The 57,091-nt window shown below is 67.0% G+C and carries 53 protein-coding genes and 1 tRNA gene (2 of these 54 only partly in view); 40 read left to right on the top strand and 14 right to left on the bottom strand.

Annotated features, from left to right (window positions below; translation table 11 throughout):
• The 11 genes from tsf to rpmE form a co-directional block, all read left to right on the top strand.
• Positions 1-227, top strand: the 3' end of a protein-coding gene (gene tsf / locus QOL68_RS15665; RefSeq protein WP_282949915.1) for a translation elongation factor Ts. Its footprint begins 700 nt before the window's first position; 227 of the gene's 927 nt are visible here — the last part of the coding sequence; the start codon falls outside the window, past its left edge; it ends in the stop codon at positions 225-227.
• A gap of 115 nt (positions 228-342) precedes the next feature.
• Positions 343-1,065 (top strand): UMP kinase, encoded by a 723-nt coding sequence (gene pyrH, locus QOL68_RS15660; protein ID WP_058457262.1) that lies wholly within the window; start codon positions 343-345, stop codon positions 1,063-1,065.
• Between the two features lie 23 nt (positions 1,066-1,088).
• Positions 1,089-1,643 carry a ribosome recycling factor gene (frr, locus tag QOL68_RS15655; RefSeq protein ID WP_058457263.1) on the top strand — a complete coding sequence of 185 codons (555 nt, stop codon included), beginning with the start codon at positions 1,089-1,091 and terminating at the stop codon, positions 1,641-1,643.
• A gap of 147 nt (positions 1,644-1,790) precedes the next feature.
• Positions 1,791-2,477: a polyprenyl diphosphate synthase gene (gene uppS / locus QOL68_RS15650; protein ID WP_282949916.1), complete on the top strand. Its 687-nt coding sequence runs from the start codon at positions 1,791-1,793 to the stop codon at positions 2,475-2,477.
• Positions 2,478-2,480: 3 nt separating this feature from the next.
• Positions 2,481-3,155, top strand: coding sequence for a phosphatidate cytidylyltransferase (locus tag QOL68_RS15645; protein WP_058457264.1), 675 nt, complete (start codon positions 2,481-2,483; stop codon positions 3,153-3,155).
• 1 nt (position 3,156) lies between these two features.
• Positions 3,157-4,320 (top strand): 1-deoxy-D-xylulose-5-phosphate reductoisomerase, encoded by a 1,164-nt coding sequence (locus QOL68_RS15640; RefSeq protein WP_282949917.1) that lies wholly within the window; start codon positions 3,157-3,159, stop codon positions 4,318-4,320.
• A complete protein-coding gene (rseP, locus tag QOL68_RS15635; RefSeq protein ID WP_282949918.1) occupies positions 4,313-5,443 on the top strand; it encodes an RIP metalloprotease RseP in 1,131 nt (376 codons plus the stop codon). Before QOL68_RS15640 ends, rseP begins: the two co-directional genes overlap by 8 nt.
• A 72-nt stretch (positions 5,444-5,515) precedes the next feature.
• Positions 5,516-8,197, top strand: a complete 2,682-nt coding sequence (gene bamA / locus QOL68_RS15630; protein WP_282949919.1) for an outer membrane protein assembly factor BamA — start codon at positions 5,516-5,518, stop codon at positions 8,195-8,197.
• Entirely contained in the window at positions 8,197-8,883 is a 687-nt protein-coding gene (locus QOL68_RS15625; protein WP_058457607.1) for an OmpH family outer membrane protein, read from the top strand. The genes bamA and QOL68_RS15625 overlap by 1 nt, the downstream gene beginning before the upstream one ends.
• A gap of 5 nt (positions 8,884-8,888) precedes the next feature.
• Positions 8,889-9,368: a 3-hydroxyacyl-ACP dehydratase FabZ gene (gene fabZ, locus QOL68_RS15620; RefSeq protein WP_282949920.1), complete on the top strand. Its 480-nt coding sequence runs from the start codon at positions 8,889-8,891 to the stop codon at positions 9,366-9,368.
• A gap of 206 nt (positions 9,369-9,574) precedes the next feature.
• Complete coding sequence (rpmE, locus tag QOL68_RS15615; RefSeq protein ID WP_058457605.1) at positions 9,575-9,802, top strand: 50S ribosomal protein L31; 228 nt, start codon at positions 9,575-9,577, stop codon at positions 9,800-9,802.
• 9 nt (positions 9,803-9,811) lie between these two features.
• Here the strand turns inward: rpmE and QOL68_RS15610 are convergent, their stop codons facing one another.
• Entirely contained in the window at positions 9,812-11,284 is a 1,473-nt protein-coding gene (locus tag QOL68_RS15610) for a glycerol kinase (RefSeq protein WP_282949921.1), read from the bottom strand.
• 310 nt (positions 11,285-11,594) lie between these two features.
• On the opposite strand from QOL68_RS15610, the gene QOL68_RS15605 reads away from it, so the two are divergent.
• The 3 genes from QOL68_RS15605 (at position 11,595) to QOL68_RS15595 (ending at position 15,919) form a co-directional block, all read left to right on the top strand.
• Entirely contained in the window at positions 11,595-12,974 is a 1,380-nt protein-coding gene (locus tag QOL68_RS15605) for a DEAD/DEAH box helicase (RefSeq protein WP_282949922.1), read from the top strand.
• A gap of 180 nt (positions 12,975-13,154) precedes the next feature.
• A complete protein-coding gene (locus QOL68_RS15600; RefSeq protein WP_282949923.1) occupies positions 13,155-14,822 on the top strand; it encodes an MFS transporter in 1,668 nt (555 codons plus the stop codon).
• 56 nt (positions 14,823-14,878) lie between these two features.
• The gene (locus QOL68_RS15595; protein ID WP_282949924.1) at positions 14,879-15,919 is read left to right on the top strand and encodes an alpha/beta fold hydrolase; all 1,041 of its coding nucleotides are present in this window, start codon (positions 14,879-14,881) and stop codon (positions 15,917-15,919) included.
• Here QOL68_RS15595 and QOL68_RS15590 read toward each other — a convergent pair.
• From QOL68_RS15590 to QOL68_RS15565, 6 genes are all read right to left on the bottom strand, one after another.
• A complete protein-coding gene (locus tag QOL68_RS15590; RefSeq protein WP_282949925.1) occupies positions 15,873-16,625 on the bottom strand; it encodes an alpha/beta fold hydrolase in 753 nt (250 codons plus the stop codon). The two genes, QOL68_RS15595 and QOL68_RS15590, sit on opposite strands and share 47 nt — an antisense overlap.
• Before the next feature lie 46 nt (positions 16,626-16,671).
• Complete coding sequence (locus tag QOL68_RS15585) at positions 16,672-16,911, bottom strand: hypothetical protein (RefSeq protein ID WP_282949926.1); 240 nt, start codon at positions 16,909-16,911, stop codon at positions 16,672-16,674.
• A gap of 620 nt (positions 16,912-17,531) precedes the next feature.
• The gene (locus QOL68_RS15580; RefSeq protein WP_282949927.1) at positions 17,532-18,779 is read right to left on the bottom strand and encodes an N-succinylarginine dihydrolase; all 1,248 of its coding nucleotides are present in this window, start codon (positions 18,777-18,779) and stop codon (positions 17,532-17,534) included.
• Positions 18,780-18,782: 3 nt separating this feature from the next.
• Positions 18,783-19,784, bottom strand: coding sequence for an arginine N-succinyltransferase (locus tag QOL68_RS15575; RefSeq protein ID WP_282949928.1), 1,002 nt, complete (start codon positions 19,782-19,784; stop codon positions 18,783-18,785).
• Complete coding sequence (locus QOL68_RS15570) at positions 19,781-20,992, bottom strand: hydrolase (RefSeq protein WP_282949929.1); 1,212 nt, start codon at positions 20,990-20,992, stop codon at positions 19,781-19,783. Before QOL68_RS15570 ends, QOL68_RS15575 begins: the two co-directional genes overlap by 4 nt.
• Before the next feature lie 52 nt (positions 20,993-21,044).
• Entirely contained in the window at positions 21,045-21,728 is a 684-nt protein-coding gene (locus QOL68_RS15565) for a spermidine synthase (protein WP_282949930.1), read from the bottom strand.
• Positions 21,729-21,857: 129 nt separating this feature from the next.
• Here QOL68_RS15565 and QOL68_RS15560 point away from each other — a divergent pair, with 129 nt between their 5' ends.
• The 5 genes from QOL68_RS15560 to trhO all read left to right on the top strand — a co-directional run bounded on the left by QOL68_RS15560 (position 21,858) and on the right by trhO (position 28,105).
• Positions 21,858-23,951: a malate synthase G gene (locus QOL68_RS15560; protein ID WP_282949931.1), complete on the top strand. Its 2,094-nt coding sequence runs from the start codon at positions 21,858-21,860 to the stop codon at positions 23,949-23,951.
• Between the two features lie 66 nt (positions 23,952-24,017).
• Positions 24,018-24,512, top strand: coding sequence for a hypothetical protein (locus QOL68_RS15555; protein WP_058457595.1), 495 nt, complete (start codon positions 24,018-24,020; stop codon positions 24,510-24,512).
• Between the two features lie 54 nt (positions 24,513-24,566).
• Positions 24,567-25,190, top strand: a complete 624-nt coding sequence (locus QOL68_RS15550) for a DJ-1/PfpI family protein (protein WP_282949932.1) — start codon at positions 24,567-24,569, stop codon at positions 25,188-25,190.
• A 74-nt stretch (positions 25,191-25,264) separates the two neighbouring features.
• Positions 25,265-27,265, top strand: coding sequence for a GMC family oxidoreductase N-terminal domain-containing protein (locus QOL68_RS15545; RefSeq protein ID WP_058800174.1), 2,001 nt, complete (start codon positions 25,265-25,267; stop codon positions 27,263-27,265).
• A 111-nt stretch (positions 27,266-27,376) separates the two neighbouring features.
• Complete coding sequence (gene trhO, locus QOL68_RS15540; protein WP_082657794.1) at positions 27,377-28,105, top strand: oxygen-dependent tRNA uridine(34) hydroxylase TrhO; 729 nt, start codon at positions 27,377-27,379, stop codon at positions 28,103-28,105.
• Positions 28,106-28,248: 143 nt separating this feature from the next.
• Here the strand turns inward: trhO and QOL68_RS15535 are convergent, their stop codons facing one another.
• Positions 28,249-29,559: a caspase family protein gene (locus tag QOL68_RS15535; RefSeq protein WP_282949933.1), complete on the bottom strand. Its 1,311-nt coding sequence runs from the start codon at positions 29,557-29,559 to the stop codon at positions 28,249-28,251.
• A gap of 15 nt (positions 29,560-29,574) precedes the next feature.
• Complete coding sequence (locus QOL68_RS15530) at positions 29,575-30,201, bottom strand: class I SAM-dependent methyltransferase (RefSeq protein WP_282949934.1); 627 nt, start codon at positions 30,199-30,201, stop codon at positions 29,575-29,577.
• A 105-nt stretch (positions 30,202-30,306) separates the two neighbouring features.
• On the opposite strand from QOL68_RS15530, the gene trxB reads away from it, so the two are divergent.
• Positions 30,307-31,272, top strand: a complete 966-nt coding sequence (gene trxB / locus QOL68_RS15525) for a thioredoxin-disulfide reductase (RefSeq protein WP_282949935.1) — start codon at positions 30,307-30,309, stop codon at positions 31,270-31,272.
• A 99-nt stretch (positions 31,273-31,371) separates the two neighbouring features.
• On the opposite strand, the gene QOL68_RS15520 is transcribed toward trxB, so the two are convergent.
• Genes QOL68_RS15520 through QOL68_RS15505 form a run of 4 tightly spaced genes read right to left on the bottom strand, consistent with a single transcriptional unit; the run spans position 31,372 to position 34,134 of the window.
• Complete coding sequence (locus QOL68_RS15520) at positions 31,372-32,187, bottom strand: hydrolase 1, exosortase A system-associated (protein ID WP_282949936.1); 816 nt, start codon at positions 32,185-32,187, stop codon at positions 31,372-31,374.
• Positions 32,172-32,840, bottom strand: a complete 669-nt coding sequence (locus QOL68_RS15515; RefSeq protein ID WP_282949937.1) for an alpha/beta hydrolase family protein — start codon at positions 32,838-32,840, stop codon at positions 32,172-32,174. The genes QOL68_RS15520 and QOL68_RS15515 overlap by 16 nt, the downstream gene beginning before the upstream one ends.
• A 17-nt stretch (positions 32,841-32,857) precedes the next feature.
• Complete coding sequence (locus tag QOL68_RS15510) at positions 32,858-33,136, bottom strand: acyl carrier protein (protein ID WP_282949938.1); 279 nt, start codon at positions 33,134-33,136, stop codon at positions 32,858-32,860.
• Entirely contained in the window at positions 33,133-34,134 is a 1,002-nt protein-coding gene (locus QOL68_RS15505; RefSeq protein ID WP_282949939.1) for a GNAT family N-acetyltransferase, read from the bottom strand. The genes QOL68_RS15510 and QOL68_RS15505 overlap by 4 nt, the downstream gene beginning before the upstream one ends.
• A 35-nt stretch (positions 34,135-34,169) precedes the next feature.
• Here QOL68_RS15505 and QOL68_RS15500 point away from each other — a divergent pair, with 35 nt between their 5' ends.
• The 20 genes from QOL68_RS15500 to QOL68_RS15405 all read left to right on the top strand — a co-directional run bounded on the left by QOL68_RS15500 (position 34,170) and on the right by QOL68_RS15405 (position 56,373).
• Positions 34,170-35,702 carry an acyl-CoA ligase (AMP-forming), exosortase A system-associated gene (locus QOL68_RS15500; protein ID WP_282949940.1) on the top strand — a complete coding sequence of 511 codons (1,533 nt, stop codon included), beginning with the start codon at positions 34,170-34,172 and terminating at the stop codon, positions 35,700-35,702.
• Complete coding sequence (locus QOL68_RS15495; RefSeq protein WP_282949941.1) at positions 35,699-36,928, top strand: pyridoxal-dependent decarboxylase, exosortase A system-associated; 1,230 nt, start codon at positions 35,699-35,701, stop codon at positions 36,926-36,928. The genes QOL68_RS15500 and QOL68_RS15495 overlap by 4 nt, the downstream gene beginning before the upstream one ends.
• A gap of 172 nt (positions 36,929-37,100) precedes the next feature.
• The gene (locus tag QOL68_RS15490) at positions 37,101-37,757 is read left to right on the top strand and encodes an XrtA/PEP-CTERM system exopolysaccharide export protein (protein ID WP_282949942.1); all 657 of its coding nucleotides are present in this window, start codon (positions 37,101-37,103) and stop codon (positions 37,755-37,757) included.
• Positions 37,758-37,801: 44 nt separating this feature from the next.
• Complete coding sequence (locus tag QOL68_RS15485; RefSeq protein WP_204991582.1) at positions 37,802-39,343, top strand: XrtA system polysaccharide chain length determinant; 1,542 nt, start codon at positions 37,802-37,804, stop codon at positions 39,341-39,343.
• A 14-nt stretch (positions 39,344-39,357) separates the two neighbouring features.
• On the top strand, positions 39,358-40,383 hold the full coding sequence (locus QOL68_RS15480; RefSeq protein WP_282949943.1) for an AAA family ATPase: 1,026 nt from the start codon (positions 39,358-39,360) through the stop codon (positions 40,381-40,383).
• A complete protein-coding gene (locus QOL68_RS15475; RefSeq protein ID WP_282950023.1) occupies positions 40,383-42,104 on the top strand; it encodes a hypothetical protein in 1,722 nt (573 codons plus the stop codon). The genes QOL68_RS15480 and QOL68_RS15475 overlap by 1 nt, the downstream gene beginning before the upstream one ends.
• 13 nt (positions 42,105-42,117) lie before the next feature.
• On the top strand, positions 42,118-43,338 hold the full coding sequence (locus QOL68_RS15470; RefSeq protein ID WP_282949944.1) for an XrtA/PEP-CTERM system-associated ATPase: 1,221 nt from the start codon (positions 42,118-42,120) through the stop codon (positions 43,336-43,338).
• Between the two features lie 45 nt (positions 43,339-43,383).
• Positions 43,384-44,244, top strand: coding sequence for an XrtA system polysaccharide deacetylase (locus QOL68_RS15465; RefSeq protein WP_282949945.1), 861 nt, complete (start codon positions 43,384-43,386; stop codon positions 44,242-44,244).
• Entirely contained in the window at positions 44,226-45,290 is a 1,065-nt protein-coding gene (locus tag QOL68_RS15460) for a FemAB family XrtA/PEP-CTERM system-associated protein (RefSeq protein WP_282949946.1), read from the top strand. Before QOL68_RS15465 ends, QOL68_RS15460 begins: the two co-directional genes overlap by 19 nt.
• Positions 45,290-46,495 (top strand): TIGR03087 family PEP-CTERM/XrtA system glycosyltransferase, encoded by a 1,206-nt coding sequence (locus QOL68_RS15455; protein ID WP_282949947.1) that lies wholly within the window; start codon positions 45,290-45,292, stop codon positions 46,493-46,495. Before QOL68_RS15460 ends, QOL68_RS15455 begins: the two co-directional genes overlap by 1 nt.
• The gene (xrtA, locus tag QOL68_RS15450) at positions 46,492-48,003 is read left to right on the top strand and encodes an exosortase A (protein WP_282949948.1); all 1,512 of its coding nucleotides are present in this window, start codon (positions 46,492-46,494) and stop codon (positions 48,001-48,003) included. Before QOL68_RS15455 ends, xrtA begins: the two co-directional genes overlap by 4 nt.
• 13 nt (positions 48,004-48,016) lie before the next feature.
• Positions 48,017-49,912, top strand: a complete 1,896-nt coding sequence (locus QOL68_RS15445; protein ID WP_282950024.1) for an XrtA/PEP-CTERM system amidotransferase — start codon at positions 48,017-48,019, stop codon at positions 49,910-49,912.
• 202 nt (positions 49,913-50,114) lie between these two features.
• On the top strand, positions 50,115-51,299 hold the full coding sequence (locus QOL68_RS15440) for a GNAT family N-acetyltransferase (RefSeq protein ID WP_282949949.1): 1,185 nt from the start codon (positions 50,115-50,117) through the stop codon (positions 51,297-51,299).
• Entirely contained in the window at positions 51,296-52,177 is an 882-nt protein-coding gene (locus tag QOL68_RS15435) for a cupin-like domain-containing protein (protein ID WP_282949950.1), read from the top strand. The genes QOL68_RS15440 and QOL68_RS15435 overlap by 4 nt, the downstream gene beginning before the upstream one ends.
• Before the next feature lie 56 nt (positions 52,178-52,233).
• Positions 52,234-54,171 (top strand): alpha/beta hydrolase family protein, encoded by a 1,938-nt coding sequence (locus QOL68_RS15430; RefSeq protein ID WP_282949951.1) that lies wholly within the window; start codon positions 52,234-52,236, stop codon positions 54,169-54,171.
• Positions 54,172-54,243: 72 nt separating this feature from the next.
• On the top strand, positions 54,244-54,462 hold the full coding sequence (infA, locus tag QOL68_RS15425; RefSeq protein WP_010162480.1) for a translation initiation factor IF-1: 219 nt from the start codon (positions 54,244-54,246) through the stop codon (positions 54,460-54,462).
• Entirely contained in the window at positions 54,459-55,049 is a 591-nt protein-coding gene (locus QOL68_RS15420; protein WP_282949952.1) for a Maf family protein, read from the top strand. The genes infA and QOL68_RS15420 overlap by 4 nt, the downstream gene beginning before the upstream one ends.
• Positions 55,042-56,019, top strand: a complete 978-nt coding sequence (locus tag QOL68_RS15415; protein WP_282949953.1) for a ribonuclease — start codon at positions 55,042-55,044, stop codon at positions 56,017-56,019. Before QOL68_RS15420 ends, QOL68_RS15415 begins: the two co-directional genes overlap by 8 nt.
• Positions 56,009-56,203 (top strand): DNA gyrase inhibitor YacG, encoded by a 195-nt coding sequence (locus tag QOL68_RS15410; protein ID WP_282949954.1) that lies wholly within the window; start codon positions 56,009-56,011, stop codon positions 56,201-56,203. The genes QOL68_RS15415 and QOL68_RS15410 overlap by 11 nt, the downstream gene beginning before the upstream one ends.
• Before the next feature lie 94 nt (positions 56,204-56,297).
• A tRNA-Phe gene (locus QOL68_RS15405) sits at positions 56,298-56,373 on the top strand.
• Between the two features lie 40 nt (positions 56,374-56,413).
• On the opposite strand, the gene QOL68_RS15400 is transcribed toward QOL68_RS15405, so the two are convergent.
• On the bottom strand, positions 56,414-57,091 hold the 3' portion of the coding sequence (locus QOL68_RS15400; RefSeq protein ID WP_231729152.1) for a YeiH family protein. It continues 423 nt past the right edge of the window; 678 of the gene's 1,101 nt are visible here — the last part of the coding sequence; its start codon lies beyond the right edge, outside the window — the gene reads right to left on this strand; it ends in the stop codon at positions 56,414-56,416.

Below are 57,091 nucleotides of genomic sequence, written 5' to 3'. Positions count from 1 at the left end.
AGATGGTCGACGGCTCGATCGCCAAGTTCCGCAAGGAAAACGCGCTGCTGTCGCAGCTGTTCGTGATCGACGGCAAGACCCCGGTCGCCGAAGTCGTCGCCGCTGCCGGCAAGGATGTCGGCGCGACGATCACGCTCAAGGGCTTCGTCCGCTTCCAGCTCGGTGAAGGCATCGAGAAGGAAGAAAGCGACTTCGCGGCGGAAGTCGCGGCGGCCGCTGGCGTTTAAAAACAGAATCGGATTGCTGCGCCAAGGGCGTGGCAGTCCGCTTGGCAATGGCGCGTACTCTGACTAGGGTGCGCGCCATTCGCATATCCGAAGAATATAAGAGGTCCCCCCGCACATGGCTTTGCCCGGCATGAAACGCATCCTGCTCAAACTGTCGGGCGAGGCGCTGATGGGCTCGACCCCCTTCGGCATCGATCCCGAAACGGTCGCGAGCATGGCGGCCGAGGTGAAGGCGGCGAAGGATCGCGGGCTCGAAATCTGCCTCGTGATCGGTGGCGGCAACATCTTCCGCGGCATGGCGGGGGCCGCGAAGGGCATGGACCGCGCGCAGGCCGACTATATGGGGATGCTCGCGACGGTGATGAACGCGCTCGCGATGCAGAATGCGCTCGAGCAGCTGGGCGTCGAAACCCGCGTCCAGTCGGCGATCGAGATGGACAAGGTGTGCGAGCCGGTGATCCGCCGCCGCGCCGAACGCCACCTCGACAAGGGCCGAGTCGTGATCTTCGCGGCGGGTGTCGGGGCGCCTTATTTCACCACCGACAGCGGCGCCGCGCTGCGGGCCGCGGAGATGAAGTGCGACGCGCTCTTGAAGGGCACCAGCGTCGACGGCGTCTATAATGCCGACCCCAAGAAGGATCCGAATGCGGTCCGCTACGACAGCCTCAGCTATGACCGCGTGCTCGCCGACAATTTGAAGGTGATGGACGCGAGCGCGGTGGCGCTATGCCGCGATAACAATATCCCGATCGTCGTGTTCAACATTCGCGAGGCCGGCAATCTGGCGCGCGTGCTGACGGGCGAGGGCGTTGCCACGGTCGTCCGCGCCGACGACTGACAGAATCAAGAGAGGAAAGACAGATGCCGAAATATGACAAGGCCGACCTCGAACGCCGGATGCACGGCGCGGTCGAATCGCTGAAGCACGACCTTGCGGGCCTGCGCACCGGCCGCGCCAACACGGCGCTGCTCGATCCGATCACGGTCGAAGTTTATGGCAGCCACATGCCGCTGAACCAGGTGGCGTCGGTCAGCGTCCCCGAGCCGCGGATGCTTGCGGTGCAGGTGTGGGACAAGGCGAACGTCGGCCCGGTCGACAAGGCGATCCGTTCGGCGGGCCTCGGCCTCAACCCGATCGTCGACGGCCAGCTGCTCCGCCTGCCGATCCCCGAAATGACGCAGGAGCGCCGCAAGGAGCTGTCGAAGCTCGCGGGGCAATATGCCGAAAAGGCGCGCGTCGCAGTCCGCAATGTCCGCCGCGACGGCATGGACAATCTGAAGGCCGACGAGAACAAGAAGGAAATCAGCGAGGACGAGCGCAAGCGGTCGGAAACCGACGTCCAGAAGCTCACCGACAGCACGATTGCAGAGATCGATGCGGCGGCGGCGGCGAAGGAAAAGGAAATCCTGGGCTAGTGCCTGTTCGCGCGACGTTTTGGTCAAAAGCTTCCGTATCCCCGCGCGAAGACGAGGGGCTATGCCGAGCGAAGTCGAGGCCCCTGCTTGGCGTCGGGTCCCGCGGCGCTCGAACGAGCCCCTCGCCATCGCTTGGGGAATTGGCCCGTGTCTGATCCCCGTCACGGCGCGCGCCATGTTGCCATTATCATGGACGGCAACGGCCGCTGGGCCAAGAAGCGCTTTCTGCCGCGCGTCGCCGGGCACAAGGCCGGTGTCGAGGCGGTGCGCACGATCGTGCGCGCCGCTGGCGAAATGGGGCTGGAGGCGATGACGCTCTACGCCTTCAGTTCCGAGAATTGGAAACGGCCCGAGGAAGAGGTCAGCGACCTGATGGGGCTGATGAAGCGCTTCATCCTCTCCGACCTCGACGAATTCGCCGCGAATGACGTGCGACTGAAGATCATCGGCAACTGGCGTGCGCTGGCACCCGATGTCGTCGAGCTGATCGAAGGCGCGCTCGAACGCACGGCGGGCAACAGCCGCACCACGCTGGCGGTCGCGCTCAACTATGGCGCGCAGGACGAGCTGGTGCGCGCGGCGAACGCCGCCGCGGCCGACGGTCCGATCACGGCCGAGGCGATCGAGGCGCATCTCGACACCGCCGACCTGCCGCCGCTCGATCTCCTCATCCGCACCTCGGGCGAAGTGCGGCTGTCGAACTTCCTGCTCTGGCAGTCGGCCTATGCCGAGCTCTATTTCACCGACAAATTGTGGCCGGATTTCAAGCCCGCCGACCTGCAGGCGGCGCTCGATCATTTTGCGCGGCGCGAGCGCCGCTACGGGGGGCTTTAGGATATGGCTGCTGCAAGGTCGGACCTTTTGACGCGGGTGGGATCGGCGATCGTGCTGTTCGCGATCGCGGGCATCGCGCTGTGGTTCGGCGGTATCGCATTCGGGCTGCTGCTGCTCGTCGGCGGCGCGCTCGTCGTGGTCGAATGGCTCGCGCTCGTGCGCGCGATGGGGCTCGGCGGCGGGGCAAAGGCGGCGCTGACGGCGCTTGGCCCGGTCGCGATCCTCGGCGCGATGGCGGGACTCTGGTTCATCCGCGAGCATCTGGGCATGACCGCCGCGCTCTGGGTCTTCGGCATGGTCTGGGCGACCGATATCGGCGCCTATTTCGCCGGCCGCGCCTTCGGCGGTGCGCGCCTCGCGCCGAAGATCAGCCCGTCAAAGACCTGGTCGGGGCTGATCGGCGGCATGATTGCCGCGCTCGTTGCCAGCGCGACGATCGGCGACCGCGGCGGCATCGTCGGCGTGCCGCTGTGGATCGGCCTGTTCATGGGGCTGCTCGCGCAACTCGGCGACCTTGGCGAAAGCTGGATGAAACGCCGCGCCGGGGTCAAGGATTCGGGCAAGCTCATCCCCGGACATGGCGGCCTTTTCGACCGCGTCGACGGGCTGCTGCCCGTGGCGCTGCTGCTCGGGGCGCTGGCGTTCGCGGGGCACATCGCGGTGCGGGCGGCCGGCTGAGATGACGCGCCGCCTTTCCTTGTTCGGCGCCACGGGATCGGTCGGGCAATCGACCCTCGATCTCGTCCGCCGCGATCGCGAGGCGTGGCGGGTCGATGTGCTGACCGCGAACAGCGACGTGGACGAACTGGCGCGGCTGGCGCTCGAATTCCGTCCCGAGCTTGTCGTGATCGCCGACGAGGGTCGATACGATGCGCTGAAGCAGGCCCTCGCCGGCACGAATATCGGCGTCGCGGCGGGGGCGGCGGCGTTGACCGAAGCGGCGACCCGGCCGACCGATCTGGTTCTCGCGGCGATCGTCGGCACGGCGGGGCTCGCCCCGACGATGGCCGCGCTGGAAGCGGGCCATGACGTCGCGCTTGCCAACAAGGAATCTTTGGTGTCGGCGGGCGAACTGATGATCGCGGCAGCGCGCAAAGCGGGCGCGACGATCCTGCCGATCGACAGCGAGCATAATGCGATCTTCCAGTGCCTTGCGGGCGGCCGCATCGAGCAGGTGCGCCGGATCATCCTGACCGCGAGCGGCGGACCCTTCCGCACCAGGAGCGCCGAGGAGATGCGGACCGTCACCCCGGCGCAGGCGGTCGCGCATCCCAACTGGTCGATGGGCGCGAAGATCAGCGTCGATTCGGCGACGATGATGAACAAGGGGCTCGAACTGATCGAGGCGCATCATCTTTTCCCCGTCGGACTCGACCGGATCGAAATCCTCGTCCATCCGCAGTCGGTGATCCACAGTCTCGTCGAATATGTCGATTGCTCGACCCTTGCGCAGCTCGGGTCGCCCGATATGCGGATACCGATCGCAAGCGCGCTCGCCTGGCCGCAGCGGATGGCGACGCCATGCGCGCCGCTCGACCTTGCCAGCCTCGCGCGGCTCGACTTCGAGGCGCCCGACGAGGAGCGTTTTCCCGCGACCGCACTGTGCCGCGCGGCAATCGCAGAGGGCGGCGCCCGCCCGGCGCAGCTCAACGCCGCCAACGAAGTCGCGGTCGCGGCGTTCCTTGCCGGACGCATCTCCTTCCCCGCGATCGTCGATACGGTGCGCCGGGTGATCGATGCAGACGCGCCCGCAGTGCCGGCTTCGCTTCAGGACATATTCAGCGTCGATGCCGCATCTCGCGCGGCTGCGCAGCATTTTGTGGACCATTACGAACATGCATAACGTGCCGGTCTGGCTCTATTTCGTCGGTTTCCTGCTTGTCCTCGGGCCGCTCGTCTTCGTCCACGAATATGGGCATTATATCGTCGGCCGCTGGTGCGGGGTGAAGGCCGATGCCTTCTCGATCGGCTTCGGACGAAAGATTCTCGGCTGGACCGACAAGCGCGGGACCGAGTGGAAGATCGGCTGGCTGCCGCTCGGCGGCTACGTCCAGTTCGCAGGCGACCGCGACGCGGTGAGCCAGCCCGATGCCGAATGGCAATCGCTCCCCGCCGCCGAACGCTCGCATACCTTTCCGGCACAGCCGGTCTGGAAGCGCGCGCTGATCGTGGCAGCGGGTCCGGTCACCAACTTCCTGTTCGCGATCCTGATCTTCGCGGCCTTCAACATGGCCTATGGTGTGCCGCAGACTCCGCCGGTCATCGGCAGCATCGCCCCGAACAGCGCAGGCGCCGAAGCGAAGTTAAAGGTCGGCGACCGCATTGTCGCGATCAACGGGAGAACAATGGAGAGTTTCGAAGATATCCGGATGGCGGTCAGTTACGATCTCGGCAAGCCGGCGCGTCTCGACATCCAGCGCGGTCGGGATCGCTTCGACGTGACGCTGCGGCCGCAGATCGTCACCGAAACGGACCCGTTCGGAAACAAGTACGAACGCGCGATTATCGGTATCCTGCCGACCAATCCGGTCGACACGACCGTCGGACCGGTCGCCGCGGTGCAGGCAGCGACCAGCCAGACGTGGGGGCTGGTGCGAATAACCGGGCACATTCTCGGCCAGTTCGTGACAGGTCAGCGCTCGGTCAAAGAAATGGGCGGCCCGTTGCGGATTGCCAAGCAATCGGGCGAGATGGCCAGCCTCGGGCCAGAGACGCTGATCTTCTTCATCGCCTTCGTCTCCATCAATCTGGGGTTCATAAATCTCTTGCCATTGCCGATGCTCGATGGCGGCCATTTGCTTTTCTATGCCTATGAGGCGATCAGACGCCGGCCCGCGCCCGCACAGGCGCAGGAATGGGCGTTTCGATTCGGCTTTGCCGCTATCGTATCGCTGATGCTGGTCGTGACTTTCAATGATTTGGGCTCATTCGGCCTTTGGGACCGGATCGCGCGCTTGATTGGATAGCCGGACTGGGGCAGGGAGTGCGCGCCAACCTGCGGGGAAGCGGGTTGGTCGCTTTTGAGTTAGTTTTGCGGGATGAACAGCGTGGCATCACAGAATTTCAAGCGCCGGGCGCAGCGGTCGGCGTTGTTTATGGCGGGAACCATGCTGGCATGGCCTGTTGCCGCCGCCGCCCAGGTCGCACCGCCCACCGTCCCCGCATCGAGCGTGCCCGCGCCTTCGGGTGAAGCCGCGCCGACCGCCGCGACGATCAAGTCGATCAATATCGTCGGCAACCAGCGCCTCGAGGCGCAGACGATCCTGTCGTACCTGCGCCTGCGCGTCGGCCAGAACTATGACCGTTCGGTGCTCGACCAGGCGCTCAAGGATCTCGCCGCGACCGAGCTGTTCAAGGATTATCAGATCAGCGACGACAATGGCGCGCTGACGATCCAGGTCGCCGAAAACCCGGTGATCAACCGCGTCATCCTGGAAGGCAACAAGCGCCTGAAGGAAGACAAGATCCGGCCCGAGATCAAGCTTGCGCCGCGCCAGATCTTCACCCGGTCGAAGGTCCGCGCCGACGTTGCGCGCATCATCGAGCTCTACAAGCGGCAGGGCCGCTTTGCAGCGACCGTCGATCCGAAGATGGTCCAGCTCGACCAGAACCGCGTCGACGTGGTGTTCGAGATCAACGAGGGGCCGAAGTCGAAGGTCCGCCAGATCAACATCATCGGCAACGAGAAGTTCAGCGACGGCGATCTCAAGGACGAGATGGCGACCAAGGAGTCGGGGCTGCTCACGATCCTGTCGTCGAACACCAGCTACGACCCCGACCGCCTCGCCTACGACCAGCAGAAGCTGCGTCTCTTCTACCTGCAGAACGGCTATGCCGACTTCCGCGTCATCTCGGCGGTCGCCGAGCTGACGAGCAACAAGCAGGACTTCATCATCACCTATGTGGTCGAGGAAGGCGAACGCTACAAGTTCGGCAAGGTCGACGTGAAGAGCGACCTGCGCGACTTCAAGCCGGAGATGTTGCAGAAACTGCTGCCGATGAAGACCGGCGACTGGTACAATGCGAAGCAGGTCGAGGATACGGTCGAAAGCCTCAGCGAGACGGCCGGCCTGTTCGGCTATGCCTTCGCGGACATCAATCCCGATTTTCGCCGCGATCCCGAAGCGCGCACGATGGACATCACCTTCGATGTCGGCGAAAGCCCGCGCACCTATGTCGAACGGATCGACGTCAACGGCAACACCCTGACCCACGACAAGGTGGTGCGCCGCGAATTCCGCCTCAACGAAGGCGACGCCTTCAACAGCTTCGGCGTCAAGCGCACCGAGAACCGCATCAACAGCCTCGGCTATTTCCAGGAGAATCTGGAGATCGAGCGCAAGGAAGGGACGACCCCCGACCGCATCATCCTCGAAACCAACGTCGAGGAAAAGCCGACCGGCGAGCTGTCGCTGTCGGCGGGCTTCTCGTCGATCGAAAGCTTCCTGCTCCAGGCCTCGATCCGCCAGCGCAACTTCCGCGGCCTCGGCCAGCAGCTCCAGGCGTCGGTTAACTATTCGAGCTATTCGAAATCGATCGAGCTCGGCTTTACCGAGCCCTATCTGTTCGACCGCAATATCTCGATCGGCGGCAGCGTCTATCGCCGCGATCTCAACTCGTTCAACTTCATCAACAACGACCGCGAAACGACGTTCGAGCAGACGACGACGGGTTTCCAGGTCAACGTCGGCGTGCCGCTGACCGAGTTCATGTCCTTCTTCGGGCGCTACAGCCTGAACTATGACGATGTGACGCTCGACAAGAATCTCTACTATTTCGGCGGTCAGTGCGATCCGCTCGTCGCGGGCCGCTATCTGTGCGACGCGATCGGTACGCGGACGACCTCGCTCGTCGGCTTCACGCTCGCCTATGACGACCGCGACAACCGGCTGCGCCCGACGCGCGGCCAGTCGCTGTCGCTCAGCCAGGATTTTGCCGGCCTCGGCGGTAGCGTCAAATATGTCCGCACGCGCCTGTCGGGATCGAAGCACTTCAACCTTGGCAGCCGCTTCATCCTGAATATCTCGGCCGAGGGTGGCTATATCTATCCGTTCGGCAACGCCCCGAGCCCGACGAGCGACAAGGTCCGCCTGACCGACCGCTTCTTCCTCGGCGAACCGCAGATGCGCGGCTTCGACATCCGCGGCATCGGTCCGCGCGTGATCCGCTTCACCGACGTCGACCTGGCCGACCCGGCCAACCCGGTGCTCAACGACGACCTCGGCAACCGCAACAACCTGATCGACGATGCCCTCGGCGGCCGCGCCTATTATCAGGGCCGGATCGAGATGGACATTCCGCTGGGCACCGGCGCCAAGGAGCTCGGGCTGCGTCCGTCGGTGTTCCTCGACGTCGGGTCGGTGTGGAGCGTGAAGCGCCCGACGCTGACGACGCTCGCCGATTTCAAGGATCCGTCGGACGGCCTGACCAAGTGGAAATGCCGTAACTCGACAACTGGCCAGACGACCTTCGCGACCCTGACGGCCGGCAGCACGACGCCGCTCTATTCGACCTGCGACGTTGCGAACGGCTTCTCGCCGCTCCCGCCGTTCGAGGAACGCTTCTATGGCAACACCTGGATGCCGCGCGTGGCGATCGGTGCCGGCGTCAACTGGAACTCGCCGTTCGGGCCCTTCCGCATCGACTTCGCCTACGCCCTCCGCAAAGAAGAGGGTGACGATACCAAACGCTTCTCATTCAACGTAGGAACCCAATTCTGATGAAGAAAATTTTCACCGCCTCGGCGCTCGCCATTGCCGCGCTGTCGGTTTCGCCCATCGTCGCCGTTCCCGCCGCGGCGCAGGCGAAGGCCGTCGCCGTCGCCGACCTTCGCGCCGCCGCCGCCAGGTCGAACGCCTTCACCGTCGCCTCGCAGCAGATCCAGACGACCTACAAGGCGCAGATCGACCAGCAGGAAACCCGCGGCCAGACGCTGCAGGCCGAACTCAACGTCCTCGTCGCCAAATATAACGAAGAAGCGAAGAAGACCCCGCAGAACCAGGCCGCGCTCCAGGCCGCCGCGAAGGCTGTGCAGGACAAGCGCCAGGCCGCGACGGCCGAATTGCAGCGCATCAGCGCGCCGATCGACCTGGCCGTCGCCTATGTCGAGGACCAGATCAGCGTTCGCATGAACGAAGCGATCAAGGCCGCGATGACCGCGAAGAAGGTCGACCTGCTGGTCAACCCCGAAGCCGTCCTCGCGCGCGAAAACAACGTCGACATCACCGACGCTGTCGTCGCCGAAATCAACCGCCTGCTGCCGAACGTGTCGATCACGGTTCCCGCCGGCTACCAGCCCGGCCAGCTCGTCCAGCAGCGCAACCAGCAGCTGATGGACGCCGCGCGCAACGCGCAGCCGGGCGCAGCTCCTGCTGCGCCGACCGGCAGCGCACCGACGACCCGCTAAGTCAAATGGCGGACGGGGAAAACGCGGGCGAAACTCTGGGCCCGGTGGATATCCGCCGGATCCTGAGCCTGCTCCCGCATCGGTATCCGATGCTGCTCGTCGACCGGGTGGTTTCGATGGTGAAGGACACCTCGATCCACGCGGTCAAGGCGGTGACGATCAACGAGCCCTTTTTCCAGGGGCATTTCCCCGGCCGGCCGATCATGCCCGGCGTCCTCATCGTCGAGGCGCTGGCGCAGGCGGGCGGCGTGCTCGCGATCGAATCGCTCGGCCTCGCGGGATCGGGCAAGCTCGTCTATTTCATGGGCATCGACGGAGTGAAATTCCGCAAGCCCGTGGAGCCGGGGCATTTGCTCGACCTGCACGTCACCATCCTTCAGGCGAAGCGGAACATCTGCAAGTTCGAGGGCAAGGCGATGCTGGACGGCCAACTGGCGACCGAGTGCCAGTTCACCGCGATGATCGCCGATCCGCCGAGCGACTGAGGGATACCTCCTTTCGCCACCCCGGACTTGATCCGCGGTCCACAACTTCAACGCCTGCGATGGATCCCGGATCAGGTCCGGGATGACGAGCGTAGGTGTTGCAATTTCCAAGATTCGCCGTTAGGGGACGCCGCTTCGCGGGCCCCGTGACGGGGACAGCATCGACTCAGTCGCCGGTCGGTAACCGGCGGCACAGGAGCCAGGACATGAAAAAAGACATTCACCCCGACTATCACATGATCACGGTCAAGATGACCGATGGCACCGAATATCAGACGCGCTCGACCTGGGGCAAAGAGGGCGACGTGATGACGCTCGAAATCGACCCGACGGCGCACCCGGCATGGACCGGCGGCACGGGCCGTATGCTCGACGCGGGCGGCCAGGTTGCGAAGTTCAACAAGCGCTTCGGTGGCCTCACCCTCAAGCGCTAATTCGCTTCCTCAGCCGAGGACTTTTGCAAGCGCGCTTTGCCAGCCGGCAAGGCGCGTTTTGCGTTTGTCGGCCTCCAGCGCGGGCGTGAAGCGCGTCGCGGTGCCGCGCATCGCGGCGGCGGCACTGGCAAGGTCGGGATAGAGCCCCGCGCCGGTTGCCGCCAGCATCGCCGCGCCCAGCGCGGTGCTTTCGACGAAGCCGGGCCGCTCTACCACGATGTCCAGAATGTCGGCCAGGTCCTGCGCCATCCAGTCGTTCGCCGCCATACCGCCATCGATCCGCAGCTCGGCCCAGTCGACCCCGTCGGCGGCGAAGGCCGATTTCAGGTCATAAGCCTGATACGCCTGCGCCTCGAGCGCGGCGCGAGCGACATGCGCCTTGGTGCTCGCAAAGCTGAGCCCCGACAGCGCCGCCAGCGCATCGGGCCGCCAGTGCGGCGCACCGAGGCCGGAGAGGGCGGGAACCAGATAAACTCCGCCATTGTCGAGAACCGACCGCGCGAGCCCCTCGCTCTCGCCCGCGCTCGCGAGCAGGCCGAGCCCGTCGCGCAACCATTTGATCAGGCTCCCCGCGACGAACACCGATCCCTCGAGCGCATAGGAGCGCGCGTCACCCTCCTGCACCAATATGGTGGCGAGCAGGCGGTTCGTCGACACCGGCCGCTCGCGCCCGCTGGCCGACAGGATGAAGGCACCGGTGCCGAAGGTCGCCTTGGTCTGACCCGGCGACAGGCACGCCTGCCCGATCGTCGCCGCCTGCTGGTCGCCCGCCATGCCGCTGATTGCGATCGGGCCGCCGAACAGGTCGGGGTCGGTCGTCCCGACCGTGGTGGTGCAGCCGGCGATTTCGGGAAGCAGGCCCATTGGCACGCCGAGCAGGCCGCACAGATCGGCGTCCCAGCCGCCCGCGCCGTTGATGTCCATCAGCAGCGTGCGCGAGGCGTTCGTCGCGTCGGTGACGTGGATGCCGCCGGTCAGCCGGTAGACGAGGTAGGATTCGATCGTCCCGACCGCGAGCCGGTCGCCGGCATCGCGAAGCTGCGGCCAATGCTTCAGCGCCCAGCCGATCTTGCTGCCTGAAAAATAGGGATCGAGCAGCAGGCCGCTCTTCGCCTGCACCGCCGCCTCGTGTCCCGCTTCCTTCAGCGCCGCACAGTCGGTGGCGGTGCGACGGTCCTGCCAGACGATCGCCGGGGCGAGCGGTTCGCCGGTCTTGCGGTCCCAGAATACCACGGTCTCGCGCTGGTTGGTGATGCCGATCGCCGCCACCTGATGCGCCCCGCCCGCCTGCTCGACGATGTCGCGTGTGCAGTCGAGCGTGGCGGTCCAGATTTCGGCCGCATCATGCTCGACCAGGCCGGGGCCGGGATAATGCTGGCGAAACTCGCGCTGCGCGCTGCCGAGCGGGGTGCCATCGGCATCGAACAGCATCGTGCGGGTCGAGGTCGTGCCCTCGTCGATGACGATGATCTTTTCGGCCATATCGCTCTCCCTCCATCGCATTTGATGACGAAAGAAAAGGGCGGCGACAAGGCGTAGCGACACTAACATTCGTAACCGGCTTGCAAAATTGCGCACGCTATGCCATATGTTGTGCAGCGCAGCATGGCGGGTTTCCCCGCCGCAACCACCGGCAGCGTGATTTCCCGTCCATTTTCAGGCGCGGGCGAGCCGGATCAGCGCTTTGTCCCCTTGAGGCACCCTTTCACGCGGGTCGTTTCGAACCCGCGGCCGTGCGCCGTCCGTTCGATGCGAACGGATGCGCCTGCGCGTCGCCCTATGTGAGTATTTTATGACGACTTTCAACGACTTTGGCCTGCACGCCGACATCAATCGCGCGCTCGCCGCCAAGGATTATACCGTCCCGACCCCGATCCAGACGCAGGCGATCCCGCCGCTGATGAAGGGCCGCGACCTCTGCGGTATTGCGCAGACCGGCACCGGCAAGACAGCAGGCTTCTCGCTGCCGTCGATCCATCATCTGCTGACCTATCCGCACCGCGCCAATCCGCGCAGCTGCCGCATGCTCGTCCTCGCGCCGACGCGCGAACTCGCGGCGCAGATCGCGCAGAGCTGCCGCGACTATGGTCGCTTCACCAAGCTGCGCGTCACGACCGTCTTTGGCGGCGTACCGATCAACAAGCAGATCCGCGACCTTGCGCAGGGCGTCGACATCCTCGTTGCGACCCCGGGCCGCCTGCTCGACCTGATCGACCAGCGCGCGCTGCGCCTCGACGATGTCGAAATCTTCGTTCTCGACGAAGCCGACCAGATGATGGACATGGGCTTCATCCACTCGCTGCGCCGTATCGCCAAGCTGCTGCCCTCGCGCCGTCAGAACCTGTTCTTCTCGGCCACGATGCCGAAGGAAATTGCGCATCTGGCCGAACAGTTCCTCGAAGATCCGGTGACGGTGTCGGTAACGCCCGCGGCCACCACGGTCGAAAAGATCAGCCAATATTCGACCTTCGTCGAACAGAAGGAAAAGCAGGCGCTGCTGCATTCGGTCATCGCCCGCGAAGACATCGACCGCGCGCTGATCTTTACCCGGACCAAGCATGGCGCCGACCGCGTCGTGCGCCACCTCGCGGGCGCGGGCATCAAGGCGATGGCGATCCATGGCAACAAGAGCCAGTCGCAGCGCACCCATGCGCTGCAGGCCTTCCGCTCGGGCGACATCAAGCTGCTCGTCGCGACCGACATCGCCGCGCGCGGCATCGACGTGTCGGGCGTCAGCCATGTGATCAACTTCGAGATCCCGAACGTTCCCGAACAATATGTCCACCGCATCGGCCGCACCGCGCGCGCCGGCGCCGAGGGCAAGGCGATCAGCTTCATCGCGCCCGACGAGCGTCCGTACATGCGCGACATCGAGCGCGTCACGCGGTCGAAGTCCGAGCCGATGCCGCTGCCCGAGAATTTCAACGAGCTGGTACGCAACCTGCCCAAGCCGGCGCAGCCGCCGCGCGACACCGGCAGCCAGGGCCGCAACCCGCAGCGCCAGCGCGACGAAGCCTTGCGGGGTCGCGACGCGAACAAGCCCCGTGGTGATCGCGGTCCGCGCCGAGACGGTGCCACCGGCGAAGGCGCCGATGGCCAGCGCAAGCGCCGCTTCCGCCCGCGCAACAAGAGTGTCGGTGCGCACAAGGGCGCGGTCAAGCGCGTCGGTTGATACGAAAACCCTCATCATTGCGAGGAGCGTAGCGACGAAGCAATCCAGGGTGGGCTAAACCGCTCTGGATTGCTTCGCTTCGCTCGCAATGACGAAGTTGTGGGGTTGGTGCATCTGCGCCATTGACCGAAGTCCGCGACCGGGTACCCTTCGCGCCATAACTGGGCGAGGGGGTAGCGAATGACGGACGCAGGGGTAGCATCACCCATCGATAGCGGCCAGAGCGAGCGCAAGGTCATCCTTGCCTCATCGCTCGGTACGATCTTCGAATGGTATGATTTCTACCTCTACGGCCTGCTCGCGACGATCATCTCGGCGAAATTTTTTTCGGGCGTCAACGAGACGACCGGCTTCATTTTCGCGCTCGCGGCGTTCGCGGCGGGTTTCGCCGTAAGACCGTTCGGCGCGCTCGTCTTCGGGCGCATCGGCGACCTCGTCGGGCGCAAGAACACCTTTCTCGTCACCATGGGCCTGATGGGCCTCTCGACATTTCTCGTCGGCTTGCTGCCAACCTATGCCTCGATCGGTACCGCGGCCCCGGCGATGCTCATCGGCCTCCGCCTGCTCCAGGGGCTCGCGCTCGGCGGCGAATATGGTGGCGCCGCCACCTATGTCGCCGAGCACGCGCCCGAGGGGAAACGCGGGCTCTTCACCAGCTTCATCCAGACGACAGCGACGCTCGGGCTGTTCGCGGCGCTGCTCGTCGTCATCGCGGCGCGCTCGGCGATGGGCGAACAGGCGTTTGCCGACTGGGGCTGGCGCATTCCCTTCCTGATCTCGATCGTGCTGCTCGGCGTCTCGCTCTGGATCCGCCTCCAACTCGAGGAAAGCCCGGTCTTCAGGCAGATGAAGGAGGAAGGGACGACCTCCAAGGCACCTCTGACAGAAGCCTTCGGCCGCTGGGCGAACCTCAAATGGGTGCTCGTTGCGCTGTTCGGCGCGGTCGCGGGGCAGGCGGTGGTCTGGTACGCGGGGCAATTCTATGCGCTCTTCTTCCTCGAGAAGACGCTGAAGGTCGACGGTGCGACGGCGAACATCCTGATCGCCATCGCGCTGGCGCTCGGCACCCCCTTCTTCATCCTGTTCGGCTGGCTGAGCGACCGGATCGGACGCAAGCCGATCATCCTCGCGGGCTGCGCGCTCGCCGCACTCACCTATTTTCCCACCTTCCAGCTTCTCACCACCGCCGCCAATCCGGCGATGGCAAAGGCGCAGGAGGCCGCGGCGGTAACCGTCACCGCCGATCCCGGCTCGTGCGCCTTCCAGTTCGATCCGGTCGGCAAGAACAAGTTCGAAAGCACCGGCTGCGACATCGCCAAATCGGCGCTGGCGAGGGCGGGGGTGAGCTATACAAGCGTGACGCGCGAGCGGATCACGGGCGAGGGCGCCGACGTCTGGGTCGGCAAGAGAATCCTGATCGCGCCGGATCCCTGGCGCCTTGCCGAGGAGGATCGCGCGGGCGCGGCCGAGGCGTTCCGCAAGGAGCTCGCCGCCGCGACCGCCGCCGCGGGCTACCCCGAAAAGGCCGCTCCCGCCGCGATGAACAAGCCGCTCGTCGTCGCAATTCTCTTCTGGCTCGTGCTGTTGGTGACGATGGTCTACGGCCCGATCGCGGCGCTTCTGGTCGAGCTCTTTCCCAGCCGCATCCGCTATACCGCGATGTCGCTGCCCTATCATATCGGCAATGGCTGGTTCGGCGGCTTTCTGCCGACGACCGCCTTCGCGATGGTCGCGGCGACGGGCAATGTCTATTACGGCCTCTGGTATCCGGTCATCGTCGCGGCATCGACCGTCGTCGTCGGCCTGTTGTTCCTGCCCGAAACCTTCCGCCGCCCGATTCACCAATAGGGTGGATTGACGGGACGGGCATCGGAGCTAGGGTCCGCATGCTCGGAGGGGGGCATATGCAAACGATCGACGAGGATGATTTCGAACCGTTGCCGCCGCGGCGTCCGCTGTTCCGTCGCAAGCGCGTCCTGATCCCGCTCGGCCTGCTGCTCGCGATCGTCGTCGCCTTCCTCGTTCTGCGTACCCCCGACACCGACCGCGACGCGATGATCGCCAAATATGGCGGGCCGGGCGCCGCCTTCGCTGCGGGGCCGGCGGGACAGCGCGTCCACTACCGCGATCAGGGTAAGCGCGACGGGCCGGTGCTGCTGCTGCTCCACGGCTCGAACGCCAGCCTTCAGACGTGGGAGCCGCTGGTCAAGCGGCTTGGAGGCACCTACCGCATCGTGACGCTCGACCTGCCGGGGCATGGGCTCACCGGCGCCACCCCCGACACCGATTACAGCGCCGACGGCATGATGGCGGCGGTCGATGTCGTGATGGCGAAGCTCGCGCTCGACCATTTCAGCATCGGCGGCAATTCGATGGGCGGCTGGGTCGCATGGCGCTATGCGCTGGCGCGGCCCGAGCGGATCGACGCGCTGCTGCTGATCGACGCCGCGGGAATGCCGCTGCGCAAGGGCGAAAAGGCGCCGCCGTCGAACGTCGGCTTCCGCGTCCTCCAATATCCCATCGGCCGCTGGCTCGCGACACAGATCACGCCGCGTTCGCTCGTCGAGGAATCGCTGCGCGGATCGATCGAGAAGCAGGACATCGTCGATGACGCGATGATCGATCGCTATTGGGAGTTGCTCCGCTTCCCCGGCAACCGCGAGGCGACGGTGCTGCGTGCGCGGATGGACCGCCAGCGCGCGATGGCGAGCCAGGTGAGCGCGATCACCGCGCCGACATTGATCCTGTTCGGCAAGAAGGACCGGCTGATCAACCCGACCGCCGCAGAGACCTTCCACGAACGCATCGCGGGGTCGGAGGTCGTGCTGCTGGACGGCATCGGTCATCTGCCGATGGAGGAAGCGCCCGACGAAACCGCCGCGGCGATCGACGATTTTCTCAAGCGGCGGCTTGTGCCGCCTCCGGCCGATCCAGAAACTCGCTGATCCGCGTCGCAATCTTCGCGGCGTGGGTGAAGGGGAAGAGGTGCGATCCCGGCACCACTTCCAGCGCCGCACCGTCGATCAGGTCGGCGATCGCCTGCCCATGGCCCGCGGGGACGACGCCGTCGCGTTCGCCCATCAGGATGAGGACGGGCGTGTTCTTGAGGTGCGGCAGCATCGCCGCGCTCGTCCAGCCCGCCATCGCCATGGTCTGATAGGTGAGGCCCAGCGGGGTTGCGGTCGGCAGCTTGAGCCCGCTGGCGAGCATGTCGTCGTCGAGCAGCGCTGCCCAGCCGATGCCGGGCGCGCCGACCGACGGCGTCGTCGCCATCAGGACCATCCGCCGGATACGGCCCGGAAACTGCACCGCGATTTGCTGGGCCAGCGCGCCGCCCCAACTGAATCCCGCAAGGTCGATCTGTGCTTGATCGAACCGGTCGGCGATCTCCATCACGATCGCCGCCATCGTCGGCGCGCTATAGGGCAGGATCGCGTCGGGCGACCCACCGACCCCCGGCATGTCGAGCGTCCACACCTCGCGGCCGTGAATCTGCGCGAGCAGCGGTGCGGCGGCGGCGATGTCGGCGCCGATGCCGTTGAGGAACAGCAGCGGCGTTCCGGACGCACCCGCCCGCCAGCGCGCGACGCGCAGCGTAAGGCCATAGACATGTTGGGTGCTGATTTCGGGACGCCCGCCGATCCTGCTCATGCGATCGGCCTTGGCACAAACTGGTGACGGACGAAAGTCCGCCGCCTCAATCGGCCACCTTCGTCGCCTCGGCCGCCTTTTCGTAGCGCAGGCAGTCGAAGATCTTCCCGCCGGCAAGGAAGACCGAGCCGGTGCAGGCGAGTAGCAGCAGCTTGCCGCCGACCCCCGGATAATGGTCGATATACGCCATGCCGCGTGCCATGGCGCCGACGGCAAGGGCATAAATGATCAGGCACGCTTCGAAGCGGGTCTTGATGACGAACAGGCGACCGATTTTTTTCAGCATCACCATCTCCCGAAGCAAGGGATGTGCCAGTGGCGCAAATCCTTGATTCGGCGCGCCGGGCTTATGGTAAACTGTAAATTAACCCGACAAAGGAGGGAAGGGGCGGTTCGGATTGGAATGGGAAGCTGTCCTGCGTTCGTTCGTCATCGTGTCGAGGATTCCAAAGTTCAGGAAAGTTCAGCCCATTGCGACCTCGCCTTTGGACTGGAGGATTGCCGAGTGCATCCCGCACACCTTGCGGCGGTCGCATCCGCAAGCTGAGCCGCGACCGCTTTTATCCACCAGACGAAAGAGCCGGAATCAACGCTGACATAGCCGGATAATGTAGGAAAGGCCTATTTGCGGGTGATGGCGGCTTCGGGGTGGATTCCAGACATTCGTCACCCCGGACTTGATCCGGGGTCCACGACTTCAACGCCGCGCTGGATCCCGGATCAAGTCCGGGATGACGAAGAGGGGATGTCTAAATTGGGGTGGGGAGCTGCTGTCCTCTATTTCCGTTCGTGTCGAGCAAAGTCGAGACACCCGGCGGCCTTGCGCCTAGCCCGAGGGGCATCTCGACTTCGCTCGATGCGAACGGATTAGCTTAGGCGTCACGTCCACCTCCGGCCGAAGCCCGTCTAGATCAATTCCTCCAGCCCCAGCGCCGCCAGCAACGCCGAACGCGCGCGCCGGACGTCACGGACCAGCGCCGTCGAGGCGAGGTCGCCGGGTGCGATTGCTTCGGGCCAATGCGCAGCGACGACGTCGGCGATCCGGTCGAGCTTCGCGGGGTCGGCGAGGAAGCGCGGGTCGACGGTCGCCGGGTCGGCGACGACGCGCAGGCGCAGGCAGGCGGGGCCGCCGCCGTTCGCCATCGACTGGCGGACATCGACCGGCAGCAGGCGGCGGATCGGTCCGTTGCCCGCGACATGTGCCTCCAGCCAGGTCCAGACCGCGGGCGTCTCGCGCGCTTCGGTGGGGAGGACGAGCCCCATGCCGCCATCGGGCAGGCTGACGAGCTGGGCGTTGAACAGATAGGATTTGATCGCCTCGGGCAGGCTGACCGCGCTCGCGGGCACCTCGACGATCTCGACATCGGGGAAGGCGGCGCGGATTTGCGCGTGCGCGCCTTCGCGATCCTCGAAGGCGGTTTCGTGCGTGAACAGCACATGCTCGTTCGCGACCGCGACGACGTCGTTGTGGAAGGCGCCGCCCTGGATCGCGGTGTCCGACTGGCGGATGAACAGCGTGCGCGCCGGATCGAGCTTGTGCTTGCGCGCGATCGCCTTCGACGCGTCGATATGCTGGCGCGCGGGGAAGCGGCCGCCACTCAACCCGTAAACGAAGATTTCGACGCCGGCCGATCCGTGCCCCGAACAGAGCCGCATATGGTTCGCCGCGCCCTCGTCGCCGAAGGGCGCGGGAACCGGGCCATGCACCGCGAACGCCGGATCGGCGAAGGCGATGCGCAGCTGCGCCAGCGTCCCCGGCCATTCATGGCTGCGGTGCGGCATGGTGACGAGGTTGGCGACGGTGAGGTGGCATTTGCCGTCGCCGCTATCGGGCGCGGGCGAGACGGTCGCTGCGTTCGCGGCCCACATCGACGAGGCCGACCACGCCTGCGCGCGCAGGTGCGGCTCGGCGGTATCGAGCGAGGTGCACAGCGTTTCGAGCCACGGCGCGTCGGGCCGGTCGAGCGGCATGAAGAAGCCTTGGCGAAGGCCGAGCGCGATATTGTGGCGCATCTTCTCGATGCCCTGCAACGCCGCCGCACGCGGCTGCGACACATCGCCCGCGTTTGACGCCGATGCGATATTGCCGCGGCTGAGCCCCGCATAATTGTGCGTCGGGCCGATGATGCCGTCGAAATTGATTTCGGTGAGCATGGCTTACCTCCCGATCCAGCTGACCGGATCGCCGACCCCGACCCCCAGCACCTCTGCCGCATGGGGATCGATCGTCCCACCCGCGCCGACCGTGCCGAAACAGCAGCGGAAATCGCGCAGCTGGCCGGTCGCGATCAGCGCGTCCTCGCCGCCCTCGGCCATGCAGCTCACTTCGACATGCTTCGCATCGCGGATGCTCGCGACCTGATCGGTGCGCGCGGTCATCGTCGGGCCGCCGTCGAAAATGTCGACATAGTTTTCGAAGGCGAAGCCCTCATTCTCCAGCATCCGCATCGCCGCGCGCCCTGTCGGGTGCGGGACGCCGATCACCGCGCGTGCGGTTTCGGGCAGCATCGCGATATAGACGGGGTGTTTGGGCATCAGGTCGGCGATGAACTGGTTGCCATGGACCGCGTTGAACTGGTCGGCCTCCTGAAAACTCATCCCGAAGAATTTGCCCGCGACCCCGTCCCAGAAGGGCGATCCGCCCGCCTCGTCGATCACCCCGCGCAGCTCGGCGAGGATGCGGTCGCCGAAGCGCGCGCGGTGCCGCGCGATGAACAGATAGCGCGACCGGGCGAGCAGCAGCCCGAGGCCGCCGGCGCGCGCCGCGGGGTGGAGGAACAGTCCGCCGACCTCGCTCGACCCGTTGAGGTCGTTGCTCAGCATCAATACCTGCGCGTGGAAGGTGCGGCCGAGCTGTTCGCTATGCTTGCTGTCGGTGCCGATGCGGTACGAATAAAAGGGCCAGCGCTGGCCAACCTGCCCGAAAATCTGGCAGGTGCCGCGCACCTCGCCGCTGTCCAGATCCTCGAGCACCATCAGGTACAGCTCGTCGGCCGGATATTCCTTTTCCGACGCGAATCCGGCCTCGGCGCGCTCCAGCTTCGCACGCAGCGCCTTCTTGTCGGGGGGGAGGTTGGTGAAGCCGCCGCCCGTCAGCTTCGCCATCTCGTAAATGCTCTGCAGGTCGCCCGGCTTGGCCGCCCGGATCACATAATTCACACAGTCCCCCGTTCCGCTATTCTCATCATGGTCAGCGCCGACAGCTGCGCGCGTTCGGCGAGGCTGTCGACGATCAGAAATTCGTCCGAGCTATGGATCGCGCCGCCGCGCGGGCCCATCGTGTCGACCACCGGCACGCCGCATGCCGCGATATTGTTGCCGTCGCACACGCCGCCGGTTGCTTTCCAGCGGATCGGCGGCAGGCCGAGCGTGGCACCGCAGTCGCGCACCAGCTCGAACAGCCGCGTCGCGGCGGCATCGAGCGGCTTTGGCGGGCGGTTGAAGTTGCCGTGGAGGTGGCAATGCACGTCGTGGTCGCGCTCGATGTTGGCGATGGTGCCGCGCAGCGCGGCTTCGGCGGCGGCCATGGCCTCGGGGGTCGAAGGGCGGAGGTTGATGCGCAGGATCGCCTGGTCGGGGACGACATTGTTCGGGCCGCCGCCGTCGATCTTCGCGGGATTGACCTTGAGATCGTTGGATTTCAATGCGTTAAGGCGAAGGGCGAGATCGGCGGCGGCGATCAGCGCGTTGCGGCCGTCCTCGGGGTTGCGGCCGGCGTGCGCCGACAGGCCGTGGACGATCACCGAGAAATTACCGCTGCCGGGCCGCGCGCCGGCAAGGCCCCCGTCGGGCAATGCGGGCTCGTAGGTCAGCGCCGCTGTCTTGCCCTTCGCAAGCTCGGCGATCAGCGCGGCCGAGGCGTGGCTGCCCGTCTCCTCGTCGCTGTTGATCATCACGTCATAGCCGATACGCGGCGCGAACGGCGAGGTTTCGAGCGCCTTAAGCGCCGCAAGGATCACCGAAATGCCCGCCTTCATGTCGGCGGTGCCGGGGCCGTTGAGCACGCCGGGCTCGAGCCATTGAAGCGTCTGGAACGGATGATCGGCGGGAAATACCGTGTCCATATGGCCGGTCAGCAACAACTGTACCGGCGCGTCGGGCCGGACGCGAAGGTGGAGGTGGTCGCCGCGCTGCGTGGTGCGGATGTTGCCGGCGGCGTCGACGCTTTCGACCGGATCGGACGCGACGAGGCGGATGTCGCCCGGCAGCGCCGCAAAAGCATCGGCGAGATGACCGGCGACGGTCCTGAGCCCCGCAAGGTTGCCGGTGCCGCTGTTCACGGCCGCCCATTGTTCGACCTGCGCGAGCATCGGCGCATTGGCGGCGCGTTCGATCGTCGCGTTTTCGGTGGCGGTGAGGCTGGTCATCGCATGGCTATAGCCAGCCGAACCGGGCTTTGCGACCCCCTGTCATTGCCGGTCAAAGGGCACGCGCGAACCAGATGATGTGCCGCGGCCCCTTGCCGTTGCTGCGCGCCCGCACGACGACTTCCTCGACCGCGAAGCCCGATTCTTTCAGGCGGCGTGAAAATTTGGCGTCGGGCGCGGCAGACCAGATCGCCAATAGTCCGCGGGGCCGCAGCGCGGCCTTCGCGCGCGCAAGTCCGCCCATCGAATAGATACGGTCGTTGCTCTCGCGCGTCAGGCCGTCGGGGCCGTTGTCGACGTCGAGCAATATCGCGTCGAACGATTGCGCCGCGCCGCCGATCACGCCCGACACATCGGTGATACGCAGCTCGACGCGCGGGTCGTCGAGCGCCCCGGCGGTCAGCTCCGCCATCGGCCCGCGCGCCCAGTCGATAATCTCAGGCACCAGTTCGGCGACGGTGACGCGCGCATCCGGGCCGAGCCGCGCCAGGGCCGCGCGCAGGGTAAAGCCCATGCCATAGCCGCCGATGAGCAGGTGCGGGGCCCCACCCTTTTCGGCGCCGCCGCGCAGCCGGTCGCAGCTCATTTCGGCAAGCGCTACCTCGGAGCCGCTCATCCGGGTGCTCATCAGGTCGTTGCCGTCGAGCGCGATCGTGAAATCCTTGCCGCGCCGGTACAGGTGAAGCGCTTCGCCGCCAGGGACGGGCGCTGTGCCGAGATGTTCGCGCGGTATCATGCCGGGGGCTATAGCGGTCGGCGCGGGCATTGGCACCCCATTGCCAAGCCGCTGCATTCGCGGCATAGGGCGGCGGCCCTTTCCTCCCCGGATTCCATTGCGCGATCGCGCTGACCAAAGGGTGCTTGAATGACTGATTTTCTCGACCGAAATGGCCTCTCTGTCGATTCGCGTCTGGTCGATTTCATCGAGACGAAGGCGCTGCCCGGCACCGGGCTTGATAGCGCCAAGTTCTGGCGCGATTTCGCCGATCTGCTCGGCCGGTTCGCGCCCGAGAATGCCGCGCTGCTCGGCAAGCGCGAGGATCTGCAGGCGAAGATCGACGCCTGGCACCGCGCGCGGGAAGGGCAGGCGCACGACGCCGCCGCCTATCAGGCGTTCCTGCGCGAGATCGGTTATCTCGTCCCCGAACCCGCGCCGTTCAAGGTCGGGACCGCCGACGTCGACCCCGAGATCGCGACGATGGCTGGGCCGCAGCTCGTCGTGCCCGCGCTCAACGCCCGCTTCGCCTTGAACGCCGCCAATGCGCGCTGGGGCAGCCTGTACGACGCCTTTTATGGCACCGACGCGCTCGACGCGGCGCCGGCGAAGCCGGGCGGGTATGACGCGACTCGCGGCGCGGCTGTGATCGCGCGCGCCAAGGCGTTCCTCGACGAGGCGGTGCCGCTCGCATCGGGAAGCTGGGCCGAGTGGCAGGGTGGCCAGCTCGCGCTCGCCGATCCCTCGCAATGGACAGGCAGCAAGCCCGGCGGGATATTGCTGAAGCACAACGGCCTGCACATCGAACTCGTCATCGACCCCGACAGCGCGATCGGCAGGACCGACCCGGCTGGCATTGCCGATGTCGTCCTCGAAGCCGCGCTGACGACGATCATCGACCTCGAAGACAGCGTTGCCGCGGTCGATGGTGAGGACAAGGTGCTCGGCTATACCAACTGGCTCGGCCTGATGCGCGGCGATCTTACCGAAAGCTTCGCGAAGGGTGGCAGCACCGTTACGCGCGCGATGGAGCCCGACCGCAGCTGGACCGCGCCCGATGGTACGGCGTTCACACTGCCGGGCCGCAGCGTGATGTTCGTCCGCAACGTCGGTCACCTGATGACCACGCCGATGATCCGCCTGCCGAACGACAGTGAAGCGCCCGAGGGGCTGTGTGACGCGGTGATCACCAGCCTCTGCTCGCTCCACGATCTGCACAACCTCGGCAGCCGCAAGAACAGCCGCGCGGGCAGCATCTATATCGTGAAGCCCAAGCAGCACGGCCCCGAGGAATGCGGTTTCACCGACCGCCTGTTCAACGCGGTCGAGGATATGCTCGGCCTCGACCGCCACACGATCAAGGTTGGCGTGATGGACGAGGAACGCCGCACGAGCGCGAACCTCGCCGCGTGCATCGAGGCGGTGCGCGACCGCATCGTCTTCATCAACACCGGCTTTCTCGACCGCACCGGCGACGAAATCCACACCTCGATGCGTGCGGGACCGATGATCCCGAAGGGTGAGATGAAGGCGAGCGACTGGATCGCGTCCTACGAGGACCGCAACGTCCGCATCGGCCTTGCCTGCGGGCTTTCGGGCAAAGCGCAGATCGGCAAGGGCATGTGGGCGATGCCCGACCTCATGAAAGCGATGCTCGACGCGAAGATCGGTCACCCCAAATCGGGGGCGAACACTGCGTGGGTGCCGTCGCCGACCGCCGCGACGCTGCACGCGCTTCACTATCATATGGTCGATGTGTTCGCCCGCCAGCGCGAGATCGCGGGCGAGGCGGTGCCGTCGCTCGATCGGCTGCTGAACATTCCCGTCGCCACCGGGCGCAACTGGAGCGAGGCCGAGATCGCGCGCGAGCTCGACAATAATTGCCAGGGCATATTGGGCTATGTCGTGCGCTGGATCGATCAGGGTGTCGGCTGCTCGAAGGTGCCCGATATCGACGATATCGGCCTGATGGAGGACCGCGCAACGCTCCGTATTTCCAGCCAGGCGCTCGCCAACTGGCTGCTCCACGGTGTCTGCAGCGAAGCGCAGATCGATGCCGCGCTGGCGCGCATGGCGGCCAAGGTCGATGCACAGAATGCGGGCGATCCGCTGTACGAAAAGCTGACGCCCGACGGTATTGCGTACCGCGCCGCGCGCGCGCTGATCTTCGAGGGCGTGGCGCAGCCGTCGGGCTATACCGAGCCGTTGCTGCACAAATATCGGCAAGAGAAGAAGGCGGCCTGATCGAAAGCCGGTTGCCCGCCCGATCGGCGGCATGTAGAACATAGGTGGAACAAAAGGGAGTCCGCCATGTCCGCTGCCGTCGATGATGCCTATCGCCACTATGCCAAGGTCGGCAGGTTTGCGGGTCTGCGCGAAGCCGGCGGCGCGGCTCTCAAACTCTACCATCTGACCGCACCCGATGCGCCCGTTCCCGACGGCGTCGCGCGCCTGTGCGACGACTGGTTCGGCGGTAAGGCAGATGCGGCGGTCGAACCCGGCGATTGCGGCTTCGTGCTGCTCCATCGCTGCGGCGCCGATTTCTATTTCCTGCTCGTCTCGGTCTGGCGCGGGTCGAACGAGTTGTGGGAGGCGGTGTGGTATCGCCATGGCGACATGTCCGCCTTTGCGCCGTTCGATCCTGCCTATCCCGACGCGGCGGGGACGGTGCGGCCGACCTTTTGCGTCTGGGAGTTCGGAATCGTTGCGCACGAGGCGCTGGCCTGGGGCCGCTATCTCGCGTCGCCGCGCGACGCCGCCGCGCTCGCCGCATGGCGCGCCGACATATTTTCCGGAACCGTGTAGCGGCTGGCGCTGGAAAAGGCCGGGTCCTCGCCTATCTTGGCGGCGGAGAATGATATGCAGATCGCGGTCCTGACCTTCGACGGCTTCAACGAACTCGACTCCTTCGTCGCGGCCGCCATCCTCAATCGCCTGCGCCCGCGCGGCTGGGCGGCGCATGTCACCGCGCCGAGTGCCGAGGTGACGTCGATGAACGGCGTGACCGTGGCGCGGCAGAAGCCGATCGCGTTCGCCGCCGAGGCCGACGCGGTGATCATCGGCAGCGGAACTCGTACCCGCGACTATGCCGCCGACCCCGAATTTCTGGACGCCATCCGCCTCGACCCCGCGCGCCAGCTGGTCGGGGCGCAATGTTCGGGAACGCTGTTGCTGGCGAAGCTCGGCCTGATCGGCGATCTGCCCGCCTGCACCGACCTGACCACCAAGCCCTGGGTGATCGAGGCCGGGGTCGAGGTGATCGACGCACCGTTCGTCGCGCACGGCAATGTCGCGACCGCGGGCGGCTGCCTTGCCTCGCAATATCTCGCGGCGTGGATGATCGCGCGGCTGGCTGGCGTCGAGGCGGTCGAGGAGGCGCTTCACTATGTCGCGCCGGTCGGCCAAAAGCGTCTCTATGTCGAACAGGCGATGGCGGCGGTGCGGCCGTTCCTGTCCGAAACGGTTGCGACGGCCGCCGCCTGAGCGCGATATAGGCTTGCCTTTCGGGCGCGGAGCCCGGACACAGACGCCTGCTCAGCAGGGGGGGGGAAGGGCTTGTGGCCGCACCGTTCAATTTCGGGCAACTCAAATTCCTGAAGGCGCTGACCGAGGCGCTGTTCCATGGCGCCGAGATGAAAATCACGCCCGATCAGGTCGTCGCCAACATCAGCAGCCTGTTCGGCAAGGTCGGCGGGACCAAGCTCGACGAGATCCGCCTCTCGCTCACCGGGACCGAGATCGTGCTGGGGCCGATGTTCGCCGAGGTCGGCGTCGCAACGCGCGTCGAGCGGATCCGGAACCGCCTGCAGAACAGCCAGATCGACCTTTTCCAGGACATGGCGCGGCTGCGCGGTATCGTTTACGCCTGCTATTATGGTCACTGGATGCCGGGCGATCAGGATGCCAACCTGAATAACCCCGTCCACAAGCAGATCGGCTTCACCCTGCCGAAGCATCGCGTTCGCGGACCCGGCGAGCTGGAAATCAAGCGCGTCGAAGGCCGCGAGATCGACGATGCCTTTATATTGGATGCGGCGACGCTCGGCGATGAATATGACGTGATCGTCGTCGGTTCGGGCGCGGGCGGGTCGGTCGCCGCCTACAATGTCGCGGCGCGGGGCTATAAGGTGCTGATTGTCGAAGCGGGGCCCTTCTACCCCTCGCCGCGGATCGATCACCACGAACTCGACATGGTCGCGAACCTGTTCAAGCATGGCGCGCTCCAGACCTCGACCGATCGCGATTTCGTGGTGTTTCAGGGGCGCTGCGTCGGTGGGTCGTCGACGGTCAACAACGGTATCTGCCTGCGCGTCAATGAACCCGGGCGCACGCATCCCGACGCGGTCGATGTCCTCGACAAATGGGCCAGCATCGGCGCGCCGGTCGACAAGGCGGCGTTTCATGCGAGCTACGACGCGATCAGGGGGCGCCTCGGCATCGACACGGCCGAGCCGCGCAGCGGACGGCACAACGGGCCGCACCTGACGAACGGCTGGCACGCCTATGCCGCGACCTCGTCGGACCCCAGGGAAAAGCGCGCGGTCGCCGACTGGTTCGCGAAGAATTTCGGGCCGCCGAATACGCCCAATGCCTGCGCCTATTGCGGTTATTGCAACGCGGGATGTCCCTATGGACGGCGGATGGGGATGGCGCAGACCTATCTGCCCGATGCGTGCCGCGACCATGGCGCGCGCATCCTGCCGGGGACGAAGGCCGAGCGCATCGTCTGGCAGACGAGCATCGACGGACGCCGCGAGGCCGAGGCGGTGAAGCTGGTGCTGCCGGGCGGGTCCGAACGGTTCGTCCGCGCGCGCGTCGGGGTGGTCGTCGCGGCGGGGACGATCGCGTCGTCGAAATTCCTCGATCGCAGCGACATCAGCGGCACCGGATATCAGGTGTCGCTCAACATCGCGTCGCCCGTCGTCGCGCTGATGCCGCCGGGCGTCGGCGGCAATGCGTGGGACGAGGACCAGATGACGAGCTATGTCGACTGCGGCGACTTCCTGCTCGAAAGTCATTTCCAGCCGCCGATGGCGATGGCGTCGCTGATGCCCGGCTGGTTCGGCGATCATGCGGCCCGGATGAAGAATTTCGGCCGCGTCCATTCGGCGGGCATCCTCTTCCCCGCCGACCGGCGGGGGCAGGTGACGGACGGCAAGCTCAAGTTCAAGCTCGACGTCGACGAAGACCTGCCGCTGCTGCGCCGCGCGATGGCGACGCTGACCAAGGTACATTTCGCCGCGGGGGCGCTCGAATGCTATCCGGCGCTTACCAAAGGCCAGGTGGTGACACCCGACATGGATATCGACGATTTCTTCGAAGAGGCCATAAAGGAAGCTGACGACGCGACGCTGTCGAGCAGCCACCCGCACGGCGGCAACGCGATCAACGAAGACCCGCAATATGGCGTCGTCGACCCCGAATGCCGCGTCCACGGCACGACCAATGTGCTGGTGACCGACGCCAGCGTCTTCCCGACCTGCATCCGCGTCAACGCGCAATGGACCACAATGGCGATGGCGCATTATGCGACCGCGCGGAGCGATCCCTTTCGGTAGGCGACCTCACGATATCCGTTCGTGTCGAGCGACGTCGAGACACCGTGAGGCCATGCGCCAACGATAGGCATCTCGACTTCGCTCGATGCGAGCGGGTAAGGGGAGCGCCCTATGACCTTCACCGTCGCCGCCCTCTATCGTTTCGCGCCGTTCGACGATCCCGCCGCGCTGCGCCAGCCGCTGCTCGACCTTTGCGCCGTGCAGGGGGTAAAGGGCACGCTGCTGCTCGCGCGCGAGGGCGTCAATGGCACGATCGCGGGCAGCGAAGCCGGCATCGCGGCGGTGATCGCGCATATCCGCGCGCTGCCCGGTTGCGCCGAACTCGACGTCAAATATTCGGCCGCCGCGGCGATGCCCTTCCAGCGGCTGAAGGTGCGGCTGAAGAAGGAAATCGTGACCATGAAGGTGTCGGGGGTCGACCCGGCGCGCGACGCCGGAACCTATATCGACCCGGCTGACTGGAATGCGGTTGTCGACGATCCGGGCACGGTGGTGATCGACACGCGCAATGCGTTCGAGGTCGGCTATGGCAGCTTCGACGGCGCGATCGATCCGGGGACGAAGAGCTTCGGCGATTTCCCCGGCTGGTGGCGCGCTAACGCCGAGCGTTTCGCCGGCAAGCGCATCGCGATGTTCTGCACCGGCGGCATCCGCTGCGAGAAATCGACCGCTTTCCTGCGCAGCGAAGGCGTCGAGGACGTCGCGCATCTGAAAGGCGGCATCCTCGCCTATCTCGAGCAGGTGCCCGAAGCCGACAGCCGCTGGCACGGCAGTTGCTTCGTCTTCGACGAGCGCGTCAGCGTCGGGCACGGGCTGGTCGAGGTCGGCGAGAAGGAATAGCGCGGACTCTATATTCTGGCCGCTTTGGCTGGACTCCAGACCTTCGTCATCCCGGACTTGATCCGGGATCCACAGCAGCGCTCAAGTCATGGACCCCGGATCAAGTCCGGGGCGACGAAATGTTGAATGTCCGCAACCGGCCGTCAGCCGACCGTCAGCGTATAGGTCACCTTATAGTCGCTGGCGTCGCCGTCCAGCGTCCGGGTGAAGGTGCCGGGCGTCGAACCCAGGTCGACGGTGCCGATATTGTCGCTGCCGCCGATATCGTCGAATTCGCGGAGCTGGAAGCTCACCGGCTGTTCGAAGGTGAAATTCCGGTCGACGACCCAGCTCTCGCCCTTCTTGATCGAGAAAATCTCGCGCGACCCCTCGGGGAAACGCTCGCCGGTGTTGAAGCGCAGGAACAGCTGGTCGGGCAGGCCGAGCCCGAGCCGCCCGGTCAGCTTCACCGCCTCGACGCGGATGTTCGAGAGCGTGTATTTCTTTGTCGCCGGAAGCGCCGCCGTCACCAGGGATTTGGCGGCGACCGGCGCGGCCCTGGGATTTTTCGCGAGGCGCGCGACGCTCTCGCCGGCCTGCGCCGAATATTTGCCCGCCGGAAATTCGGCGAGATAGGCCTTGAACGCGCTGGCGCTGTTCTCGGCGACCGCGCCCTTCCACATCAGCTCTTCGAGCGCGGCGCGATTTCCTGTGGAAGCCTGACCCGCGCGCGGGACCAGATAGAAGGGCGTGCCGGTAATGCTGGCGCTGACGAACGGCCGCTGCCGGCCGCCGGTTGCGGCCAGCACATCGTCGCGGATCGCGCCGCCAAGCAATTGCACCGGCAGGTCGGGCTGCGGCAGGCGCTTCGCGAGCGAAGTCGCGAAGGGCGAGTTGCCGGCGGTGCCGTCGGCGGCGAGCTGGCCCGGCGCGGCGGCAAAGATCACGAGCACATCGTCGGCCTCGACGCCGGCGAGCCCCGTCTGCACCGCGCGCGTCCCCGATTTCCATGTGCGCCCGAAGGGGTTGTTGCGGCACGAATCGAGGATGACGATGCGGATCCGCGCGCCCGACACCGCTTCCATCATCCGGTCGAGGTTGATCGCCTCATAGGGCAGGTCGAGGTCGGACTTGAGCTGCGCGTCGGTCGGGATCAGCCAGTTCTTTCCCTGCGCCTCGATCCCGTGTCCGGCATAATAGACCATCGCGATCTCGGCCCCTTCGGCCTTGGTGCGAAAGTCGCGCATGACTTTCTGGAAATCGTTGACCGAAAGATTGGCCGCGACGGTCACATCGTCGAACCCCGCCTGCTTCGCCGACGCCGCGACCAGCTTGATGTCGTTCGGCGGGTTCGCGAGGCGGCTGGTGTTCGCATAATCGCCGTTGCCGATGACCAGCGCGACCTTGCGCGCCTCGGCGCCGGTCGGCGCGATAAGAAAGGCGGCGGAAAGAATGAAGAGCCACAAACGGATCATCGCGCTATCCTCCCGTCACGATGCGACGCGCGCGGCGCCATATTCGACCCAGCCAAAGGGGCGGGGCGTCTTGGGCATATAGGCCGCGCCCTGTCGGTCCACCGAAAAACCTGCCTTTTCATACGCCTGCGATATCGGGCGGGTCAGGTGGCAATTGCCGCCGATGCGTTTCCACACCGGCTCGATCCGCCGCTGCCATTTGGCGACGCCGGCGTCGGGGGCGCCGCCATGCTCCAGGAACAGCGCTGTTCCGCCAGGTTTCAGCACGCGGCGGATTTCGCCGAGCACCGCCGCCTGATCGGCGACCGAGCAGAGGGTGAAGGTCGTCACCACCGTGTCGAAGCGCCCGCTCTCGAACGGCATCGCCTCGCCGATCCCGCCCTGAATGTCGGCGTCCATCCCGCACGCCGCCGCCGCCGCGCGGCTCATCGCGAGCAGCTCGGGCGAGGGATCGAGCCCGGTGAAGCTCGTCACCCGCGCGGGCTCGTAAAATTCCATGTTGATCCCGCCGCCGCAGCCAAGCTCGAGCACGTCGCCCTGCGCGTGCGGCACGACCTTGCTCCGCGCCTTCATGATCTGCGCCTGCGAGCAGGCGCATTTGATCAGCCGCGGCACCCCATGACGTTCCCACCAGCTCGCCATTTGTTCGACTCCCCTTGGCGCGGAAACTGACCCTTGCTAGCGCGGTTGGCAACACCCATCTGTGCGATCCCGCACAGGATTCGCCTCCGGACCCGAAAGACGATCATGCCCGCCACGCACCACACCAAAATGCTCATTCTCGGTTCCGGCCCCGCCGGCCTGTCGGCCGCCATTTACGCGGCGCGCGCGGGGATGAAGCCGATCGTCGTGCAGGGGCTGCAGCCCGGCGGTCAGCTCACCATCACGACCGACGTCGAAAATTATCCGGGCTTTGCCGAAGTGATCCAGGGCCCATGGCTGATGGAGCAGATGACCGCGCAGGCGACGCATGTCGGGACAGCCATGATCTGGGACACGATCGTCGACGTCGACCTGTCGCAGCGCCCGTTCAGGCTGACCGGCGACGGCGGCGATATCTATCTCGCGGAAACGCTCGTGATCGCGACCGGCGCGCAGGCAAAATGGCTGGGCGCCCCCGGCGAGCAGGAACTGGGCGGCAAGGGCGTCTCGGCGTGCGCGACGTGCGACGGCTTCTTCTATCGCGGCAAGAAGGTCGTCGTCATCGGCGGCGGCAACACCGCGGTCGAGGAGGCCCTTTATCTCACCAACCACAGCGACGACGTGACCCTGATCCACCGCCGCGACCATCTGCGCGCCGAGAAGATCCTGCAGGATCGCCTGTTCGCGAACCCGAAGATCAAGGTGCTGTGGAACAAGCGCGTCGAGCGCTTTGTTTCGGGCGAGGGGGTGTCGGGTCTGGTCGGCGTCGACCTGATCGACACCGTCACCGGCGCGGCGAGCCACGAGCCGACCGACGGCGGCTTCGTCGCGATCGGCCACAGCCCCTCGACCGAGCTGTTCAAGGGCAAGCTGCCGCTCGACGACGACGGCTATCTGCAGGTGACGCCCGGCACGTCGCTGACCTCGATCCCCGGGGTCTTCGCCGCGGGCGACGTCACCGACAAAGTCTATCGTCAGGCGGTGACCGCCGCGGGCATGGGCTGCATGGCGGCGCTCGACGCCGAACGGTTTTTGGCCGAGGCCGAATATCACGCGATGGTGGAGGCATAGGCCGCGCGGCGGGTAACGACCGGTTGTGGACATTGACGGAATAGCTCTCTCCCCCGAAGGAGAGAGGGCGTTTGGTCCGCACCCAAACCGACGCTGCCGTCAGGCCAGCGCTTTCAATATCCGAGCCAACAGCCAGTCGGCATCCTTGCCGGCAAAGCTGTGTGACGGGCTGGCGAGCTTTTCGATCCCGACGGTCGAAGGGTTCGCCTCGATAGAGGCGAGCGACGGCGCCAGCGCGTCCATAAAGGCCTGCGCGGTGCGGTCGCCGGTAGCGAGCAGGATCGTTGCGGGGCAGGGCAGCTCGGCGATGTTGCTGGCGAGCCGGTCGGCGAGGCTGTCGGGTGCGGGCGGCTGCGGCGCCTGTTTCAGGGCGGAGAGGCCGCGAAACAATTTCCCGATGTCGATCTCGCCCTTCAGCAGGCGCAGCAGGCTTTTCGGATCTTTCAGCCGCGCCAGATAGCGCGCGCGTATCGCCGAAGCGGGCGGCAGCGCGGGTTCGCCGGCGTCCTCCTCGCCGTCTTCATAGGTCCACGGATTGGCAAGGATCAGGGCGTCCAGCGCCAGCGGCTGGTGCAGCAAGAGCGCGCTCGCCGCATCGCAATTGCCGAACGCGACGATGCGCGTCACATGGGGTGCGGCCTCGCGAAACGCCACGATCGCGGCGGCGATGTCGGGCGCGCTGCTTGCATAGCCGCCGTTGTTCCCTTCGCTATCGCCGATCCCGCGGCGATCGAAGCGGAACACCGGATGCCCCGCGGCGGCGACGCGCTGCGCGAGCATCGCCATGCCGCGATGCGCGCCGCTCCGTACCTCGTTGCCCCCCGACACGATCAGCAGGCCGGTCGTGCCCGGCGCCTTGTCGATGGTCGCGGCGAGCGCTGCCCCTTCGCAGGCGAAACTCAGATGATGCCGCATGTCTTGCTCCACGCGGCGATGTCGGCGGCGATCGCAGCCGCCATCGCCGCATCTTCGCCGGGCTCGGCGCGCAGCCACAATGGCGTTCCCGCGATGCCGTCCGCGCCAAGGCCGATCGCGCGCAGCGGCGCGACCGGCTGCGCTTCGGCGGCGCCGAGCTGGGCGACCATCGCGGGCGACAGCGCATTGCCCGCGAGCAGCAGCGGCGCGTCCCTTGCCGCCGCCTGCAAGCTTTCCAGCGACGATTCGATCCCCGCCTCGCGATCCGCGGTCACGCGCGCGCGCAGCATCGTGCGGAGCAGCGAGGCGCCGCCGACGGGCGCGAGGCGCCACCACGCGGCCGCCTTTGAGCGGTGATCGATCAGCGCGCCGCCACGAAGCGACGCGATCACCACCGGGCCTTCGATCGCAGCGGCGACCGCGGCCAGCGCGTCCTGCCAGCGTTCGAGATCGACGTCTTCCAGGGCGACCAGGCTTTCATTCTGGCCGGGGAGATCGGGCAGCACCGCCGCGAATCCCTCCGCTGCCAGCGCGCGCATCGTGAGCACCAGCGTCCGGCGCAGGCGGTTCGCCTCGTCGAACAGCGGCGGCACGAACAGGATGGTGGCACGGCTCGCGCCGGACGGAGCGATGCGGAACAGATGCTCTGCCATGCCGCCCCGCGCCGGCCTCAACCGTTCACTTTGCGCAGCGAAAAAGCGAGGAGATTGCCGTAGGTTTCGAAAATCTCGCCATCGATCTCGTCGTCGTCGATGTTGATGCCGAGGCGGTCCTCCATCTCGGTCAGCACGGTCGCGACCGCCATCGAATCGAATTCGGGGAGCTCGCCGAACAGGCCGCTGGCGTCGGTCAGCGCCGCCGCCCGCTCTTCGCCGAGGCCGAGCACATCGGCGAGCAGCGCGCGAAGCGTGGCGTCGACGCCGGACGGTTCGAAGGTCGGTTCGGTCACGTATCTTTCCCCAGCATGGAACGCACAAAGGCTTTCGATGCCGGCCCCCATGCCGCGATGCGCGCCGGATTGAAAGCCTCGATCCGCCACAGGGGCTCGTGCCGGTTCATCCAGTCGCGCTTGTACGCGTCGTTTCCGGTACCGAAATCGACGCGCTTCACGCCGTCGACCTCGATCGCATGGCGGAACAGCGCGGCCGAGAGCAGGGTGCCGGGCGAGGCCTTCTGGCTGTCCTCGATATGCGCGAGCTTGTGGATGAAGGCGGTGCCGTCCTCGACCGTCCAGAACTGGGCGGCGACCGGCGCGCCGTCGATACGCGCCAATCCCATCCGGAACGTGCCGCGCGCGCTTTCGGCTTCGGCAAAGGCGCGCAGCAGCGCGGCATTTCCCTCCTCCGGTTTCCAGCTCGCGGCGTAAATCTCTTCATAGGCGGCCCAGCTTTCCGGATCGAAGCAGGTCAGCAACGCGATATCGACGATGCCCTTCTTCGCCTTGCGCTGAACGGTGCTGCGCAGCGCGCCCGGGCGGCTCGCCCACCAGCCATCATGGTCCATATCGGAGAGGTCGAGCCAGTGGCGGTCACCCGCGGGGCGGGCGTCCACCCACCATCCGGCGGCGCGCAGCGCCGACTGGATGGCGGAGCGATCACCGTCGCGAACGGGGTAGAGCGAAAGGCGCGCGGCCCGGTTGCGGATATCGCGCAGAAGCGCGGTCAGGGCTACGCCCCGATCGCCGTCACCCTCGTAAAGCGGCCGGATGGCGAAGCTGTACCAGTTGGTCAGGCCCGCGAAATGACCGGATTTCTCGGCGCGCAGAGGAAGCCATGCGGTGACGTCGCCGACGGTCGCCTTTGCATCGTGCCGGCCGCCAGCGGCAAAGCCATGCGCCTCGATCAGCGCGAACCATTCGGCACGGTCGAACGGCGATGCGCCATCCGCCGCGCGCGCTGTGGCGGGCAGCGTCTTATCATTAGCGCGATCTTCACCGTTCCCTTGCATGCTGCGGCCCTCTATCAACTCTCTCCTAACAGCCGATGACCAAAGCCGAAAACCCACAGTCGTATCCGGTCGACCATCTCGCGCTTCGCGGCGCGGCGGATGCGCCTGCGCTGCTGACCGGCGACCGCGTGCTGAGCTTCGGCGACCTCGACGCGGCGGTCGGACGGCTCGCCTCGTGGCTGCTGGCCGAGGCCGGCGGTCCGGGCGAGCGCGTCGCGAGCTGGGGCGCGAAGTCGCGCGCGACCTGCCTGTTGCCGCTGGCGGCCGCACGCGCCGAGCTGATCCATGTGCCGGTCAATCCGCTGCTCAAGGGCGCGCAGGTCGCGCATATCCTGGCTGACAGCGGCGCGAAACTGCTCGTCACCAACCGATCGCGCGCCGACATGCTCGGCGACGGACTGCCCGATGATTGCGCGGTTCAGGATCTGAAGCTTGCCGAGGACGTCATCGATTCGGGCGGGGAGGGCCTGCCGCCGTCGATCGCCGAACCCGACGATCTGGCCGCGATCCTCTACACCAGCGGATCGACCGGACTGCCGAAGGGCGTGATGCTGAGCCATGCGAATCTGTGGCTGGGGGCCGAGAGCGTCGCGACCTATCTGAAGATCGTGCCCGGCGACCGCGTGCTGGCGGTGCTGCCGCTGAGTTTCGACTATGGTCAGAACCAGCTGTTTTCGAGCTGGTATGCGGGGGCTTCGGTGGCGCCGCTCGACTATCTGACCCCGCGCGATGTCGTGAAGGCGGTGGCGCGCCATGGCGTGACGACGCTGGCGGGGGTGCCGCCGCTCTGGGTGCAACTCGTCGAGAGCGACTGGCCTGCCGAGATCGCAGCGCTGCTCCGACGCCTGACCAACAGCGGCGGCGCGCTGACGCCCTCGCTGATCGACGCGATGCGCGCGACCTTTCCGAAGGCCGACATCTATCCGATGTACGGGCTGACCGAAGCCTTTCGTTCGACCTTCCTCGACCCCGCGCTCGTCGCGGCGCATCCGACCTCGATGGGCCGGGCGATTCCGCACGCTGAAATTCTGGTCTGCCGTCCCGACGGCAGCGTCGCGGCGGATGACGAGCCGGGCGAGCTTGTCCACGCCGGACCGCTGGTGGCGAAGGGCTATTGGCAGGACGAGGCGCGGACTGCCGAACGCTTCCGGCCGGCGCCTGCCGCGTCGCGATACGGCGGAACGGCGGTATGGTCCGGCGATACGGTACGGCGCGACAGCGATGGGTTGCTCACTTTCATCGGGCGCGACGATGCGATGATCAAGACCGCGGGCAATCGCGTCAGCCCGACCGAGGTCGAGGATGTCGCGGTGGCATCGGGCCTGATTTTCGAAGCCGTCGCGTTCGGCGTTCCCGATCCGCGGCTCGGCGCCGCGATTGTCCTGATCGTGCGCGGCAAGGACGGGCGCGAGAACGCGGCCGCGCTCTCGGCTTACCTCCGCCAGAACCTCCCCAATTTCATGCAGCCGCAGACGATCGAGTGGCGCGATGCGTTGCCGCGAAACCCCAACGGCAAGCTCGACCGCGTCGCGATCGCCGCCGACTGGGCGAAGGCGGTGGCGGCATGAAGCCCCACGGTCCGATCCCGCCCGGCTTTGCGGCCGACGCCGGGGGGATGCTGCTGATCGGCGGCGACCGCGCCGAGGCGCTCGCCGACGTCGCGGGCGACACCCCGCTCTTCGTCTATGACAGCACGATGCTCGCCGCACGCGTCGCCGAATGGCGCGCCGCGATGCCGCCATCGGTCCAGCTTCACTATGCGATGAAGGCGAATCCCTATGCGCCGCTGCTCGCCTTCATGGGGCGGCTGGTCGATGGTTTCGACGTTGCGTCGGGGGGCGAACTCAAGGCCGCGCTCGCGAGCGGAATGGCGGCCGAACACATCAGCTTCGCGGGGCCGGGAAAGCGCGACCGCGAACTCGAAGCTGCGATCGAGGCGGGCGCGACGCTCAACCTCGAATCCGCGGGCGAAGCCGAACGGGCGCTGTCGATCGCCGCGCGGCTGGGCGTTGCGCCGCGACTCGCGGTGCGCGTCAATCCCGACTTCGACCTCAAGGGATCGGGGATGAAGATGGGGGGCGGCGCCAAGCCCTTCGGGGTCGATGCCGATGCGGTTCCCGCGCTCGTCCGCCGCCTCATCGACGCCGGCGCCGACTGGCAGGGATTTCATATTTTTGCGGGATCGCAAGCACTTGATGCCGGTGCCATCGCCGAGACGCAGGCGCAGACGGTGGCGCTTGCCGGACGGCTGGCGGACGCGATCGGTGTCGCTCCGCCGCTCGTCAATCTCGGCGGCGGGATGGGCGTTCCCTATTTCCCCGGCGACGTCGCGGTCGACGTCGCGGCGGTGGGCGCCGCGCTCGGCGATACGCTCGCGACGCGCGACGCGGCGCTCGCGGACAGCCGGTTCGCGATGGAACTCGGGCGCTGGCTGGTTGCGGAGGCGGGCGTCTATCTGACGCGCGTGATCGACCGCAAGGCCAGCCATGGCGAGACCTTCCTCGTCACCGACGGCGGCCTCCACCACCAGCTCGCCGCGAGCGGTAATTTCGGCACCGTCATCCGCCGTAACTATCCGATAGGGGTAGCGAATCGCTTCGGCGCCGATCCCGAGGAGACCGTCTCGGTCGTCGGTTGCCTCTGCACCCCGCTCGACCGTCTGGGCGATCAGGTCGCGCTTCCGCGCGCGCAAGTCGGTGATCTGATTGTACTTTTCCTTGCCGGCGCCTATGGTGCGTCGGCAAGTCCGGCGGGCTTTCTCGGACAGGGACCGGCGCGCGAAATGCTCGTATAGGGCCGTTTCTGTGCCGATACGGCACAGACTGCGGCAAACGCGGCTCGAACTTAGCGCAAGACTAACGGTATATTCACCCTTTCGAGCAATAGCGGAAGCTGACGCAATGGGTTTCTTTGCAGCCGTTTAGGGGCGGCAGAGGGCACTCGGCCGCTCGAAAGGTGATTTGAATATGACGTCCTTCCCCTCGCTTCATGTCGCACGCCTTGCGCTGGTCTCGGGTATCGCCGCGACCGCCCTCGCGGGATGCGTGGGCAGCACGGGGTCGGCGCCGCAGCTTCCCAGCGCCAATTTCGTCGCGAACCAGGAAGGGCCGGGCGAGGAATATATCATCGGGCCGCTCGACGAGCTGCAGATCTTCGTGTGGCGCAATCCCGAACTCGGCGGCAAGGTGCAGGTGCGCCCCGACGGCCGGATCACCACCCCGCTGATCACCGACATGCCCGCGGTCGGCAAGACGCCGACGATGCTGCAGCAGGACATCAAGCTGCAGCTCAGCCAATATATCACCGATCCGATCGTCAGCGTGATCGTCACCAGTTTCAACAGCACTTTCTCGCAGCAGGTGCGCGTCGTCGGCGCGACCGAGAAGCCCGCGTCGATCCCGTTCCGCGCCAACATGACCGTCCTCGACGCGATGATCGCGGTCGGCGGCCTCGGCGAATATGCGGCGGGCAATAAGGCGCGCCTCGTCCGCTACGACAAGGGCACCGGCAAGCAGGAGGAGTTCGGGCTCCGCCTCAACGACCTCATCAAGCGCGGCGACATCAAGGCGAACGTCCGCTTGCAACCGGGCGATGTGATCATCATCCCCGAAAGCATGTTCTGATCTTTGCCCCCACCGACATGATTGCCAAGGACTGACAGCGAGCGATGAACGGCCTTTACGACGAAATCCGGGTGGCGGTGCACAGCGTCTGGACGCGCCGCTGGCTCGTGCTCGCGGTCGCCTGGGGCATCTGCATCCTCGGCTGGCTTGCGGTCGCGTCGATCCCCAACCGCTATGACAGCCGCGCGCGGCTGCTCGTCGAGGTCAACCAGATCCTGCCCGACGATGGCACCGGTGGCTCGTTCGGGGGCGGGCAGCAGATCGACCAGATCCGCGAGACGCTGACCAGCGCGCGCAACCTCGAAAAGGTCGCGGCGACCACCGGGCTGATCGGCGCCGATGCCGGCGAGCGCGACAAGGCGGGCGCGGTCGCGATGCTGCAGCAGAATATCAAGGTCGTGCCGCAACAGCAGAATATCTTCGAGCTGACCTCTTCGGTCGGGATCGGCAGCCTGTCCGACGCCGACAATGCGAAGCTCGCGAGCGGAATACTCGACAGCCTGATCACCGTATTCCGCGACGATCAGTTGCGCGGTGGCCGCGTCAACACGCGCGAGGGCCTGAAATTCCTCGATTCGCAGATCGCCGACCGCGAAAAGGGCCTGCGCGAGATCGAGGCGCGCCGCGCGGCGTTCGAGGCGCAGAATATCGGCCTGATCCCGGGCGGCACCGGCTCGCCCGCGCAGCGCGTCGAGGCGGCGCGCGCCGAACTCGGCCAGATCGACAGCCAGCTCGTTTCGGCGCAAGCGCAGCTTGCAGCCGCGAACGGCCAGCTTGCCTCGACCCCGCAGTCGGTCCCCGGCGCCGGCGGCGGTGTGGGCGGCAGCGTCGCGCGCCAGCAGCTTGCCGGCGCGCAGAACGAACTTTCCTCGATGCGCGCGCGCGGGCTCACCGATGCGCATCCCGACGTCATCGCGCTGAAGAGCCAGATCGCGTCGCTGAAGGCCATCGCCGATCGCGAAGGCAGCGGCGGTGGCGGCGGCGGGATGCAGAATCCCGCCTATGCCTCGCTCGCCGCGATGCGCGCCGAACGCCAGGCGACGGTCAGCGCGCTGACCGCGCGCAAGTCGCAGCTGATGGGCGACATCGCGCGCATCACCTCGCAGCAGATCCAGAACCCCGGCGTCGCCGCCGAATATGACCGGATCAACGGCGAATATACCGCGACCAAGGCGCAATATGACAAGCTGCTCGCCCAGCGCGAGCAGGTGCGGCTGCGCGGCGATGCGCAGACCGAAACCGACGCGATCAAGATCGAACTGCTCGATCCCCCGTCGAAGCCGACCAGCCCCGCGGCGCCGAACCGGCCGCTGTTCCTGACGCTGGTGCTGCTGGCGGGGATCGGTGGCGGCATCGGCGCGGCCTTCGGCCTCGCGCAGGTCCGTCCGAGCTATGCCACCGCCGCGAAGCTCGAGCGCGCGAGCGGACTGCCGGTGATCGGGTCGATCACCGAGGTGGTGACGCCCGACCGCCATGTCGAACGCCGGAAAAAGCTGGTGTGGCTCGCCAGCGGAGCGGGGGCGCTCGTCGGCCTCTATGCGCTGCTGCTGATCGCCGAATTCGTCCAGCGCGGCATGGTCGCGTGAGCGGGGAAGAGGACATGAACGACCAACGCCCCGTCAAGCGCCAGCCCTCGCTGCTCGAACGCGCCGCCGACATGTTCGGCCTCGATCCAGCGAAGAACGCGTCGACGATCGACGTGTCGAAACTGCCGCCCGAGCCCGAGAAGCGCGCGCGCAAGGCGAAGGCCGAACCCGTCGCCGAAATATTGCCGCCGGACGTGGCGCCCGAACCCGCAATCGACGTGACGCCCGCTGTCGAGCCGGCGTCCGCCAAGCCCTCGCCGCGCAAGCATGTCGCGAAGGCGGCGCCCGCGATCCAGCCCGCGCGCCACGCCCGCATCGACCGCGACCGGCTTGCCGCGCGCGGCATGGTCGTTCCGGGCGCCCCGGTGACCGGCATCGCCGAGGAATATCGCATCGTGAAGCGCGAGATCATCCGCAATTTCGCGGGGACCGCGAACCGGCCGGTCGTGCCGCGCGGCCACCGCGTCCTCATCGCCTCTGCGAACCCCGGCGAGGGCAAGACCTTCACCGCGGTCAACCTCGCGCTCAGCCTCGCGGTCGAGGCCGACCACGACGTGCTGCTGATCGATGCCGATATCGCGAAGCCGAGTGTGCTCGACGCGCTTGGTCTCGAAGACGGTCCGGGGCTGATGGACGCGCTCGCCGATCCGCATCTGCCGCTCGCCGACTGCCTGATCCAGACCGACATTCCGGGGCTGAAGGTCATGCCCGCGGGTACGCAGCATATGCACGATACCGAACTGCTCGCCTCGGCGCGGACCGAAGCGCTGCTCGCGCAGCTCGAACAGGGCGCGCCGGGCCGGATCGTCATCCTCGATTCGCCGCCCGTCCTCGCGGCATCGCCCGCGGCGGTGCTCGCCGGGCATGTCGGCCAGCTCATCATGGTCGTGCGCGCCGACCAGACGATGGAAAGCGCGCTGCGCGACGCGATCGGCCTGATGGGGGCGTGCCCACACATCCAGCTCCTGCTCAACGGAGTGAAATTCTCGCCGGGCGGCCGCCGCTTCGGCACCTATTACGGCCAGGGAGGCGGCGCGTGATGTCTCCCCGTTTCACCTTGCGCACGGCGGCGGCGCTTGCCGCGCTGCTGCTCGCGGGAACCGCGACGAGCGCCGAGGCGCAATTCTCGGGCGATCCCGGCGCCGCGTCCAGCGATCCGGGGGCGAGCAGCGCACCTGCGGCGTCCGAAACCGGCCGCAAGGCGAAGCGCGGCGAACGCAAGAAGCGCCAGCGGCAGGTCGATGTCAGTCCTTATCTCGAGGTCGATCAGGTGCTGACCGCCGACCTGAAAGGCGGCGACGGCGATGTCCTGACCTACACGACCGTCGCTGTCGGGGTCGACGCCGCGATCGTGACGCGCCGAGCCGAGCTTGCGGGAACGATCCGCTACGAACATCGTTTCGGCGAAAGCGGCGGGCTCAGCGACGCCGATATCTTGAGCGGCCTCGTCCGCGGCCGTCTCGAAGCCGCGCAGGGGCTGAATCTCGAAGCCGGGGCGCTCGCGACGCGCGCGCGCGCCGACGGGCAGGGCGCCGACGGCGGCTTCTTTATCGGGGGCGGGACCAATGTCGCCGACCTCTATTCCATCTACGCCGGGCCGACCTTCGCGCGGCGTATCGGCAATCTCGACGTCGGCGCCGGCTATCGCTTCGGCTACACCAAGGTCGAGGTCGACAATCCCGCGGTGCTCGCGCCCGGCGTCCAGCCCCGCGATGTCTTCGACCATTCGACCAACCATGTCGCGTGGGGCAGCATCGGCCAGCGGCCGGGCGACCTGCCGTTCGGCTGGCAGGTATCGGGCGGCTGGGAACGCGAGGATGCGAGCCAGCTCGACCAGCGTTTCGACGGCAAATATGCGCGCGCCGACATCACGGTGCCGATCTCGCCGACCGTCGCGCTGCTCGGCGGCGTCGGTTATGAGGATGTCGAGATCGGCCAGCGCGACCCGGTGGTCGATGCGAACGGCGTGCCGGTGCTCGACGCGAACGGCCGCTATGTCACCGACACATCGAGCCCGCGCCAGCTGTCGTTCGACGTCGACGGGCTGATCTGGGACGCGGGTGTGATGTGGCAGCCGAGCCGCCGCACCTCGCTGACCGCGCGCGTCGGCCGCCGCTATGGCGACACCGTCTATACCGGCAGCTTCGCCTATCGCCCCGACCATGCGACCCTGGTCCAGGTCGGCGTCTATGACGGGCTGTCGAGCTTCGGCCGCGGGCTTTCGACCGGCCTCGCGGCGCTGCCGACGCAGTTCGACCCGACGCGCAACCCGGTGAGCGGCGAGGTCAACACCTGCGTCTTCGGCGAACAGACCGGCGGCTGCCTCAACAACCAGCTCGGCAATGCCGGCACCTTCCAGTATCGCAACCGCGGCGTGCAGGCGATCCTGAGCTCTACCTACGGCCGCTGGAGCTATGGCGTCGGGGTCGGTTACGACCGCCGCCGCCTGCTCGTTCCGGCGGCGTCACCGCTCGCCTATCTCGATGGCACGAAGGACGAGAGCTATTATCTCTTCCTGACCGCGAGGCGCCAGCTCGATGTCGATTCGGATCTCAGCATTGCGGGCTATCTGAACTATTACGACAATGGCGCGCCGGGTGCGGGCGATGTCCAGTCGGCGGGGATTTCGGCAGCCTATTCGCGGCGCATCTGGCGTTCGCTGACGGGCAGCGCGGCGGCGGCGCTGAGCGCGTTCGACCAGGATGGCTTCAACAGCCGCCTGATCGGTTCGGCGCTGGTCGGCCTGCGGTACAATTTCTGATCGGGGAATTTCGATGTACGATCAATATTATGGTTTCACCGGTCGGCCCTTCCAGCTGACGCCCGATCCGGCTTTCTATTTCGAGAGCGGCACGCACCGCAAGGCGATGTCCTATCTCGGCTACGGCCTCGCGCAGGGCGAGGGGTTCATCGTCATCACCGGCGACGTCGGCGCCGGCAAGACGACGCTCGTCGGCCATTTGATGAACACGATCGATCCCAACCGCCTGACCGCGGTCAAGCTGGTGTCGACGCAGGTCGAGGGCGACGATCTGCTCCGCCTCGTCGCCGAACAGTTCGGCATCGAGTGGGAAGAGCAGAGCAAGGCGGAGCTTCTCCGCTCGATCGAGCAATATCTGCGCGAACAGGCGCGCGCCGGCCGCCGCACCTTGCTGATCGTCGACGAGGGGCAGAATCTTGCGATCTCGGCGCTCGAAGAGCTGCGCATGCTCTCGAACTTCCAGCTCGGCGACCATTCGCTGCTGCAGATCTTCCTGCTCGGCCAGCCCGAATTCCGCCAGACCCTGTTCCATACGCCCGCGCTCGAGCAGCTTCGCCAGCGGGTGATCGCGACGCACCACCTCGACCCGATGGAGCCCGAGGAGGTCGAACCCTATATCCTCCACCGCCTCAAGAAGGTCGGCTGGACGGGCAATCCGAGCTTCGCGCCCGAGGCGTTCGAGCTGATCTACGACTATAGCGACGGCGTGCCGCGCAAGTTGAACGTGCTGGTCAGCCGCCTGCTGCTGTTCGGCGCGGTCGAGGAACTGCACCGCATTTCGGCGCAGCATGTCCGCAACGTGATCGGCGAGATCGAGGCCGACCGCGGGATTGACGAAGCAAGCCTCGCTCCGCTGCCGGTCGAGGAGGTTGTCGCGCACGCGGCCGCCGCCGCCGAGCCGCCGCAGGCGTGGTCCGACGCGTCGAACGATGGCCGCCCGCCCTTTGCCGCGCCCACCGATTTCGCAACCGCGCGCACGCTCGTCGCCGATCAGGCCGGGATGCCCGCCGCGGCCGACGACGTGATCGAGCTTGTGTCCGAACCCGTCGCTCAGGCCCCGGCCGCGCATGATGCGCAGATCGCCGCGTTGCAAAACCAGATCGCCAGCCTCGAGGCGCGGCTCGTCGAACAGGATGCGGCGCTGCGCCGCGTGCTCGACCTGCTCATCGAATGGGTCGAGCGCGATCCCGAAAATTCGCCCAACCCCACGAAGTCCGAAGTCTGGGCGGCGTGACGTTCTGAACATCGACTGCTAAGATGTTGATGAAGGTGAGGGACGATGCAGAACGGCCTGTCGGTCGATGTCGAGGACTGGTTCCAGGTCGGCGCCTTTGAGCGCACGATCGACCGTGCCGACTGGCCGACGCTCGAATGCCGGGTCGAGGCGAATTGCGATGCGGTGCTGCAGATTTTCGCCGAGGCGGGCGCCAAGGGCACCTTCTTCACGCTCGGCTGGGTCGCCGAACGCTATCCGGCGCTGATCCGGCGCATCGTCGCGGCGGGGCATGAACTCGCCAGCCACGGCTATGATCACAAGCGCGTCTTCTCGATGACGGCCGACGATTTCGCCGCCGACCTCACAAGGACGCGGGCGATCCTCGAAGATCTCGGCGGGGTCGCGATCCGCGGCTATCGCGCCCCCAGCTTCTCGGTCGATACGCGCACGCCGTGGGCGCATGCCGTGCTCGCCGAACAGGGCTATGCCTATTCGTCGAGCGTCGCACCCGTCATCCACGACCATTATGGCTGGCCGCAGAGCCCGCGCCATGCCTGGCGCCCGCTGCCCGACAGCGATCTTGTCGAATGGCCGGTGACGACCGCGCGCTTTGCCGGGCGCACGCTGGCGGCGGGAGGCGGCGGCTTCATGCGCCTTCTCCCCTATGGCTTCACGCGCTGGGCGATCGAGCGGATGAACGCCGAGGGGCATCCCGCGATCCTCTATTTCCATCCGTGGGAAATCGATCCCGGCCAGCCGCGCGTCGCCGACGCGCCGGTGAGGTCGAGAATCCGCCATTACACCGGCCTTTCCGCAATGGCGGGCAAGCTCAAGAAACTGCTCGCCGATTTCGAATGGACCCGCGCCGATGCGCTGATCCCCGCGCAGCAGGAGCGCGCGCAGTCGTGGCGCGCCGCCGCGTGAACGCGCCGATTCAGCCCCCGGTGCCGCTGACCGATGCCGACGCGTGGGACGCCTATGTCGCCGCGCATCGAGAGGCGACGCCCTTCCACAGCCGCGCCTGGTGCGAGGCGATCACGCGCGCGACCGGACACATCTGCCACCTCGTCACCGTGCGCGGCGCCGACGGCGCGCTCACCGGAATCGTGCCGCTTCATCATGTCCGCTCGCCGCTCTTCGGGCAGGCGCTCGTCGGCAGCGGCTTTGCGGTCGACGGCGGTATATTGGCGGACAATGACGCGGTCGCCGCAACGCTCGCGCAGCGCGCGGCCGACATGGCGAAATCGCTCGGCGTTCCCTCGGTGGAGCTGCGCGGCGGGGCGCTTCCCGACGCTGACGGGTGGCACCGCGAGGAGGGTGTCTATGCCGGCTTCGTCCGCAACCTCGCCGCCGATGACGACGCCGAACTGCTCGCTGTTCCGCGCAAGCAGCGCGCCGAGGTGCGCAAGGCGCTCGAAAGCGACCTGACGATCACGACCGGTTCCGACGAAGCCGAACGGCGCGACCATTATCGCATCTATGCGACCAGCGTCCGCAACCTTGGCACGCCGGTGTTCCCGAAGGCGCTGTTCGACGCGGTGCTCGACGCATTCGGTGGCGACGCCGATATTCTGACGGTGCGTGTCAATGGCGCGCCGGTCGCGAGCGTGCTCAGCCTCTATTGGCGCGGTACGGTGATGCCCTATTGGGGCGGCGGCACCGCCGACGCGCGCAGGCTGCGCGCCAACGAGCTCATGTATTTCGCGCTGATGCGCCATGCGCGGGCGAAGGGTTGCACCCGCTTCGATTTCGGCCGCTCGAAACTCGGCACCGGTCCCTTCGCGTACAAGAAGAATTGGGGCTTCGAGCCCGAACCGCTCGTCTATGCGCGCTGGCTCGCGCCCGGCGAACGCCCGCGCGACACCAACCCGACCAGCGCCAAATACCGGCTGCAGGTCGACCTCTGGAAGAAACTGCCGCTATGGGCGGCGAACCGCATCGGCCCGCTGATCGCGCGCGGGCTCGGGTAATGGCCGAGATCCTGTTTCTGGTCCACCGTGCGCCCTGGCCCCCCGACCGCGGCGACCGCATCCGCAGCTGGCACATGTTCGAGGCGCTGGCAAAGCTCGCGCCCGTCCATGTCGCTGCGCTCGCCGATACGGCCGAGGATGCCGCCGTCGCCGAGGCGAAACTCGCGCCGCTTTGCAGGAGCCTGTGCATCGAGGTGCGCGGCGTATCGCGCCCCGTCGCGCTCGCGTCGGCAGTCCTGCGCGGCGAACCGGCGTCGAACCGCCTGTTCCGCAGCGCCGCGCTTGCCGAGCATGTCGGCGCGCTGCTCGCGATCGGCAAGGTGAGCCATATCGTCGCCTTTTCGGGGCAGATGGCGCAATATCTGCCCGCCGGGTTCGCGGGGCCGGTCATCATGGATTTCGTCGACGTCGATTCGGCGAAGTTCGCCACTTATGCCGAGCAGGACAAACGCCAGCCGCTCCACTGGGTCCACGCGCGCGAGGCGCGGAGGCTCGGCGCGTTCGAGGCCGAAGTCGCGCGCGCGGTCGATGCGAGCCTGTTCGTCAGCGAGGCCGAGGCGGCGCTGTTCCGCGCGCGCAGCGGGCTCGGCGCCGACACGGTGCATGCCGTCGGCAATGGCATCGATACCGGCCATTTCGATCCCGCGCTGTCGTTCGACCGCGTGGGCGAGGGCGACGGCCCGCTCGCGGTGTTCACCGGCCAGATGGACTATCGGCCGAACATCGACGCGGTGCGCTGGTTTGCGTCGGATATCCTGCCGCGCATCCGCGAGCATCACGCGCAAGCGCGCTTCGCGATCGTCGGCCGCGCGCCGGCCGATGAGGTGCGCGCGCTTGAAGCGCTGCCCGGCGTGATCGTCACCGGCGAGGTGCCCGACGTCCGGCCGTGGCTCGCCGCCGCCGATGCGGTGGTCGCGCCGCTGCTCCTCGCGCGCGGGGTGCAGAACAAGCTGCTCGAGGCGATGGCGATGGCGCGGCCGGTGGTCGCGAGCGCCGCCGCCGCGACGGGGATCGACGCTGCGCCGGGCGAGCATCTGCTCGTCGCCGACGGGGCCGGTGCGATGGCCGACGCCGTCGTTCGCCTGTTCGACGACCCCGCCGCCGCCGCCGCGATGGGAAGGGCGGCGCGGGCGCAGATGATCGTGCGCTATGGCTGGGATGCGCAGCTCGCGCCGCTCGCGCACCTGCTTGGGCTCGCGGCATGACGGCGCATACCATCGCCCGCCCGCGGGACTGGACGCGCTGGCAGCGGCACCTTGCCGCACTCGCGGGCGTGGCGGCGGCGATGCTCGCGGTCTTCCACCGCGACGCCGCCGATATGGCCGGCATCTGGTGGCACAGTTCGACCTTCACCCACTGCCTGCTGATGGTGCCGATGATCGGCTGGCTGGTGTCGCAGCGTACCGCGCTGCTGCGCCCGCTGACGCCCGCTTTCTGGTGGCCCGCGCTGGTCTGGATCGCGGGCGCGGGGCTGGTGTGGCTCGTCGGCGAGGCGGCGGGGGTCGGGCTGTTCCGGCAACTCGGCCTCGTGCTGATGCTGCAGGGCGCCGTGGCCGCGACATTGGGTGAGAAGCTGGTGCGCGGGCTGCTGTTTCCGCTCGCTTACGCACTGCTCCTCGTGCCGTTCGGCGAGGAGCTGGTGCCCCTGCTCCAGACGCTCACCGCGAAAATTTCGCTTATGTTGCTGCATCTGTCGGGCCTTTCGGCCGAGATCGAGGGCGTGTTCATCACCACCCGCGCGGGCTTTTTCGAGGTGGCCGAGGCCTGTTCGGGGGTCAATTTCCTGATCGCGATGCTCGCCTATTCGGTGTTCGCCGCGCACCTCTGTTTCAAAAGCTGGACGCGGCGTATCATCTTCGTCGGCCTCGCGCTGGCCACGACGATCCTAGCCAACGCGCTGCGCGCCTATGGCACGATGGTCGCGGCCGAGATCTGGGGGATCGAGGCGGCAGGCGGGATCGATCATGTCTTCTACGGATGGATTTTCTTCGGCCTCGTCATTTTGGTCGTGATGCTCGTCGCCCGCCGCTGGTTCGACCGCCCCGCGAACGATGTCGCGGTCGATGTGAGCGGGCTGGGCGGCACGCCGCGCCGCACCGGCCATGCGGCGGCTGTGCTGTGCGGGGCGATTGCCATTCCGTTGCTCTTCGTCGGCTGGGCGACGCTTGTCGGCGGGCGCACGGCAGAGTTGCCCGCAACGATTGCGGTCGCGACCCCGGCCGGATGGACCGCCGCAACGCCCGAATCCGTCGCTTGGCATCCCCGCTTCGACGGCGCCGACCGGCGGGTCGTCGGCCATTTCGCCGATCGACAAGGGAACCGCGTCACCGTCGCGATCGGCGGCTATGAACGGCAGGGCGAAGGGCGCGAAGTCGTCGCCTTCGGGCAGGGCGCGATCGATCCCGACGGCAAATGGGCATGGAGCGCCGCGCTCCCCGCGGTCGACGGCGGCAAGACCGAACGCCTGCTCCACCCCGGCCCGCTGCTGCGCGATGCCGCGAGCTGGTATGTCGTGGGCGGCACTGCGACGGGCAGCGCGCGGACCGCAAAACTGGCCGGGCTGAAGGCGCGCCTGTTCGGCGGTGACCCCCGCGCGCTGTCGCTGATCGTCTCGGCCGAAGCGGCGCACGGCGGCCGCGATGCGATCGCCGCTTTCGTTTCCGCGTCGGGTGGAGCGCAGGCAATGGCTGACCGCGCGCTCGAAACGCGTTAAGACCGCTTTCTATATGTGCGGGATCGCAGGCATTTATCATACTGAGACGGCCAAGCCGGTCGATCCCTCGCGCCTGCGCGCGATGCTCCACCCGATGGCGCACCGCGGCCCCGACGGCAGCGGCACCTGGACCGCGCCCGGCGTCGGTTTCGGCCATCTGCGCCTGTCGATCATCGATATCGAAGGCAGCCCGCAGCCGATGGCGAGCGACGACGAGATCGTCACCATCACCTACAACGGCGAAATCTATAATTTCCGCGAGCTGCGCGCCGAGCTGGAGGATCGCGGCCACCGCTTCCGCACCAGCGGCGATACCGAGGTGATCCTCGCGGCCTGGCGGCAATGGGGCGTCGAATGCCTGTCGCGCCTGAACGGCATGTTCGCCTTCGCGATCCACGACCATGCGCGCGGCTGCCTGTTCCTCGCGCGCGACCGGCTGGGGGTGAAGCCGCTCCATCATGTCCGGCTGTCCGACGGTTCGCTTGCCTTTGCGTCGGAACTGAAGGGGTTGCTGCGTCACCCCCTGCTGCGGCAAGAGCCCAATCTTGCGGCGGTCGAGGACTTCCTCGCGCTGGGCTATGTCCCCGATGACAATTGCATCGTCGCGGGGGTCGAGAAATTGCCCGCGGGGCATTTTCTCCTCCTCGAACGCGGCAAGCCCTTTCCGGAGCCGCAGCGCTGGTGGGCGCCCGATTTCTCGAGGCGCGTCCGCGTCGGGGAAGCCGAGGCCGCCGAGCATCTCGTCCACCTGATGCGCGCGGCGGTCACCGACCGCATGGTGTCCGACGTGCCATTGGGCGCCTTTCTGTCGGGCGGCGTCGACAGCAGCGCGGTCGTCGCGCTGATGGCGGAGGCGAGCGCGCAGGCGGTCAAGACCTGCACGATCGGCTTCGACCAGGCGGCGCTCGACGAGACCGCTTATGCGCAAGCGATCGCCGAACGCTTCGCGACCGACCATCGGACGCGCACCGTCGCCGCCGCCGATTTCGCGCTCGTCGACAGGATCGCCGACATGTTCGACGAACCCTTCGCCGACGCCAGCGCGCTGCCGACCTACCGCGTCTGCGAACTCGCACGCGAGCAGGTCACGGTCGCGCTCTCGGGCGACGGCGCCGACGAGGCGTTCGCGGGATACCGCCGCCTCGTCTTCCAGCATCAGGAGGAGCGGCTGCGCGGCCTGATCCCTGGCGTGCTGCGGCGCGGCCTGCTCGGCCCGCTGTCGCGCGTCTGGCCGCAGATGGACTGGGCGCCGCGCCCGCTGCGCGCGCGCGCGACGCTCGCCGGTCTGTCGAAGGGCGGGATCGAGGCTTATGCCGAGGCGGTCGGCGTGACCGGTCCCGCGCAGCGCGCGCGGCTCTACAACGACGCCGCGATCCATGCGCTCGGCGACCATATCGCCGAAGCGCGCTACTGGAAGGCGATGAGCGAGGCGCCGGCGCGCGAGGCGCTCGACCGCGCGCAATATGCCGACCTGATGATCTGGCTGCCGGGCGACATCCTGACCAAGACCGACCGGATGAGCATGGCGGTCAGCCTCGAGGCGCGCGAGCCGTTGCTCGACTATCGCCTGATCGAATTCGCCGCGAGCCTGCCGGCGTCGATGCGCGTCAAGGGCGGGACGGGCAAGGCGATCCTCAAGCAGGCTATGGAACGCTATCTGCCGCACGACATCCTCTACCGGCCGAAGATGGGCTTCGTCACGCCAGTCACGCAATGGTTCCGCGGACCGCTCGCACCGCAGGCAAAGGCGCTCGCGACCTCGGCGACGCTCGCGCGCTCGGGCTGGTTCGACATGGCCGAGATCGAACGTGTCGTCGCCGCGCACCAGTCGGGCCGCCGCGATCATGGCCGGCTGATCTGGCAATTCTTCATGCTCGAAAAGTCGCTGGCGAAGCTGTTCGGTATCTGAACGCGCTGGCGTCTTGGTTGGGCGTTCCTCCCATCTTCACCCCGGACTTGATCCGGGTCCATTCGAGGTCGCGCCTCAAACATGGATCCCGGATCAAGCCTGTCCTGAGCTTGTCGAAGGGTCCGGGATGACGAAGTTACAGACTTCGCGCTTGGACGAATTGCCACCTCCTCTTAACGCTTCGATGCTAGGATAACCGGCGATGACGGTCCATCCAGCCTTTCCGGTCAGTGCCACCGCAGCCGGGGATTCGGCGGCGCTCGCGGTGCGCATCGTCGACCCGCTGGCGCTGTCCGACGACCTCGCGGCAGCGTGGGACGGGTTGGCGGACGAGGCGAGCGAGCCCAATCCCTTCGTCGAGCGCTGGTGCCTGCAACCCGCGTTCCACCTGCTCGACCCCGCGCGCGAGGCGCGGCTGGTGATGGTGATGGGCGGCCGCGACGGTCCCCTGATCGGGGTGATGCCGCTCGCCTCGGCGGTCAGATATGGTCCGCTGCCGCTGCGCCACGTCACCGGCTGGGCGCACCCCAATCACTTCCACGGGGCGCCGCTGGTGCGCGCGGGGATGGAGCATCTGTTCTGGTCGATCCTGCTTGGCTGGTGCGATGCGGCGGGCTGGGCGCACACGCTGATCCATGTGCCGCGCCTGACCGAAGACGGGCCGCTGCACCGCGCGCTCGCCGACGTGTCGCGCGATCGCGGCGCAGCGGCGGAGATCGTCCACCGCGAGGAGCGCGCGCTGCTCGAGAGCGACCTTTCGCCCGAAGCCTATTGGGACGTCGCGGTGCGCGCGAAAAAGCGCAAGGAGCTGCGCCGGCAGGCCAGCCGCCTTGGGGACGAGGGGCGCGTCTCCTTCCGCCGCTGGACCGGCGAGGAGCCGATCGAACAATGGATCGGCGCCTTCCTCGATCTGGAGGCGCGCGGCTGGAAAGGCCGCGCGGGCTCGGCGCTCGCCAGCCACGGCGATACCGAGGCGTGGTTCCGCGCGATCGTCACCGCGGCCGCGGCGGCGGGCAAGCTCGACATGCGCGCGCTGGTGCTGAACGACCGGCCGCTCGCGATGCTCGTCAACTTCCTCGCCGTCCCCGGCGCCTTCTCCTTCAAGACCGCGTTCGACGAGGATTATGCCCGTTTTTCGCCCGGGGTCCTGCTCCAGCAGGCGAACCTCGACCTGCTGGGCGATCCGCGCATCGCGTGGGTCGACAGCTGCGCGGCGCCCGATCACCCGATGATCGACAGCGTCTGGCGCGAACGGCGGCAGCTTGTCTGGGTCAACGCGCCGCTGGGCGGTAGCGGCGACCGGCTGCGCTTCCGCGCGCTCGCGAAGGCGGAAAGGATCTGGCGCCGTTGGAAACGCCCCGCTTCGAAGGTAGAAGACCAGCCATGACCGGCCAGCCCATCATCGACCAGCCCGCCAGCGACCGGCACGTTTTTCCGGCGGAAACACTCGCGCGGATGGAGGTGCTCTATCCGGCGCAGGCGGGCTTGCTGCACCACCGCCTGCCCGAGCATCGCCTGCTGTCGCTCGACGCGCTTGCGGCGCTCGGCGAGAATCTGCCCGCGAGCCAGGTCGAATATAATCCGGGCGATGTGCCGATCGGGATCGCGCCCGAGGATGTGCCGTCGAACGGCCTGTCGATTGGTGAAACAATCCGCACCATCGACACCAACCGAAGCTGGGCGGTACTCAAGAATATCGAGACGGTGCCCGACTATCGCACGCTGCTGATGGACCTGCTCGGCGAACTGGCGCCGGTGGTCGAACCGCGCACCGGCGCGATGCTGACGCCGCAGGGCTTCGTCTTCATCTCGTCGCCGGGGTCGATCACGCCGTTCCACTTCGACCCCGAACATAATATCCTGCTCCAGCTTCGCGGGACCAAGGTGATGCACGTCTGGCCCTCGGGCGACGAACGCTTTGCGCATCGCACCCAGCATGAGCGCTATCACACCGGCGGGCATCGCAACCTGCCGTGGCAGGATGACTATCTCGGCGCCGCGCAGCAGGTGCCGCTGGGGCCCGGCGACGCGGTGCTGATGCCGGTGATGGCGCCGCATTTCGTCGCCAATGGCGACGCGCCCTCGATCTCGCTGTCGATCACCTGGCGCAGCGAATGGAGCTACCGCGAGTCCGAGGCGCACGCCGCCAACGCCGCGCTCCGCCGCATCGGCCTCGACCCGAAGATGCCGCCGCGCTGGCCGAGTTATGCGCGGGCCAAGACCGTCGGCTGGCGCGTCGCGCGAAAGCTGCGCATTGTGAACTAATTCCCGATTGCTCCCAAATCGCAGCGGCTTATTGTTCGGCCGCAGGGAATGGGGGAATGATGAGGGCATTGGGGTTCATGCTGCTTGCGCTGGCGGCAGCGATCATCCGTCCGGCGACGGCCGCCGCGCAGACGACGGCGGCGACACCTCCGGCACGGATCTCTACCGAGGAACTGGCGCGGCTTCCGGAAATATCGAACGCGGCCTTGTCGCCCGATGGCAAGTCGATCGCCTTTCTCGGCCGGATCAAGGGTCGGCAGGCAATCCTGTATCGCGCCGTCGACCAGGAGGCGATGTCGCGCGTCGACCTGCCCGAAAAGGTCGATTTTCGCTGGCTGCGGTGGGCGGGCAACGACAAGCTTCTGATCAGTATCGAACGCAGCTCGCGCTTCATGAATGTCGATGTGCGCCAGACGGTGTTGTTGCTCCACGACTTCGCCACGAAGACCAACAAGGCGCTCGGACGGGTCGGGCGTTCGCTGGAGGGTGACGACGTGCTCTTCATCGATCCCGACGGCCATTATCTGCTTCTGTCCATGCAGTCGGACATGTTCGATTATCCGTCGGTCTTTCGCGTGTCCCTTCCCGACGGGGCGATGACCGAACTCATCCGGCGGCGTGCGCCGATCTGGGAATGGTATGCCGACGATACCGGTATCGTCCGCGCCGGCGTCGGTTTCGAGGCCGGCAAGCTCAAATTCTACTACCGGCGCTCGGACGGCGAGAAATTCGATCTGATCGCGGCGGTGAAGCCGAGCGACGAGAACGCCTATTTCCAGATCGCAAAGATCGTCACGGGATCGGACGAAGGCTATGCGCTCAGCGACAAAAATGGCCGGCAGGCATTGTATCGCTTCAACTATCGCACACGCGAACTCGGCGAGCTGGTCTATGGCAACGACCGTTACGACATCGACGATTATTGGCTGAACCTTGGTGGAACCGCGCTCGAGGGCGTGTCCTATACCGACGATCGCGATCGGGTCGAATGGTTCGATCCAGTGAACAAGAAGCTGCAGGGGCAGCTCGATCGGGCCATTCCCGGCCGCGAGGCGTGGGTTGCGTCGCGGAGTCGCGACGGCAAGCAGATGCTGGTCCTCGCGACAGCCCCCGACGAACCGGGCCTATATTATTTCCTCGACCGCACCGCCGGCCAGATGTCGCCGATCGCCGCGATGCAGCAGGCGCTCGACCCGGAACGGCTCGCGGTGACCAGGGCGGTGCATTATGCGGCGCGCGACGGAACCGACATCCCCGCTTATCTGACGCTGCCGAAGGGGCGCGAGGCGAAGAATCTGCCCTTGATCGTCTATCCGCACGGCGGCCCCTATGGGGTGCGCGACAAGCTCGAATATGATCCGCAGGTCCAGTTTTTCGCGAACCGCGGCTATGCGGTGCTCCAGCCCAATTTCCGCGGATCGGGCGGTTATGGCACTGCGTTCGGCGATGCCGGCATCGGCCAGATCGGGCGCAAGATGCAGGACGATCTCGACGACGGGATGGACTGGCTGGTCAAGGAGGGCATCGTCGACAAGGGTCGGGTGTGCATCGTCGGGGCCTCCTATGGCGGCTATGCCGCGATGTGGGGCGCGATCCGCAATCCCGAACGCTATCGCTGCGCGGCGAGCCTGGCGGGGGTTGCCGATTTGAAGGCCATGCTAAAATATAACCGGCGCTATCTCGACAAGGAGGCGGGCAAGCGCTGGCGCGCCCGCGTCACCGGCGAACCCGAATTCGATCTCGCTTCGGTTTCGCCGACGCAGCAGGCCGCGCGCCTGCAGCGGCCGTTGCTGATCGCGCATGGCGAGGATGATGGCACGGTTCCGATCGGCCAGTCGCAGAATCTGATCGCGGCGCTGAAGGCCGCAGGGAACAGCAATTTCGAATATGTCGCCTATAAGGAAGAGGGCCACGGATTCTCGAATCCGGTGAACCTGAAAGACTGGTTCGACCGCCTCGATGCCTTCCTCGCGAAGCACAATCCGGCCGGATGACAGATTGCTTTCAATTGCCGTCATTTGGCGTTATGGGCCCGCATCCTGATATTTCGAGCCCATAGAGGATAGATGGCGAAAGAAGAACTTCTGGAAATGCGCGGCCAGGTGGTCGAACTGCTGCCCAACGCGATGTTTCGCGTCAAACTCGAAAATGACCACGAGATTCTCGGCCACACGGCCGGCAAGATGCGCAAGAACCGCATCCGCGTTCTGGTGGGCGACGAAGTGCTCGTCGAACTCACCCCCTATGACCTGACCAAGGGTCGGATCACCTATCGCTTCAAGTGAGCGGCGCGGCGACCTCTCCCGCGCTGGTACTGGCATCGACCTCACCGCGCCGGCGCGAACTGCTGGCGCGGATCGGCCTGACGCCGGCGCGCATCGCGGCCCCTGAAATCGACGAGACCCCGCTGAAGGGCGAGCTCCCGCGCACCTATGTCGCGCGGCTCGCCGAAACGAAGGCGCTCGCGGTCGAACGCGCGGCGGGCGAGGTGGTGCTCGCGGGCGACACGACCGTCGCGGTCGGCCGCCGCATCCTCGAAAAGCCCGCCGACGAGGACGATCTGCGGCGGATGCTGGCGCTGTTGTCGGGGCGGCGTCACCACGTCTGGTCGGGCGTGTGCGTCGTCGGCGCCGACGGCAAGCCGCGCGTCCGGGTTGCCGACACGATCGTCGCCTTCAAGGTGCTGAGCGCGGCCGAGATCGACTGGTATGTCGCGAGCGGCGAGGGGATGGGCAAGGCCGGCGGCTATGCCATCCAGGGCAAGGCCGAGGTCTTCGTGCGCTTTCTGGCGGGCAGCCATTCGAACGTCGTCGGCCTGCCGCTGTTCGAGACGCGGTCGCTGCTGACGAGCGCCGGGGTGCCGCTTGGCTGAGTGGCTCTACGAGGACGGCATCGGCGAGCGCCGCGCCGCGCTCGTCGAGGACGGAGAGATCATCGAAGCGCGGATCGAGCGCGACGGCGAAGGGCCGCGCGTCGGGGCAGTCGTTCAGGCGCGGCTGGTCGAGGCGGGGAAGGGCGCGCGCGTCGCGCTCGACCTGCCGGGCGAGCCGCAGGCGACGCTGGCGTCGGTCCCGCCCGGAACCTCGATCGGCGCGCGCCTCAACGTCGAGATCGTTCGGATGGCGCTCAGCGAACGCGGGCGCGACAAGCCGGCGCGGGCGCGTATCACCGATGCGGCGCCAACCGACGGGCCCGACTTGCGCGCCCGGATCGCGGCGAGCGGATGGCCCGTTACCGAAGTGTCGCAAACCGGTCCCGACCGGCTGGAGGAGGCGGGCTGGTCCGAACTGATCGACCGGGTCCGCACCGGCCACGTCCCTTTTCCGGGCGGCGCGCTGTGGGTCGATGCGACCCCCGCAATGCTGTTGATCGACATCGACGGCGAGAGCGATGCATTTGTGCTGGCGAAGGCGGGGGGCGCCGCGGCGCTGCGCCTCGTCCGCTGCTGCGATGTCGGCGGATCGATCGGCATCGATTTCCCGTCGCTCGCCGGCCGCGCCGAGCGGCAGGCGATCGACGCGCTGGTCGACGAACTATTGCCGCAGCCTTTCGAGCGTACCGCGATCAACGGCTTCGGCTTTTTGCAGATCATCCGCCGCCGCGAACGGCCGTCGCTGATCGAGCAGGTGCGATTCGATCCCGTCGCGACCGACGCCGCGCTGCTGCTGCGCCAGGCCGAACGCGCGCGGGGCGTCGGCGCGCTGCAACTCGCCGCGCGCCCCGCCGTTGCCGACCATATCGCCGCGCACCCGCGATGGATCGCCGAGCTGCAACGCCGCACCGGTCGCCCGATCGAGCTGGCGCGCGACGTTCAGGTGAAAGGAGTCGGCCATGCCCAGTGAAACCCCCGCAAAATCCGGCAAATGCCCGCTCTGCGGCAAGCCGCGCGTCCAGCAATATCGCCCCTTCTGCAGCCGCGGCTGCCGCGACCGCGATCTCAACCAATGGTTCAACGAGGGCTATCGCGTTCCCGCGCACGAGGGGCCCGACGGCAATACCGACGACGGGAAATTCGGCGGCGACTGAGGCGCGATTTTAGCCAAGAAAGTCACTGGACAGGACGAAACACCCTGCCTATAGCCGCCGCTCGCCTGCACGGCCGACCGGCCGAAGCGGTGCTGCCCGGGTAGCTCAGTTGGTAGAGCATGCGACTGAAAATCGCAGTGTCGGCGGTTCGACCCCGTCCCCGGGCACCATATCTCCAGACCGATTTCAGGCCACCGGCGCGGCGGCGATTCAGACGATCGACAGCGCGAACAGCAGCGATGCGGCAAAGCTCGTCAGCGACGCCAGCAGTACCGGCACCGCCGCGCGCCAGCCCATCTCGAGCAGCAGCTCCAGCCGCGTCCGCATCGCGGTCGCCGTCACCGCGAGCAGCAGCAGCGCCTTCGACCCGGTGAGCGCGGCGGCGCGCATCGCCTCGGGGATCGGCGCCACGCTGTTCAGCGTCACCATCGCAAAGAAGGCCGTGATGAACCAGGGCAGGGCAAGGCGCCGCCAGATGCGCGTGTCGCCACCGCCCTCGGGCTTCAGCAGCAGCCCGACGAGCGCGACGACCGGCGCGAGCAGCGCCACGCGCGCGAGCTTGACGATCGTCGCGCTCGCTCCCGCCGCGTCGGAAAAGGCATAGCCGCCGCCGATCGCCTGCGCGACGTCGTGGATCGACGCGCCGATCAGGAAGCCCGCCTGCTTGTCGGTGAGGCCGAGTTCGCCCGCGAGCAACGGATAGATCGTCATCGCAAGCGCGCTCGCCAGCGAAACGCCGACCAGGGTCAGCGCGAACTGCGCCTGCGACAGCCGGTTCTTCCCGATCACGCCATAGAGCGCGAGCGCCGCGCTCGCGCCGCAGATCGCGGTCGCGCCGCCCGCCAGCAATCCGGCGTAGGGCGTCTGCCCCGACAGCCGCGCGCCCAG

The sequence above is a fragment of the Sphingopyxis sp. Geo25 genome, from assembly GCF_949769135.1.
Taxonomy (GTDB): domain Bacteria; phylum Pseudomonadota; class Alphaproteobacteria; order Sphingomonadales; family Sphingomonadaceae; genus Sphingopyxis.
Note: the sequence above shows the minus strand (reverse complement) of the source record. Positions and strands in the feature narration are given on the sequence as shown.

Bases quoted from the DNA above. Each gene is read 5' to 3' on its own strand.
- pyrH (WP_058457262.1), top strand. From the start codon at position 343: ATGGCTTTGCCCGGCATGAAACGCATCCTGCTCAAACTGTCGGGCGAG.
- frr (WP_058457263.1), top strand. From the start codon at position 1,089: ATGCCGAAATATGACAAGGCCGACCTCGAACGCCGGATGCACGGCGCG.
- QOL68_RS15645 (WP_058457264.1), top strand. From the start codon at position 2,481: ATGGCTGCTGCAAGGTCGGACCTTTTGACGCGGGTGGGATCGGCGATC.
- QOL68_RS15640 (WP_282949917.1), top strand. From the start codon at position 3,157: ATGACGCGCCGCCTTTCCTTGTTCGGCGCCACGGGATCGGTCGGGCAA.
- rseP (WP_282949918.1), top strand. From the start codon at position 4,313: ATGCATAACGTGCCGGTCTGGCTCTATTTCGTCGGTTTCCTGCTTGTC.
- bamA (WP_282949919.1), top strand. From the start codon at position 5,516: ATGAACAGCGTGGCATCACAGAATTTCAAGCGCCGGGCGCAGCGGTCG.
- QOL68_RS15625 (WP_058457607.1), top strand. From the start codon at position 8,197: ATGAAGAAAATTTTCACCGCCTCGGCGCTCGCCATTGCCGCGCTGTCG.
- fabZ (WP_282949920.1), top strand. From the start codon at position 8,889: ATGGCGGACGGGGAAAACGCGGGCGAAACTCTGGGCCCGGTGGATATC.
- rpmE (WP_058457605.1), top strand. From the start codon at position 9,575: ATGAAAAAAGACATTCACCCCGACTATCACATGATCACGGTCAAGATG.
- QOL68_RS15610 (WP_282949921.1), bottom strand. From the start codon at position 11,284: ATGGCCGAAAAGATCATCGTCATCGACGAGGGCACGACCTCGACCCGC.
- QOL68_RS15605 (WP_282949922.1), top strand. From the start codon at position 11,595: ATGACGACTTTCAACGACTTTGGCCTGCACGCCGACATCAATCGCGCG.
- QOL68_RS15600 (WP_282949923.1), top strand. From the start codon at position 13,155: ATGACGGACGCAGGGGTAGCATCACCCATCGATAGCGGCCAGAGCGAG.
- QOL68_RS15595 (WP_282949924.1), top strand. From the start codon at position 14,879: ATGCAAACGATCGACGAGGATGATTTCGAACCGTTGCCGCCGCGGCGT.
- QOL68_RS15590 (WP_282949925.1), bottom strand. From the start codon at position 16,625: ATGAGCAGGATCGGCGGGCGTCCCGAAATCAGCACCCAACATGTCTAT.
- QOL68_RS15585 (WP_282949926.1), bottom strand. From the start codon at position 16,911: ATGCTGAAAAAAATCGGTCGCCTGTTCGTCATCAAGACCCGCTTCGAA.
- QOL68_RS15580 (WP_282949927.1), bottom strand. From the start codon at position 18,779: ATGCTCACCGAAATCAATTTCGACGGCATCATCGGCCCGACGCACAAT.
- QOL68_RS15570 (WP_282949929.1), bottom strand. From the start codon at position 20,992: ATGACCAGCCTCACCGCCACCGAAAACGCGACGATCGAACGCGCCGCC.
- QOL68_RS15565 (WP_282949930.1), bottom strand. From the start codon at position 21,728: ATGATACCGCGCGAACATCTCGGCACAGCGCCCGTCCCTGGCGGCGAA.
- QOL68_RS15560 (WP_282949931.1), top strand. From the start codon at position 21,858: ATGACTGATTTTCTCGACCGAAATGGCCTCTCTGTCGATTCGCGTCTG.
- QOL68_RS15555 (WP_058457595.1), top strand. From the start codon at position 24,018: ATGTCCGCTGCCGTCGATGATGCCTATCGCCACTATGCCAAGGTCGGC.
- QOL68_RS15550 (WP_282949932.1), top strand. From the start codon at position 24,567: ATGCAGATCGCGGTCCTGACCTTCGACGGCTTCAACGAACTCGACTCC.
- trhO (WP_082657794.1), top strand. From the start codon at position 27,377: ATGACCTTCACCGTCGCCGCCCTCTATCGTTTCGCGCCGTTCGACGAT.
- QOL68_RS15535 (WP_282949933.1), bottom strand. From the start codon at position 29,559: ATGATCCGTTTGTGGCTCTTCATTCTTTCCGCCGCCTTTCTTATCGCG.
- QOL68_RS15530 (WP_282949934.1), bottom strand. From the start codon at position 30,201: ATGGCGAGCTGGTGGGAACGTCATGGGGTGCCGCGGCTGATCAAATGC.
- trxB (WP_282949935.1), top strand. From the start codon at position 30,307: ATGCCCGCCACGCACCACACCAAAATGCTCATTCTCGGTTCCGGCCCC.
- QOL68_RS15520 (WP_282949936.1), bottom strand. From the start codon at position 32,187: ATGCGGCATCATCTGAGTTTCGCCTGCGAAGGGGCAGCGCTCGCCGCG.
- QOL68_RS15515 (WP_282949937.1), bottom strand. From the start codon at position 32,840: ATGGCAGAGCATCTGTTCCGCATCGCTCCGTCCGGCGCGAGCCGTGCC.
- QOL68_RS15505 (WP_282949939.1), bottom strand. From the start codon at position 34,134: ATGCAAGGGAACGGTGAAGATCGCGCTAATGATAAGACGCTGCCCGCC.
- QOL68_RS15500 (WP_282949940.1), top strand. From the start codon at position 34,170: ATGACCAAAGCCGAAAACCCACAGTCGTATCCGGTCGACCATCTCGCG.
- QOL68_RS15495 (WP_282949941.1), top strand. From the start codon at position 35,699: ATGAAGCCCCACGGTCCGATCCCGCCCGGCTTTGCGGCCGACGCCGGG.
- QOL68_RS15490 (WP_282949942.1), top strand. From the start codon at position 37,101: ATGACGTCCTTCCCCTCGCTTCATGTCGCACGCCTTGCGCTGGTCTCG.
- QOL68_RS15485 (WP_204991582.1), top strand. From the start codon at position 37,802: ATGAACGGCCTTTACGACGAAATCCGGGTGGCGGTGCACAGCGTCTGG.
- QOL68_RS15480 (WP_282949943.1), top strand. From the start codon at position 39,358: ATGAACGACCAACGCCCCGTCAAGCGCCAGCCCTCGCTGCTCGAACGC.
- QOL68_RS15475 (WP_282950023.1), top strand. From the start codon at position 40,383: ATGTCTCCCCGTTTCACCTTGCGCACGGCGGCGGCGCTTGCCGCGCTG.
- QOL68_RS15470 (WP_282949944.1), top strand. From the start codon at position 42,118: ATGTACGATCAATATTATGGTTTCACCGGTCGGCCCTTCCAGCTGACG.
- QOL68_RS15465 (WP_282949945.1), top strand. From the start codon at position 43,384: ATGCAGAACGGCCTGTCGGTCGATGTCGAGGACTGGTTCCAGGTCGGC.
- QOL68_RS15455 (WP_282949947.1), top strand. From the start codon at position 45,290: ATGGCCGAGATCCTGTTTCTGGTCCACCGTGCGCCCTGGCCCCCCGAC.
- xrtA (WP_282949948.1), top strand. From the start codon at position 46,492: ATGACGGCGCATACCATCGCCCGCCCGCGGGACTGGACGCGCTGGCAG.
- QOL68_RS15445 (WP_282950024.1), top strand. From the start codon at position 48,017: ATGTGCGGGATCGCAGGCATTTATCATACTGAGACGGCCAAGCCGGTC.
- QOL68_RS15440 (WP_282949949.1), top strand. From the start codon at position 50,115: ATGACGGTCCATCCAGCCTTTCCGGTCAGTGCCACCGCAGCCGGGGAT.
- QOL68_RS15435 (WP_282949950.1), top strand. From the start codon at position 51,296: ATGACCGGCCAGCCCATCATCGACCAGCCCGCCAGCGACCGGCACGTT.
- QOL68_RS15430 (WP_282949951.1), top strand. From the start codon at position 52,234: ATGATGAGGGCATTGGGGTTCATGCTGCTTGCGCTGGCGGCAGCGATC.
- infA (WP_010162480.1), top strand. From the start codon at position 54,244: ATGGCGAAAGAAGAACTTCTGGAAATGCGCGGCCAGGTGGTCGAACTG.
- QOL68_RS15410 (WP_282949954.1), top strand. From the start codon at position 56,009: ATGCCCAGTGAAACCCCCGCAAAATCCGGCAAATGCCCGCTCTGCGGC.